Source organism: Actinoplanes sp. NPDC049598 (assembly GCF_040675435.1).
Classification (GTDB): domain Bacteria; phylum Actinomycetota; class Actinomycetes; order Mycobacteriales; family Micromonosporaceae; genus Actinoplanes.
Genome location: NZ_JBFAOX010000012.1, coordinates 57,672 through 112,333, shown reverse-complemented (window position 1 = coordinate 112,333; position 54,662 = coordinate 57,672). Strand labels below are relative to the sequence as shown.

Below are 54,662 nucleotides of genomic sequence, written 5' to 3'. Positions count from 1 at the left end.
GTGATCGCGTTGACAGCGTCGAATGGACGCCGGCCGAGAGTCGTCGCCGGCGCGCCACCGGCGATCCGCGGGACAGGCGCCTCGCCGACATCATCGACCAGAGCAGCGCCGACGGCTGGGGCGGCGGCCGCTATCAGGTCTTCCTGCTGTCGGCTCCCGGCGAACCGGACCACCACACCCGCAACACACTGATCCCGCATACGTCGACGCCCGGCCGGGGACGAGCGTTCACCCGAAGCCAGCGATACGCGGTACGACAACAACTGATCTCCGCCGCTACCACCAGCGACTTCTCCTAACGGCGGGCCTTCAGCCGACGGCTTGCCGCAGGGCGGCGAGGGCTTCTTCGACGATGGCGAAGAGCGGGCGGTCGCCGTCCTGGTCGAGCCACTGGTCGAGGGAGACGAACAGCAGCGTCACGGCGGTTTCGGCCAGTAGGGCGGCCCGCAGCGGGTCGACGCCGCGGGCGCGGAAGCCGTCGCGGATGGCGGCGCTGACGACGTCTCGTTTGCGCAGGTCGCGTTCGCGCAGGCCAGGGTCGGAGCGGACGATCTGGCGGCGCACGCGGAGGTCGTCCCGGCGGCCCTCGAAGCGGGACTCGGCAACCGTGCGCAAGCCCTCGACCAGGATCGTCATCGGGTCGGCGCCGGGCGCGGCCTCGGAGATCATGCGGGTGGCCATCGCCGGGATCTCCTCGCCGCCGAAGAGGACCTCGCGTTTGTCGGCGAAGTGGCGGAAGAAGGTCCGGGTGGTCAAGCCGGCCCGGGCGGTGATCTGCGGGACCGTGGTCGCCGCGAAGCCCTGCTCGACGAACAGCTCGATGGCGGCCTGCTCGAGGCGTTCGCGCGCGCCGGGCCGCCATCTGCTCACCCCGCCAGTCTACGTGATGACATCGCATGTCATCACGCTCTACAGTCATGACACGCGATGTCATCACTGTAGGAGGCACCTGTCATGACCGACGACGTCTGGATCCTGGGCGGCACCGGCCGCAGCGGCCGCGCCATCGCCGCCGAGCTCATCGCCCGTGGGATCGGCCCGGTGCTGGTCGGCCGCGACGAGGACCGGCTGCTGGCGGCGCGCCGCGCCGTGGCCGAAGCCGCCTTGGAACCCAACGGCTCCCTCCGCCCGGGCTCGGAGGCCATCGACCGGATTCGTACTGTGGTCGCGCTGACGCTCGAGGAGACGGCTGCTGAGATCCGGCGGCAGCGGCCCGCGGTGGTGATCAACACGGTCGGGCCGTTCGGGGTGACGGCGGGGGCGATCATTCGGGCCTGTCTGCCGGCGGGCCACTACGTCGATCTGGCCAACGACGTCGCCGCCGTCTCGGCCGTGCTCGGGCGGCACGATGAAGCCGCCGCGGCCGGGCGGTCGCTGGTGACCGGCGCCGGTTTCGGGGTGACGGCCACCGAGAGCGTCGTGGTCAAGCTCGGCGAGGGCACTTCAACCCCGGTGGACGTACGGGTCGACATGGTCCCGTCCTTGGCGATCGAGGCCGGCCGGCTCGGTGAGGCCCTGGCCGCGACGATCCTCGAGGGCCTGCCCGGTGTCGAGGGTGGCGGGCGGTTCCAGGGGCGCCGCTACCGCGACGGCCGCCTGGTCGCCGCCCGCATCGCGGGCGACGCCGCCCCGCTCACGCTGCCCGACGGCACCCGGGTGACCACCGCCGGGATGCCGCTGGGTGAGCTGATCGCCGCCCAGCGCGCGAGCGGCGCTCCTTCGGTGCTGGCCGCGTCGAGCGAGGCCCCCACCGCCCCGATCGCCCGCGCTCTCATGCCGTTGCTTCTCCCTCTGCTGGCGTTCACCCCGCTGCGCCACTTCGCCATCCGCCGCCTGGCCGCCGTCGAGGTGAAGGCCCGCCCCCGGCCGCGCGAGCACTCGTGGGGTCACGCCCGTCTCCGGTGGGCCGACGGCACCGTGCGGGAGGGCTGGCTGCGCCTCGGTGACGCGCAGACCTTCACCGGCGCCGTCCCGGCCGAGGTCGCCCGGCGCCTGCTGACCGGCGAGGGCCGCCCCGGCGCGTACTTCCCGGCCTCGCTTTTCGGCCCGTCCCTGGCCGAGTCGTGCGGCGGCGAGTACGTCCTCGCCGGGTTACCGTCGGCGTGACCGACCGGAGAGGGGACGCGTCATGCGGATAGCGGTGGCCGGGGCGACCGGGAACATCGGGAGCCGTACCGTCGCGGCCCTGGAGGGCAACGGCCACGAGGCCGTACGGATCAGCCGGTCCCACGGTGTCGACCTGCTCGACCCCCGCGGCCTCGACCAGGTGCTGTCCGGTGTGGACGCGGTCGTCGACGTCATGAACGGCCCGGCCACCGACCCGCTCGAGGCGATCACCTGGTTCACCACCGCCTCCCGCAACCTGCTCGCCGCCGAGGAGCAGGCCGGGGTGCGCCACCACGTCCTGCTCTCGATCGCATGTCTTCACCGGGTCGGCGGCAACGCCCACTACGCCGCCAAACGCGCCCAGGAGCAGGTCGTCACCGAAGGCCCGATCCCCTGGACCATCGTTCCGGCCACCCAGTTCCACGACTTCGCCGCCATGGTCACCGCACGGACCGAACGCGACGGCGTGGCCACCGTCGCTCCCCTGCTGCTGCAACCCGTCGCCCCCGGCGACGTGGCCGGGGTCCTGGCCGAGCTCGCCGCCGGCGACCCCCAGGGCCGTTACGCCGATCTGGCCGGCCCCGAGCCGCAGGACATGGTCGACATGGCCCGCCGCACGCTCCAGGCGCAGGGTCGCACCGTGAAGCTGATCCCCACCTGGGACGGCCCGTTCAGCACCGAGATGGCCGGCAAGGTCATGCTCCCCGACCCGGACAACGTCCGCCTCGCCCCGACCACGTTCGACGAGTGGCTGGCCGGGCCGCACTAGCATCCGCGGCATGCTCAGGGACTGGCACGACTGGTTCGCCACGATCAGCGGGGTGGTCGCCCTGACGGTGCTCGCCCTGCCGGTGGCCGCGCTGGTGGTGTGGGCCCTGGCCCGGCGCCGGGGTGGGTGGCGGAGGCCGGTGGCCGAGGTCGGGATCGTCTACGGGACGGCGCCGTGGGTGTGGATGATCCTGTTGCCCGCGCACGGCGCCGGCGAGGACCGGGTCAATCTGGTTCCGCTGCGGGACCTGATCGACGTCGTGACCGGCGGGCCGCTGACGGCGACGGTTCAGATCGCCGGCAATCTGCTGGTCTTCGCGGCGCTGGGCTTCTTCGGCCCGGTGCGGTTCGCGGCGCTGGCGTCGGTGCCGCGGGTGCTGGCGCTCGGGGCGCTCTGTTCGGTCCTGGTCGAGACCCTGCAGTACGTCCTGCGCCTGGACCGGGTCTCGTCGGTCGACGACGTGCTGCTCAACGCCGCGGGCGCCGGACTGGCCGCGCTGGCGTCGCGCCGCTGGTGGCAGAAATCCGGGGCGGCACTTGACTTTCGTCGGTACCGCGCGGGGGCCGCCGCTGATTAGCCTGACCGGATGCGCGAACGGCGGGAGTGGCTGGCCGACGGTCTGCTCGGCGTGATCCTGGCCGCCCCGGTCCTGGCCAACCAGGCCATGCGAGGCAACGCCCTCGGCTGCGCGGGCGCCCTGGTGGCCAGCGTCGCCGCCACGGTGCTGGCGCGGCGGTGGCCGCTGGCCGGCTGGTTGATCGTCGTGCTGGCGACCGTTCTGGACGGCAACTTCGCGTTCGGGATTCCCGTGCTGAGCTATCTGGTCGGCCTGCGCACCGAGCGCATCCGCCCGGTGGCCGGCGCGTTCGCCGTGGTCGCCGCCGCCGGGAGCGCCTTCAATCTGGCCGTGCTGGAGGTGGGGCCGGCCGAGTGGTTCGAGCTGGCCATGTTCCTGCTGGTGCTGGGCGTCTTCCCGTGGCTGGCCGGCCGTTATCAGGCCCAGCGCCGGCGCCTGGTCACGGCCGGCTGGGAGCGCGCCGCCCGCCTGGAGTCGGAGCGCCGCATGGTCGTCCTGCGGGAGCGGGCCCGGATCGCCCACGAGATGCACGACTCGCTCGGCCACGAGCTCAGCCTGATCGCGCTCGGCGCCGGCGCCCTGGAGACCAGCCCCGACGTGCCGGAGCCGCAGCGGGCCGCGGCGACCCGGATCCGCGAGTCGGCCGCCACCGCCACCGACCAGCTGCGCGAGATCATCGGCGTGCTCCGCGACGAGACCGAGGCGGCGCCGCTCGATCCGGTCGACGCGCCGGTCGAGTCCCTGGTGGACAACGCCGAACGGGCCGGAATGACCGTGACGATGACCCGCACCGGCGGCGAGCCGCCGGCCGCCGTCGAGCGCACGGCCTACCGGGTGGTCCGCGAGGCGCTCACCAACGCGAGCCGGCACGCCACCGGCACCCCCGTCACGGTCGACCTCATCCACGGCCCGGACCGGACGACCATCTCTGTCACCAACCCTCCCGATCCGATAAATCAGAAACATTCGGAAGGCGGGGCGGGCGCGGGTGGCGCGAGCGCGGGTGGCGCGGGCGCGGGTAAGGCGGGCACGGGCGCGGCAGGTGGAGGGGGTGCGGCCGCGCCAGGGAGCGGGACCGGGTTGGTGGGGCTGCGGGAGCGCGTACGGCTCAATGGCGGAACCCTGACCGCCGGGCCCGGCCCCGACGGTGGTTTTCGGCTGGAGGCCGAGATCCCGCACCAGGCCGCGCCCGCCGCGCCGGAAGCCGCCGCGACCGAGATGAAGCGCCGGGTCCGCCGGAGCCTGGCCGCCGCGGTGCTCACGCCGGCCGCGTTGGCGCTGGTGACCGCGGTCGCCTACTACCCGTTCGCGGCCAACGGCTCGGTGCTCGACAGCGACGCCTTCGACCGCATGACCGTCGGCACGCCGCGGGCCGCGCTCGATCTGCCCGGCCGCCAGGCCTGGGTGCGGGACCGGGAGGCCGGTTGCGAGTACTACAGCGACGGCAATTTTCCCCTGGCCGACGCCTCGTACCGGCTCTGTTTCGCCGACGGCCGACTGATCCGGAAGGACACGCTGCAGTGACGATCCCGGTGCTGATCGCCGACGACGAGGCGATGATCCGGGCCGGCATCCGGGCCATCCTGGCCAACGATCCGGGCATCGAGGTGGTCGCCGAGGCCGCGGACGGCGCCGAGGCGGTCGAGGTGGTCCGGCGCCGCCGGCCGGCCGTGGTGCTGATGGACATCCGGATGCCCACCCTCGACGGGCTGGCCGCCACGGCCGAGATCCGCCGGCTGGCCCCGGAGACCGGGGTGGTCGTGCTGACCACGTTCGGCGAGGACGAGTACATCGTGAAGGCCGTCGCCGCCGGCGCGGCCGGGTTCCTGCTCAAGGCGGGCGATCCGCGCGAGCTCACCGCGGGGGTACGCGCCGTGGCCGCCGGCGCCGCCTACCTGTCCCCCAAGGTCGCGCACCGGGTGATCACCGAGCTGGCCGGCCCGCGCCTGAACGCCGGGGCGGCCGCCCGCGACCGGGTCGACGGCCTGACCGAGCGCGAGCGGGAGGTGCTGGCCCTGGTCGGCGCGGGTCTGTCCAACGCCGAGATCGCCCGCCGCCTGTTCCTGGTTGAGGGCACCGTGAAGGCGTACGTGAGCAGCCTGCTCAGCCGTCTCGGGGTCCGCAACCGGGTCCAGGCGGCGATCCTGGCCTACGAGGCGGGTCTCGTTTAGGCGTCGCGCCGTTTCAGCGACTGCCAGCCCGCGACACAAGCGAGCGCCGTCCACGCCATGAGGATCAAAAGACCGACGGCCTGGGGGTACGGATCGGAGTCGCCGGCCAGGAAGTGATTGCCCGCAACCCCCGGGAACGCGTCCGCGATGCCGTTCAAAACTGAAATGTCGGGAATCTGCAGGAGCGGCGGGACCACGACTATCACCATGAGCAGGACCACCAGCGTGACCACCGGGCCTCGCAACGCTGCGCCGAGACCGGTCGCCATGACACCGATCAGCGCCAGGTAGATCCCGATTTTTGCCCCGTTGGCGGGAATTCCGGACGAATCATCGAGGATGCCGCCCGCGATCATCCCGCCCAACAACCCGGCTATCAAGCCCGCGACGAGCGTGACGGCCGCGACCACGGCAACCTTGGCCGACAGCAGCCGTCCCCGCGACGGGACCCAGCTCAGCGTCGCCCGGATCGTCCCGGCCGAATACTCGCTCGTCATCACCAGCATGGCCAGGGCCACGAACGCGAGCTGGGCGATCGCGACGGACATCACCGCCACGTCCCCGGCCGACGACGCGTCCACATCACCGTTCTCCACGTAAAGAGCGTTCTGCCCGGCCGCCGCCGCCATCAGCACGAAGGCGGCCAGCAGCGCCCACCACACCGTCCGGGTCGTCCACAGCTTCGTCCACTCGGAACCGATCGCCGCCCTCACGCCGCACTCTCCGTCAGCTCGTAGTACGCGTCCTCCAGCGAGGCGTGCCCGCCGATCAGCTCGTCCATCGGCGCGTCGGCCAGCAGCCGCCCTTTGCCGATCACCACGAGATGCCCGGCCGTCAGCTGCACCTCGGTCAGCAGGTGGCTGGAGACGAAGACCGTCCGCCCCTCGGCCGCCAGGTCGCGCAGCAGCTTGCGGATCCACCGCACCCCGTCCGGGTCGAGCCCGTTGACCGGCTCGTCCAGCAGCAGCACCGGCGGGTCACCGAGCAGCGCCCCCGCGATCCCCAGCCGTTGTCCCATCCCGAGCGAGTACGTCCCGGTCCGCTTCCCGGCCGCGCCGGCCAGCCCGACGATCTCCAGCACCTCGTCGACCCGCCGGTCCGGGATCGCGTTGCTGCGCGCCATCGCCCGCAGATGGTTACGGCCCGTACGGCCCGGGTGCGCCGCCTTCGCCTCGAGCAGCGCGCCCACCTCGTGCAGCGGCCACCGATAGTCGGCGTACCGCCGGTTGTTGACCAGCGCCCGGCCGGAGGTCGGCCGATCCAGCCCGAGCACCATCCGCATGGTCGTCGACTTGCCGGCCCCGTTCGGCCCGAGGAACCCGGTCACCCGGCCGGCCCGTACCTCCAGGTCGAGGCCGTCGACCGCGAGCGTACGGCCGTACCTCTTCGTCAGTCTTTCCAGCGTTATCGCCATGCCCCGAACGTTAGGGACAGGCCCACCCCGAGCACCCGACACGAAGGACAGAGATCGACCTTACGAAAGTAATTTCCCTGCCCGTCACTGGATCGACAGCGGGCGTTGGCGTGATCCAGCGAACGTGTGCCAGGTAGAGCATGCGTCGATCTCTCGAGTGGGAGAAACACCGATATGGGTCACGGCCACGACCACGAGCACGACCACACGCACGAGAGCGCCGGGGGCAACCTCGAGCCGGCTCTCGACATGAGCATCCCGGACAGCGAGCTGTCGCCGTCCGACGTCTCCCGCCGCGGCTTCCTGCGCGGCGCGGGCCTGCTCGGGGCCGGCGCTGCCGCCTCCGTGCTCGCCGTGCCGACGGCCGCCCAGGCCGCCGGTCTGCCGCACAGCCACGGCCCGGCCGGCGGCGGTTCCGGCAAGGGCGGGTTCAAGTGGCTCGCCGGTGACCACCACATCCACACGCAGTACAGCTCGGACGCCCAGTACCGGGTGATCGACCAGGCCCGCCACGGCCGTGCGTTCGGCCTCGACTGGGTGGTCATCACCGACCACGGCAGCGTGGCCCACGCCAAGATCGGCGTGGAGAAGGTCAACCCGGACATCGTGAAGACCCGGGAGGAGTACAAGGACCTCCTGACCTTCCAGGGTCTGGAGTGGAACATCCCGGCCGCCGAGCACGCGACCGTCTTCGTGACCCCGAGCCGGAACGAGGTCTCGGTTCTCAAGCAGTTCGAGAACAACTACGACGGCAACCTGCTGCCGGCCACGAACACCGAGGCGCAGAACGAGGCGGCCGCGATCGCCGGCATCAAGTTCCTCGGCTCGCAGGTCCGCGCCCGCAAGATCGACGGTGCGCTGTTCCTGGCCAACCACCCGGCCCGGCGCGGCATCGACTCGCCGCACGAGATCCGCAACTGGCGCGACGCCGACCCGTCGGTCGCCGTCGGCTTCGAGGGCGCCCCCGGCCACCAGGCCGCCGGCATCCCGGCCCCGAACGGCCGGGGCGGCGCGCGGGGCTACTACGACAACAACCCGTCGGCCGCCTCGTACGCCGGGTACCCGCTGGAGTCGTACCGCACCTGGGGTGGTTTCGACTGGATGACCGCCACGGTCGGCGGCCTCTGGGACAGCCTGCTCGCCGAGGGCAAGGCCTGGTGGATCACCGTCAACTCGGACTCGCACGTCAACTACCTGGACCAGTCGGACCGGGGTCCGGACAGCAACTTCGACCTCAACGGCAAGTACAACGACCCGGTCTACACCGGCAAGACGCTGACCACTGCGGGCGACTTCTGGCCGGGCTACTACGGCCGTACGAACGTGGGCGCGACCTCGTTCGGCTACAAGGCGGTCATGGACGGCCTTCGGGCCGGCCGGGTCTGGGTCGACCACGGCCGCCTGATCAAGGGCCTCGACGCCCGGGTCCGTACGGCCGGTGACCGCCGACCGTCCACCGGCACCCCGCTCGGCGGCGTGCACCAGGTCAGGCGGGGCACCAGCACCGAGCTGACCCTCGAGATCGACCTGCAGGACGTGCCCAACTGGGCGCAGTTCGTGCCGGTCCTCAAGCGGGTCGACGTGATCGTCGGCACCATCACCGGCCCGGTCAAGGACCGCGACTCGTTCGAGGCCCCCGACACCAAGGTGGTCAAGTCCTTCGAGATCAGCGCCGGCGCCAAGAAGGTGTCGCTGTCGTTCGCGCTGGGCCGCCTGGACAAGCCGTTCTACGTCCGGGTCCGCGGCACCGACGGCAAGCGCACGCAGCCCGGCCTGCGCGGTGCGGGTATCGACCCGTTCGGCCCGAAGCTGGACGTGAACGGCGACGCCGACCCGTGGGGCGACCTGTGGTTCTACACGAACCCGATCTTCGTCCTGCCGTCGGGCCGGTGACGTTGTACCGCTCGGTGGCGTCGACGGTGGCCGGGGTCAGCCTCGGCCACCGCGAGGTGGCATCAGCCGACCACTGGATCTTGTCGCTCGAGCCGCAACCGCAGGTGGCCTGCACACATTTGGTGAAGAACCCGTTCCCACACGTGGCGATCAGCCTGGTCGGGGTTTCCGGCTTCGAGACGGATGCTGAGCTGCAGGCGGCCGCGGACGAGGCTTTGTCCGGAAAATTCGGGCGCGCCGTCGTGTTTCCGGGTTCGTCGGCGCTGACGGGGAAGCTGACCGTCGCCGAGGTGCTGGCGACGACGGCCATCGACCGTGTCGACGTGCTGGGCTCCGGCCCCGCCGATGACTCCGACATCTTGGACACGCGTGATTTCGTACGGCCGCAGTATCGAAACGGCGAGCTGGTGCTGACCACGACGCCGGCGGCCGGCGGGGTGCTCGTCCCGTTCGAAACGCGGGATCCCACCCCCTGCTGCGCCGGCCACTGACCGGCGCTTCCTACGCTTGTCGCCATGTCTCTGCAGTCCAAGCTCGAGCAGGCCACGGGCGGGGTGATGCTTTTCGGCATCACCCCGCCCCGGCGCAGCGCCACCCCGGAGAAGGTCAAGGAGATCGCCGAGGTCACCGTGAAGCGGCTGGCCGGCCTCGACCTCGACGGGCTCATCCTGTACGACATCGACGACGAGTCGGACCGGAACCCGGACGAGCGCCCGTTCCCCTACCTGCCGACCATGGACCCCGCCGAGTTCCACGCCTCTTTCCTGGGCGCCTGGGACAAGCCGGCGATCATCTACCGCTGCGTCGGCAAGTACACCCCCGCCGACCTGGGCTCGTTCCTGGCCGGGGCCGACCCGGCGAAGGTGCTGAGCGTCTTCGTCGGCCCCTCCACCGGCGCCAAGGACGTCCGCACCACCCTGCGCCAGGCCCAGGAGCTACGCGCCTCGCTGCGCCCCACCCTGCCCCTGGGCTCCGTGGTGATCGGCGAACGCCACGCCCGCAACGGCGACGAACACCACCGCATGATCGCCAAGCAGAAGCGCGGCAGCACCTTCTTCGTCACCCAGGTCATCTACGACCTGAACGAGACGAAGAACCTCCTCACGGACTACTTCTACGAGTGCGCCACCCAGAACCTGATGCCCCGCCCGGTCATCTTCACCCTGTCCCTCTGCGGCTCGGAGAAGACCCTGGAGTTCCTCAAGTGGCTGGGCGTGGACGTCCCCCGCTGGCTGGCCACCACCTTGAGCCACTCCGCCGACCCGCTGGCCGACTCCTACCGCGAGACCTTGGCCATAGCCCAGGACCTGCACGGCTTCTGCACCCGCCTGGGCCTCCCCTTCGGCTTCCACGTCGAGAGCGTCTCCATCCGCAAGGCCGAGATCGAAGCCGCCACCGAGCTGGCCGCGGAGGTCGCCGCCCTGCTGCGCACCTCATAGATCAGAGCGCCGCCAGGTCGTCCGCCGTCAGCCGGATCGCGGCGGCTGCGATGTTCTCGCGCAGGTGACGTTCGTCGCCCGTGCCGGGGATGGCCAGCACGTTCGGTCCTTGATGGAGGGTCCACGCGAGGCGTACCTGGTGTGGTGTCATCCCGTGCGCCCGCGCGACCCGCCGGACGGCCTCGTCGTGGTCGTTGCTCGCGCCGTCCTCGCGCCCCGCCCCGGCGATCGCGAAGAACGGCACGAACGCGATCCCGCGGGCGGCACACGCCTCGACCAGATCGTCGTCGCGGCGCAGGTCGACGGCGTAGCTGTTCTGCACGCAGACCACGGGCGCGATCGCGGCCGCCTCGTCGACCTGGTCCAGCGTCGCGTTCGACAGCCCGAGGTCGCGGATCAGCCCGTCCTGCCGCAGGTCGGCGAGCGCCCCGAAGCGCTCCGCCACCGAGCCGCCGCGCCGGGTCAGGCGCAGGTTGACCAGGTCGAGCCGCTCGACGCCGAGCCGCCGCAGGTTCTCCTCGACCTGCCCGCGCAGCTCGGCCGCCGTCTCGGCCACCTTCCACTCGCCCGACGGCAGCACCCCCGGTCCCACTTTCGTGGCCAGGACCAGACCTTGGGGGTACGGAGTGAGGGCCGCCCGAATCAGATCGGCCGCAAACCGCGGCCGGCCCTCGCCGACCTCGAGGATTCCGCCGGGCGAGAAGTAGAAGGCGGCCGTGTCGATGTGGTTGACCCCCAGCTCGACCGCCGTCCGTAACACCCGCACCGCGATCGAGGTGTCCTGACGCGGGGTCAGCCGCATCGACCCGAACCCCATGCGGTTGACCCTGGTGTCACCGAGAACCCACGTGCCCGCTGCCTCTGCTGAAGTCACCGGCGGGACGGTAGTCGCTTGGCGCAATTTCTCCCGGTCGTTGATAGTTTTTACATCGGTTCACGGTTGGAATGAGCCGCGCCCGTCGCGGGTTGTCGCGGAGTATGACGACTATCGGATTCATCGGCAGCGGTTACATCGGTGGCACCGTGGCACGGCTGGCCGTCGCGGCCGGCTACGACGTCGTGGTGAGCAACTCCCGCGGCCCCGAGACGCTGAAGGAGCTCGTCGACGAGCTCGGCCCGAAGGCCCGCGCGGCCACCGCCACCGAGGCCGCCGCGGCCGGCGACATCGTCGTGGTGAGCGTCCCGTTCAAGGCGTTCGACCAGCTCCCGGTGGCCGAGCTGACGGGCAAGGTCGTGCTCGACACGAACAACTATTACCCGCAGCGTGACGGCCACTTCGAGGCCCTCGACGCCAAGTCGACCACCAGCGCCGCCCTGGAGCAGGAGCACCTGGCCGGCGCCAAACTGGTCAAGGTCTTCAACAACATCAACTACAAGCACCTGGCCTCCCTGGCCCGCCCGGCCGGCGCCCCCGACCGCTCGGCCCTCCCCATCGCCGGCGACGACGAGACCGCCAAGCAGACCGCCACGGAGTTCCTCACCACCATCGGCTACGACGCCGTCGACACCGGCTCCCTCGCCGAGAGCTGGCGCCAGGAGCCCGGCCAGCCGGTCTACGGCCCGCCCTACGGCACCTACGAGGACCCGATCGGCACCCCGGCCGACGCCGACACGATCCGCAAAGCGGTAGCCGCCGCCCAACGCTGACGGCGGCCCTCCGCTAGTTGAGCGAGCCTCTGTCCGCCAGCCACTGCACTGGCTGACCGGTGGCCGCGGCTACGCACAAGAAGTCTGCGTCGTAGTGAAGGAGCACAAGGTTGTGCTCCTCAGCGGTCGCGGCCGTGAGAAGGTCGACTGGGCCGGCCGATCGGTGCCGGCCCAGTTCGGTGAGGCACTCCTGCACCTCCCCGGCCCGGGCCCAGACGCGATCGGGCATGAAGACCCATAGATAGGACTCGGCGAGAATCTCTTTGAGTGTCTCGCGATCCGCCAGAGACTGAGCGCTGTACATGATCTCGAGTTCGGTCACCGGACAGACCATCAAGCGCCCGGAGCCGATCTTCTCGCGCCAATCGGCTCGGACTCGCTTGTCACGCAACAAGCGAACTAGAGCGCTGGTGTCGACCAGATAGCTCGACTCCCTCGGCTCCGACAGCGCTTCTTCATCCTCCTCCCCGTCCTCGATCATGGTCGATAATTCTTCTTGTCGAGCAACTCGTCGAAGTAGCCGGCGTCCGCCATTGCGGCGAGCTTGTCGAATGCGTCAAGACGACGCTGGCGCTTCGCGAACTCATGGAGCGCCCTGTTGATGGTGTCTTCGGGCACGGTCGTGCCAAAGTACTTGGCGGCCAAGGCCAGCGCTTTGTCGTCAAGATCGACCTCGCTCTTACTCATCAACGCCTCCATGTTTCCGCCACCTCCCCTGAAGGTATCTGACTGGTCTCATGCCTACCTGTCATGCGACCAGAGTAGTCATGCGTCCGAGTGGAGGCAATGTACTCACCGGTCTAAATTCGAACGGAGGTTCGGGTGGGCGTGATCGGCAGGGTCCGGCCCGGGCTGAGACCATGGAGGGGTGCTTGTTGCCTTTTCTGTGACGCCGATCGGCGTGGGTGAGTCCGTGGGTGACCTTGTCGCCGAGGCCGTGCGGGTGGTGCGGGCCTCCGGCCTGCCGAACCGGACCGATGCCATGTTCACCACCATCGAGGGTGAGTGGGACGAGTGCATGGCGGTCGTGAAGCAGGCCGTCGACGCGGTCGGGGCCAGGGGTGGGCGGGTCAGCCTGTCGCTCAAGGCCGACATCCGGCCCGGCGTGACCGACGGGCTCACGTCCAAGGTCGCGCACATCGAAAAGGCGCTGCAGGGGTGAAACGCCTGGTCATGTGGGACATCGACTACACCCTGCTGCGCGGCGGCGGGGTGGCCGCCTCGGCTTGGAAGGCCGCCTTCACCGAGCTGACGGGTGTGCCGTGGCGGGAGACGCCGATCTTCGGTGGGCGCACCGACATGGACATCTGCGCCGAGGTGTTCGCCACGCACGGGATCACCGACTGCACGCCCGAGCGGTTCTTCCTGCGCTACGTCGAGAACGTTCAGAGCACCCAGCATCTGTTCGCCGTGCAGGGCGCGCTCATGCCGGGCGTACGGGAGGTGCTCGCGCGCCTCGAGCAGCAGCCGGGTGTGGTGCAGACGCTGGTCACCGGGAACGTGCCGGAGGTGGCGCGGGCCAAGGTGGCCGCGTTCGAGCTGAGCGCGGCCTTCGACGCCGAGGTGGGCGGTTACGGCACCGACGACAGTGTGCGGGCCACCCTGGTGCGGCGCAGCCTGGAGCGGGCCGAGGCGAAGTACGGCGAGCGTTTCCGGCCCGTCGTCATCGGTGACACCGTCAACGACGTCACGGCGGCGCTGGCCAACGGCGCCTTCGCCGTGGCCGTCGCGACCGGCGCGACGCCGGCGGAGGACCTGGCACGAGCCGGCGCCCATGCCGTCCTGCCCGACTTGTCCGACGTGAACAAGACGGTGGAGCTTCTCACGTCGGGCTGACCGGGTTGGGCAGCGCCCCGCCGAAGCGGCGGTCGCGGCTCGCGTACAGCTCGCACGCATACCAGAGGTGGCGGCGGTCGAAGTCGGGCCAGAGGGTGTCGAGGTAGACCATCTCCGCGTAGGCCGACTGCCACAGCAGGAAGTTGGACGTGCGCTGCTCGCCCGAGGGCCGCAGGAAGAGATCGACCTCGGGCACCTCGGGGTGGTAGAGGTACTTCGCGATCGTCTTCTCGTTGACCTTGCCGGGGTCGAGCTTGCCCGCGGCCACGTCGCGGGCGATGGCGGCGGCGGCGTCGGCGATCTCGGCCTGGCCGCCGTAGTTGACGCAGAACTGCAGGGTGAGCGTCTTGTTCTTCTTCGACATCTCCTGCGCGGTCTCGAGCTCGGAGATGACGCTTTTCCACAGCCGGCCGCGGCGGCCCGACCAGACGACCCGGACGCCGAGGTCGACCAGCTGGTCGCGGCGGCGGCGGATCACGTCGCGGTTGAACCCCATCAGGAAGCGCACCTCCTCGGGGGAACGCTTCCAGTTCTCGGTGGAGAAGGCATAGGCCGAGAGGTACGGGATGCCGAGCTCGATCGCGCCCTCGATGGTGTCGAACAGGGAGTGCTCGCCCTGTTCGTGACCCTTGGTGCGGGAGAGCCCGCGCTCCTTGGCCCAGCGGCCGTTGCCGTCCATCACCAGCGCGATGTGCTTGGGCAGGGCCGCCTTGGGCAGCGCGGGCGGCGTCACGCCGGAGATGTGCGGAGTGGGTGGACGCGGCGTCATGCGGTGGGACTCTCCCGTCGGTCGACCAGCGGGAGCGAGCGCAGCGCCCGCTCCATGTGCCATTGCAGGTGGGCGGCGACCAGGCCGCTGCACTCGCGGCGGACACCCGCCTCGGAGGCGTCGGCGACCAGCCAGTCGCCGGCCGTCAGCGCGGACATCAGGCCGAGGGTGGCCGGGCTCGGGTGGGCCGAGCCGGGTGGGCGGCAGTCGGGGCAGACCGAGCCGCCGGCCGGCACCGAGAACGCCGCGTGCTGCCCCGGGGTGCCGCAGACGGCGCACTCGGCGATCGCCGGGGCCCAGCCGGCCACGGCCATGCCGCGCAGCAGATAGGCGTCGAGGACGAGGCTGCCGGCGTGCTCGCCGACGGCCAGGGCCTTGAGCGCGCCCAGGGTGAGCTGGAACAGGCGCAGCGCCGGCTCGCGCTCGATCGGGGTGAGCCGCTCGGCCGTCTCGGCGATGGCGCTGGCCGCCGTGTAGCGCGGGTAGTCGCCGAGGAACTGCTTGCCGTAGAGGGCGACCGCCTCGACCTGGCTCACCGAGTGCAGCGCGCTGCCGACCCCCTCGGGCGAGCCGGCGAGCTGCAGGTCGATGTGGCCGAAGGGTTCGAGCCGGGCGCCGAAGCGCGACGTCGTGCGGCGCACGCCGCGGGCCACCGCGCGCAGACGGCCGTGGCGGCGGGTGAGCAGCGTGATGATCCGGTCGCTCTCGCCCAGTTTCTGCACGCGCAGGACCACCGCGTCGTCGCGGTAGAGCTGGCGGCGGTATCCGGCGGGCACGACAGACATTCTGCCCGGTGGGTACGACAGACCCTGACCCGGATCTCAGGGTCATCTCGGGGAGGGCTCCGATGGTGTCACCGCCCCACCGGGCCCTAGCGTCACAACCATGACCACCACCTGGGCCCGGCGGACCGGCCTCCTCGTCCTCATCGGCGCTGCTACGGCGGGTCTGACCGCGTGCGGCGGGGTCGTCGGGGCCACCCTGACCTACAACGACACGGAGAAGACGAAGATCACCGAGATCCGGCTGACCGGCGGCTCGGGCGACGTGGCCATCACCACGGCCGACGTGACCGAGACCACGATCAAGCGGGTGATCCGCAACAGCTCCGACCCCGGCGACTCCTACCGGCTGCAGGGCTCGACGCTGTTCCTGGACACGTCGTGCGGGGTCGACTGCTCGGTGTCGTACGAGGTGAAGGCCCCGGCCGGGGTGGCCGTGCGCGGCGATCTGCGCTCGGGTGACGTGAGCCTGAGCGGCGCCGGCGCCACCGACGTGCACCTCACCTCGGGCGACATCAATGTGGTCGACGCGGCCGGCCCGGTGGCGCTGCGCGCGACCTCCGGCGACATTCGTGTGGTCAACGCGAAGGACAAGGTCACCGTGCAGAGCACGAGCGGCGACGTCGACGTGCTCGACGCCGCCGGCCCGCTCGATCTCAAGCTCACCTCGGGCGACATCGACGCCGTGCTGACCACCGTGACCGACGTGAAGGCGCAGACCACCAGCGGCGACGTCAACGTCCGGGTGCCTCAGGGCAAATACCGGATCAGCACGTCGAGCAGCGGCTCCGGCGACGCCGAGGTGCAGCGTCTCACCAACGACCCCACCGCGAAGAACTCGATCGATCTGCGCACCTCCAGTGGTGACGCGACGCTCATCGCGACGCCATGATCGGGGGATGAGCTTCTATCTGCCGCTCGGCGACGGCGCGTACCGCCCGACGAAGTCGACCGAAAGCCCCTGGGACGAGGCGATGCAGCACGGTGGCCCGCCGGCCGCCCTGCTCGGGCGGCTGATGCGCGTCGACGGGCAGCGCCTGGCCCGGATCTCGGTCGACTTCCTGGGACCGATACCCCGCCGGGACGTACGCGTCGAGGTGTCACCGCTCAAACCGGGCCGGCTCACCACCCTCAACGAGGCCCGGATGACCGTCGACGGGCGTACGGCCGTGATCGCCCGGGCCTGGCACATCGCCCCCGGCCCGCCGCCCCCGGTGATCACCGAGACCACCGCGGCCGGGCCGCTGCCCGATCACTCGGACGTGTTCTTCCCGGAGAAGCCGGACTGGGGCTACGGCCGGGCCATCGAGTGGCGCGCCACCGACCGGACGAGCATCTGGACCCGGGTCAAGCACGAGCTGATCGACGGCGAGGAGAACACCGGCCAGGACCGGGCGCTGATCATCGCCGACTCGGCCAACGGGGTCTCCGCGGTGCTCCCGCTGGACAAGTGGCTGTCCATCCCGCCCACGATGAGCACCGCCCTGCTGCGCGAGCCGGCCGGCGAGTGGGTGCACCTGTCCTGCCGCACCGCGCTCAGCAACGACGGCCTGGGCCTGTGCACCGGCGAGCTCTACGACGCCGAAGGCGCCCTCGGCGCCGTCACCCAGCCCTTGCTCGTCCGCGCCCGCTGAGCAAGCCGTGCTCGCCCAAGGGCCGAGCACGGCAGGGCGTGTAGCACCGGCTCAGCCGTTGGCTGCTCCGCGGGCCGGCGCGCTGGCCACGAGCTCGCCCACGGGGGCCGGCGAGACCGGCACCGCGCGGATGCGGGCGCCCGGCACCAGGGACGGGCGGCGGCCCGCCGAGAGGTCCTCGACCCAGCCGACCGCCATCACCACCAGCGCCAGCAGCGCCGCCACCACAACGAGCCGCCAGGAGATGCCGACCCAGCCGGCGACGGGCAGGCCGGTCGCCTCGGCCAGCCGCACGACCAGGATGATCAGCGGCACGTGCCACAGGTAGATCGACAGCGCCCGCGCGTTGAGCACGGTCAGCACCCGCCACGACGGGACCCGCGGGTTGATGCTGAGCGCGACCAGGATGAACGCGGTCGACCAGAGCGCGTTGGCCAGTGGGATGTCGTTGAGGTCGAGCCCGCGCGGCCCCGGGTGGGTCAGCGCCCACACCGCGCCCGTCGCGGCCAGCGCCCCGGCGATCCACCAGCGGCGCCGGAGCCGGGTCAGCATGCCGTCGTGGTGGGCGAACCCGAGCAGCCACGCGCTTCCGTACAGGCACAGGTCCCGCACGATGGCCGGCGGCGTCAGGCCGCCGAAAACGATCACGCCGAGCCCCACGAAAGGGAGCAGGAGGGTGAAGAGCGGGAACCGGCGAAAGAGCGGCAGAAGGAGCGGCGAAAGCAGGACGAACCACAGGAAGTCTCGCAGGTACCACATCGCGGCCAGGCCCTCGAGCCAGAAGCCGGTGGCCGGCGGGTCCTCCAGCGGGAAGGCCCAGAGCAGCACCTTCCAGTCCCAGACGAGCCCGCCGAGCAGCATGAGCGGGACGGCCACCCCGGCCAGCACCCACAGCGCGGGCAGCAGCCGGTGCAGGCGCCGCTCCACCGCCCGCGGGCCGTACCGGTCCAGCGAGGCCGCCATCATGCTCCCGGCCAGGGCGAACATGACCGACATGGCCGGGAAGAGAATGGTCAGGGCGGCCCAGCCGCTGGAGTGGTAGACCACGACCCGGACGGTTGCCGCGGCACGCAGGAGGTCGAGGTACCTGTTCCGCATAGGGTTCGTTGTTACCCAATTACGGACCAGAGCCGCAAACCAGCGTGAATTATCCCATAATCGAGAGATTGTCCTATTTAGATCAAAAACCTAGCTTACGCAGCTGTCGCGGGTCCCGCTGCCACTCCTTGGCCACCCGGACGTGAAGATCGAGATAAACGCGGGTGCCGAGCAGGTTCTCGATCTCGGCGCGGGCCTGGCTGCCGACGTCCTTGAGGCGCGCCCCCTTGGCCCCGATCACGATCGACTTCTGACTGTCCCGCTCCACGTAGAGATCCGCGTAGATCTTGGTGACGCCGTTCTCGACCATCATCTCCTCGACCAGCACCGCGATCGAGTGCGGCAGCTCGTCCCGCACCCCCTCCAGCGCCGCCTCGCGGATCAGCTCGGCGATCAGCACCTGCTCCGGCTCGTCGGTCAGCACGTCGTCCGGGTAGAGCTGGGGCGATTCGGGCAGGTGCTTGACCAGCACGTCGACCAGCGTCTGCACCTGGTGTCCCGACACCGCGCTCACCGGAACAATCTCCGCGAAGTCGTAGAGCTCACTCACCGCAAGCAGATGCTGGGCCAGCGTCGCCGGATCGACCAGGTCGACCTTGGTCACGACAGCGATGATCGTCGCTTTGAGCTCGGCCATCTCGGCCGAGATGAACCGGTCGCCGCGCCCCACCGGCTCGTCGGCCGGGAAGCAGATGCCGATCACGTCGACCTCGCTCCACACCTCCCGCACGAGATCGTTGAGCCGCTCGCCGAGCAGCGTGCGCGGCCGGTGCAGCCCCGGGGTGTCAACGAGCACGAGCTGCGCGTTCTCCCGGTGCAGAATGCCCCGGATCACGTGCCGCGTCGTCTGCGGCTTGTTCGACGTGATCGCGATCTTCTGCCCGATGATCGCGTTGGTCAGCGTGCTCTTGCCGGCATTCGGCCGCCCCACGAAACACGCGAACCCGGCGCGGTAGACATCGTCCACGACCTCGACCCGCGACGCCTCCTGGTGACGGTGCCGCTTCTTCCGCGGACCACGCTGCGTGACCTCACCCCCGCGGTGGTCACTCTGCGCGCTCACCTCCAGCACTTCAGCGGTACGCGTCGCCTCCGCTCCGCCGGATTCCGACCGCCCGCGGCCCTCGCGCCCACTGGTCCTTTCCCGGTCCCCGTCTGCCCCCGCCCGCGAGCCGCGCCGACCCACGTCACCACCACGCCCAACATCACGCTGTCCCGGCCCACGCTGCCCATCGGCACCCCGCCCGGCGGCGCCGTGCCCGGCCCGCTGCCCACCAGAACCCGGCCCGGCCGAACCGCGGCCACCCGCGCCCCGCTGCCCATCAGCACCCTGACCGGCCGCACCACGCCCCGAGCCACCCGGCGCACCACGCCCGGCCCCGCCCGCCGCACCGCGACCTGCGCCACCCACCGCACCGCGACTTGCGCCACCCGCCGCACCCCGACTTGCGCCGCCCGCAACACCGCGACCTGCGCCCCCCGCCGCACCGCGACCTGCGCCCCCCGCCGCACCACGGCCTGCGCCACCCGGCGCCGCGCGCCGCTCACCACTTCCTGGGGCCCCGCGCCGCTCGCCGCCCGCGTTGTCCGTCCGCCGCGCGGCCCGCCGCTCCTGGCGGCGCAGCTCATTGCGCTCCCCCGCCGTCAGCCGCCGCTCACCGTCAGCCACGGGCCGGTTGCCCGCGTCGGCCGAGGGCCGCGTGGCCCCGCCAGTCGCCGGCCGCTTCGCGGCGCCGGCCGAGGATCGCTTGGCCGCATCGCCCGAAGGCCGCTTCGCTGCATCGCCCGAGGACCGCTTGGCTGCGTCGCCCGAAGGCCGATTGGCCCCGCCCGCCACAGGCTGCTTGGCCGGGCGCTCGTCGCGTGCGTCGCTCATGCCGTGACCGTGCCGCGCAGGGTGCCGGCCGGGCCGGCCACGTGGATCGGCGCCGACGCCGACAGGTCACGCACCGCCGCGTGCCCGGAGCCGTCGAGCCCGTCCGCCTCGCTCACCACCGCCGCCGCCTCGATCGACGTCGCCCCGGCGGCCACCGCCGACGCCACCGCCAGCTGGAGGGCGGTCAGCGCCAGCGACGGGAGTCCGACCGTGGCCGCCGCGTACGTCCGGCCGTCCTGATCGCGTACCGCCGCGCCCTCCGCCGCACCCACCCGGGCCCGAGCCCCCCGGGCCAGGGTGACCAGCTTGTTGTCCTCGGCGCTCAGGGCGCCGCCGTCCGCCGCCGGAACGGTGGCGGGGGCGAAAGTGTCAGGCATCCGCGGTCTGTCTTTCCTCGTCCTCGGAGTCGGCTGGCGACTCGGTCTTCTCAACGTCTGTCTCTTCGGGCTCGACCCGGCGCACCAGCACCGAGTCGATCCGGTTGCGCCGCCCGGTGGTGCCCTCGGCGACCAGGTGCAGCCCGCCCACGTCGACCGTGGCGCCCGGGATCGGCACCCGGCCCAGCGCCTGGGCCAGCAGGCCACCGACCGTCTCGACCTCGTCAGCCGGCAGCTCCACCCCGAAGATCTCGCCGAGATCCTCGATCGGCAGCCGGGCCGTGACCCGCACCGCGCCGTCGGGCAGGTGCTCGACCGGCGGGCGCTCGACGTCGTACTCGTCGGTGATCTCGCCGACGATCTCCTCGAGGATGTCCTCGATGGTGACCAGGCCGGCCGTGCCACCGTACTCGTCGACGACGATCACGAGATGGGTGCGGGCCGCCTGCATCTCGGAGAGCAAATCGTCGACCGGTTTCGACTCGGGCACGAAGGTGGCCGGGCGCATCAGGTCGGCCACCGCCTCGGCCGTCGACGCCGGGTCGCCCGACTGGGTCCGCCGGATCACGTCTTTCAGGTAGAGCAGGCCGAGCACGTCGTCGACGCTCTCGCCGATCACCGGGATGCGCGAGAAGCCGGAGCGCAGGAAGAGGTAGAGCGCCTGCTGCAGGGTCTTCGACCCCTCGATCCACACCATCTCGGTGCGCGGCACCATCACCTCGCGGGCGATCGTGTCGCCCAGCGTGAAGACCGAGTGGATCATCTCGCGCTCGCCGTGCTCGACGACGCCGCGCTGCTCGGCCAGGTCGACCAGCTCCCGCAGCTCGACCTGGCTGCCGAACGGCCCCTCCGGGAAGCCCTTGCCCGGCGTCACCGCGTTGCCGATCAGGATCAGCAGCGAGGCCAGCGGGTTGAGCACCTTGCCGAGCCAGCGCACGAGGGGCGCGGCGGCCTTGCCCACGGCGTACGCGTGCTGGCGCCCGACCGTGCGCGGGGCCACCCCGACCACGACGAAGCTGACCACCGTCATCGTGCCCGCGGTGACCAGGGCCGCCGTCCAGCCGATGCCCCAGCTGTCCACGGCGACCAGCGCGACCAGGGTGGTGGCGGTCAGCTCGCACAGCAGGCGCAGCAGGAGCAGCAGGTTGAGGTGGCGGACGACGTCGGACGCGACCGCGGCCAGCGCCCCGGCCCCGCGCTCGCCCTCGCGGGCCATCTCGCTCGCGCGGGCCGCCGAGACGGAGCCCAAGGCGGCGTCGGCCATTGAGGCGAGCCCGGCCAGGAAGACCAGGAGCACGGCAAAGATGATCAGTTGCAGGTCCGGCAGACCCGCCGAAGCCGAACCTGCCGCGAGTGTATTGGCGGGGTCCATGACGCGTCAGCCGGTCTTCCGGCTGGCCCGCCAGCTTTGGAGCAGGCGGTTCTGCAGCCCGAACATCTCGCGCTCCTCCTCCGGCTCCGCATGGTCGTAACCGAGCAGGTGCAGCGCCCCGTGCACGGTCAGGAGGTGCAGCTCGTCGGCGGCGGAGTGCCCGGCCGCGGCGGCCTGTTTGGCCGCCACCTCGGGGGCGAGCACGATGTCGCCGAGCAGCGCCGGCTCACCCGTGCCGGCCTCGCCCGGACCGTGGTCGACGCTGCCCTCGTCCATCGGGAACGCGAGAACGTCGGTCGGGCCGTCACCACCCATCCAGCGGTGGTTCAGCTCGGCCATGTATTCGATGTCGACGAGCAGGATCGACAGCTCCGCGAGCGGGTTGACCCCCATCTCGTCGAGCGCGTACCGGGCCACCGCGAGGATCGCGTCGGTGTCGACCTCGACTCCCGACTCGTTGGCGATCTCGATGGACATAGTGGTGCGATTACCCCTTGGATCAGCGCCGTCGCCCGGACCGGCCGCCGCTGGCGGCCCGCCCCGGCACGGCGTGGACGGATTGAGTTGAGGCGGTCTCCTGCTCGGCGTCGTACCGCGCGTAGGCGTCGACGATCTCGGCGACCAGCCGGTGACGCACGACGTCGGAGCTGGAGAGCTCGGCGAAGTGCACGTCATCCACATTTTGCAGGATCTCGCGCACGACCTTGAGACCACTGGTCGTCCCACCCGGCAGGTCGACCTGCGTCACGTCACCCGTAACGACGATCTTGGCACCGAACCCGAGCCGGGTCAGGAACATCTTCATCTGCTCAGGCGTCGTGTTCTGCGCCTCGTCGAGAATGATGAACGCATCGTTAAGCGTTCTTCCCCGCATGTACGCCAGGGGTGCGACCTCGATCGTGCCCGCCGCCATCAGGCGGGGGATCGACTCGGGGTCGAGCATGTCGTGCAGGGCGTCGTAGAGCGGGCGCAGGTACGGGTCGATCTTCTCGTTCAGGGTGCCGGGCAGGAAGCCCAGGCGCTCGCCGGCCTCGACGGCCGGGCGGGTCAGGATGAGGCGGCTGACCTGCTTGGCCAGCAGGGCCTGGACGGCCTTGGCCATGGCGAGATACGTCTTACCGGTACCGGCGGGGCCGATGCCGAAGACGATCGTGTTCTCGTCGATGGCGTCGACGTAGCGTTTCTGGCCCAGCGTCTTGGGGCGGATGGTCTTTCCGCGCCGGGACAGGATGTTAAGGGTGAGCACCTCGGCCGGGCGCTCGGCGGTCTCGTCCTCCAGCATGGCGACGGTGCGCCGGACGGAGTCGACGGAGAGCGTCTCGCCCTTCTCGATCAGCTCGATGAGCTCGGAGAAGAGTCGCTCGGCGGTGGCGTTCTCGCCGGGGTCACCGGTGATGGTGATCTCGTTGCCGCGGACGTGGACGTCGCTGGCGAGAGTTCGCTCGATGAGCCGCAGGATTTCGTCCTTGGCACCCAGGAGGTTCACCATGATCTTGGGGTCGGCGACCGAGATCTTGGTTTGCACCCGCGCTGAGCTGCTGGAGCCTGCGCTGGAAGGGTTCGGCGTACCGGTCATAGGGCGGCCCGTAAGGCCTCCGCCACCTGCTCTCGTTCTCTTCGTCACCCGGTGGGGCGGCGTGCTGAAGAAGGAAGAGGACCATCGTATCCGCTCGGCCGCCCGGACGCCGATGCCATTATCGCCCGGGTCGGCCTGCGGAAAACGCTATTGCGGCCCGTCGGAGGCCCGGCCCCCGTCGAAGCCCTCCTGCACCCGGGCGAAGCGGTAGGTCGCCCAGTGCATCTTCACCACCTCACCCGACTCCGAGCGGGTCAGGCGCAGGAGCTCGCCCGCTTCGCGGCCGGAGGCCGTACGCAGCACGTCCGGCCGGTCCGGGAGCGGCTCGAAGATCGCCGGCGGGGTGTCGGCCGGCGCCTCGGCCGCGCGGGCCTGCAGCGCGCCGTCATGCCAGGAGAAGACGAACTGGGAGCCCTCGCCCCACCACGGCCCGAGCACGGAGCGGTATTCCGGCGGGGCCGGCGCGGCGGCCCGCCACGGCCTGATGTCGGCCGGGTCGAGCTCGGTCGCGAGCCGCAGCAGCTCGGGCACCAGGTCGTTGATCTCGCCGGCGGTGCCGGAGGAGCCGAGCACGGCGGCCGCCAGCCCGGGCGGCAGGCCGTTGCCGCGGCGGCCGTAGGCCCCGGCCAGGAAGCCGGGCATGGCCCCGTCGTGGCCGATGTCGACGACCCGCTTGGGGTGCGGGATCAGGATGAGGCCGAGACCCCAGCCGATGCTCCAGAGCGTCTCGTTGGTCGTGGTGGCCGGGAAGCGCATCTCCTCGAGAGTGGCCGCGGCCAGCACCTTGCCGTCCGGGTCGGCCAGCTGGGGGTGGGCCAGGAAGCCGGCCCAGGTGGCCATGTCGCTCGCGGTGCTCCACAGCTGGGCGGCCGGGGCGACCCCGCCGAGGTCGGTCTGCGGCTCGGGGCGGGCGGCGTCGGAGTACGCGTCGACCATGTAGCCCACCGCGGCCTGGGCCGGCGGCTCGAGCGTGGTGGCGGTGAGCTTGAGCGGTTCGAGGATCCGCTCGGCCAGCACCTCGGCCCAGGTGCGGCCACGCAGCTTGGCCACGAGCTGGCCGAGGACGGCGAAGCCGAGGTTGGAGTAGTGGAACCGGCGCGCGTTGGGCAGCACCCGTTCGGCCCGGTCGAGCTCGGCGATCAGCCCGGCGTCGTCCGGGGAGACCAGGGTGTCCCAGACATCGCCGTACGGCTCGCGCTGGAACCCGGCGGTGTGCGAGAGCAGCCGGCGGACGGTGGCGTCGCCGTGGGCGGGCACGTCGAGGTGCTTCGCGATGGGGTCGTCGAGGTCGAGCAGCCCCTCGTCGCGGCACTGGAGCACCAGCACGGCGGTGAAGGTCTTGGTGATCGACCCGATCCGGAAGCGGGTGTCGGGGGTCAATGGCCGGCCGGGCCGGCCGGAGTCGCCGACGGTGAAGACCCACGGCTCGCGGTCGGCCCGGTGCAGGGCGACCGAGAGGGCGGGGACGCGACCGTCGGCCTGCGCCTTGCGGGCGGCTCGTTCGTAGCGGGCCTCGGCGGTCATCGGGCGGCCAGCATGGGCCCGAGCGGCTCGCCACCGAGAACGTGCCCGTGGACGTGGAACACTTCCTGCCCGGCGTACGCCCCGGTGTTGAACAGCAACCGGAAGCCGTCGGCGACCAGCCCCTCGGCCTCGGCCACGACGGCGGCCGTGCTCAGCAGGTCGGCGGAGCCGGCCGGATCCTCCCGCGCGAGGGTGACCACGTCACGATGGTGCCGTTTGGGGATGACCAGCACGTGCACGGGCGCCTTGGGGTCGATGTCCCGGAACGCGAGGGTGGTGTCGGTCTCGTGCACGACCGTCGCAGGGATCTCCCCCGCCACGATGCGGCAGAACAGGCAGTCGGTGTCCACCCCAGGGATCTTAAGCTCACTCGCGGGAACCACAGGGATGGGAGCGCTTCCATGGACGATGTCGAGCACCTGCTCGGGCAGTTGAGTCTCGAGGAGAAGGTGTCGTTGCTCGCCGGTCAGGACTTCTGGTCGCTGCCGGCGATCGAGAAGATCGGATTGCGCTCGCTGGTGATGTCGGACGGGCCGATCGGGGTGCGCGGGGTCGGCTGGGCCCCGGACGACCCGTCGATCGCCCTGCCGAGCCCGACCGCGCTGGCCGCGGCCTGGGACGTCGAGCTGGCCGAGCGGGCCGGCCGCCTGCTCGGGCAGGAGTCCCGGCGCAAGGGCGTGCACGTGCTGCTCGGCCCGACGGTCAATCTGCAGCGCACCCCGCTGGGTGGCCGGCACTTCGAGTGCTATTCGGAGGATCCGCTGCTCAGCGGCGAGATCGCGGCCGGCTTCGTGCGCGGGGTGCAGGGCGAGGGCGTCGGCACCACGGTCAAGCACCTGGTCGGCAACGACTTCGAGACGGACCGGATGGAGGTCGACGTCCGGATCCCGGAGCGGGCGCTGCGCGAGATCTACCTGGCCCCGTTCGAGCACGTGGTGAAAACCGGTGGATGGGGCGTGATGAGCGCCTACAACGGGGTGAACGGGCTGCCGATGGCCTCCAACGGGCCGCTGCAGCAGGGTGTCCTCAAGGACGAGTGGGGCTTCGACGGCGTCGTCGTCTCGGACTGGCGGGCCGCTCGGAGCACGGTCGGAGCCGCGCTGGGCGGGCTCGACATCGCCATGCCGGCCCTGGAGAACCCGTGGGGGGCGAAGCTCGTCGACGCCGTCCGAAGTGGCGAGGTCCCCGAGGAGCTCGTCGACGACAAGGTGCGCCGGGTGCTCCGGCTGGCACAACGAGTAGGCGTTTTGGGCGACATCTCCGACAAATCGTCCGACGAGCTGGACGGCGACGCCACCGCCCACGAGGTCGCGGCCCGCTCCTTCGTCCTGGTCCGCAACGAGAATTACGCGCTGCCCCTGGAAGCGGCGGCCCTGACCAAGGTAGCGGTGATCGGGGCCCTCGCCACGGACGCGCGCGTGCTCGGCGGTGGCAGCGCCCAGGTCTCCCCGCCCCACACCGTCTCCCCGCTCGAGGGCCTGCAGCGGGCCCTGTCCGGCGTGGACGTCGAGCACGCGATCGGCGCCGACCCGCGCCCGTTCCTCCCGGCCGCCCACGGTCCCCGATGGTCGGACACCCGGGTCACCGTCGGCACCCACGAGTTCACCGTCAACCCGGCCGCGGTCCGCTGGATCGGCTCGCTGCCGGGCGGTCTCGACCCGCAGGACGTCGAGTCGATCGTGCTGGAGTCGACCTTCGTCCCGGACGTCGCCGGCGAGCACACCTTCGCCGTCTCCGGATTCGGGACCTTCGAGCTGACAGTCAACAACGAGGTGCTGTACGAGGGTTCACTGCACCCGCCGGGCACCGGGCGCGCCGATCTCCTGCTGTCGCCGCGCGAGCAGCGGGTCACCGTCGAGCTGCCGGCCGACGTGCCGGTGCCCGTTGTGCTGCGTCAAACCCTGGAGCGCGGCCTGGCCCACTCGGTCGCGACGACGCTCGGCCACCGCCCGCCGTCGCCCGACGCGGACGGGATGATCGAGGAGGCGGTCCGCCTGGCCGCCGGCTCCGATGTGGCCGTGGTCGTGGTCGGCACGACCGAGCAGGTCGAGTCGGAGGGCTTCGACCGGGCCTCGCTGGCCCTGCCCGGACGGCAGGACGAGCTGGTGTCGCGGGTGGCCGCGGCCAATCCCCGTACGGTCGTGGTGGTCAACGCCGGCTCCCCGGTGCTGATGCCGTGGACCGACGAGGTGGCGGCCGTGCTGTTGACCTGGTTCCCGGGTCAGGAGGCGGGGGCCGCGCTGGCCGACGTGCTGCTCGGGGTGGCCGAGCCGGGCGGCCGGCTGCCCACGACGTGGCCGCGGGCCGAGCAGGACTGCCCGGTGCTGGCGATCGAGCCGCGTGACGGCGTCGTCTCGTACGACGAGGGCGTCTTCGTGGGTTACCGCGGCTGGCTGCGCTCCGGCGTCGCGCCGTTGTACGCCTTCGGGCACGGCCTGGGCTACACCGCCTGGCGGTACGACGAGATGGTCGTGACCGGGACGGAGGCCGTGGTGACGCTGACCAACGTCGGGGCACGCGCGGGCCGCGAGGTCGTGCAGATCTACGCCGGGCCGTCGCCGGTCGACCCGAATCGCCCGGAGCGCTGGCTGGCCGGTTTCGAGAACGTCGAGGCCCGTCCGGAGGAGACCGTGACGGTACGGATCCCGTTGCGCCCGCGCACGTTCGAGATCTGGGACGGCGGCTGGCAGCGGGTGCCCGGCGAGTACCGGATCTTCGCCAGCCGCGCGGTCGACGCTCCCCAGCTGACGGGCGCCGTGTCGATCGAAGGGTAGCCTAACCTCAATTGAGTGAGGAGCCCTTTCGATGAAACTTCGCGTCCTCGCGGTCGCGGCGCTGCTGTGCGCCGGCCTGACCGCTTGCGGCGACTCCTCGACCCCGGCCGGGGGCACCACCTCGGCCGGGACGGGGGCGTTCCCGGCGACGATCGAGCACAAGTTCGGCGCCACCACGATCAAGGCCACGCCGCAACGGGTCGTCACGGTGGGCTGGAACGACCAGGACTTCGCGCTGTCGCTCGGCGTCACGCCGGTCAGCACGCGGGAGTGGTTCACCGAATACCCCACGTACCCCTGGGTCTCGGCGAAGTTGAACGGCGCCCAGCTGCCGGCGTTCTCCGCCGAGATCAACTACGAGGCGATCGTCAAGCAGCGGCCGGACCTCATCCTGGCCGTCTACGAGACCATCACCAAAGAGACGTACGACAAGCTGTCGCAGATCGCGCCCACGGTCATCCAGTCGTCGAAATACCCCGACGAGGAGACGCCCTGGGACGTGCAGACGCTGACCACCGGCAAGGCGCTGGGCAAACAGGCCGAGGCCCAGGCCCTGGTGGACAAGGTCAACGCCAAGGTGGACGAGGCCAAGAAGGCCAACCCGCAGTTCGCCGGCAAGACGCTGGTCGTCGACTACGGGCCGGAGAAGGGCCAGCACTGGCTGCTGCCGAAGGGCGACCCGCGGCGCAGCCTGTTCGACGCGCTCGGCTTCGCCACCCAGGAGCAGGGCGAGGACGTCAGCGAGGAACGGCTCGACCTGCTCGACCGCGACGTGCTGCTGGTCGAAGGGGCGACGAAAGACGACATGGTGAAGTCGCCGGTCTTCGCCAAGCTCAAGGTCGTGACCGAGGACCGCGCCATCTACACGCCGTTCGAAGGACCGCTGGCCGGGGCGCTGTCCTACAGCGGGCCGGACGCGCTGCTCTACGCGCTCGACCAGCTGGTGCCCGAGCTACGGAAGGCGACCGCCGAGTAGCAGCAGGCGCAGGCGGCGCAGGAGGTCGTCCGGCTTGAACGGCTTCACCACGTAGTCACCGGCGCCGACGTGGAAACCGAAGTCCACGTCGAGCTCGCGGCCCCGGCCGCTCACCATCAGGACGGGGATTCCGGTGGTGGCGGCCGAGGACCGCAGCTGGTGGCAGACGGTGAGGCCGTCCAGGCCGGGCATGTCGATGTCCAGGATGACCGCGTCGGGCCGGCTCGTGCGAACCATGTCGAGCGCGGTCGCGCCGTTGTCGGCCGCGAGCACCCGGAAGCCGGCCCGCTCGAGCTTGAAGGTCATCAGCTCGCGGACGTCCTCGTCGTCGTCGGCCACGAGCACGACCGGGTCGTCGTCGGCCGGCCAGCCGAGCATCGGGCCGCCGGCGGCCGCCTCGTCCAGGCGGAAGGACAGCTTCATGGCCCCCTCATCGGCGGACCGGCCCACGGATTGAGCGAATCAGCCGCGGCTCTGCCAGGCCGACCACAACGTGGCGTACCGCCCGCCGGCGGCGACCAGGGCGTCGTGGGTGCCCTCCTCCAGCACCGAGCCGTGCTCCAGCACGATGATCCGGTCGGCCCCGGCGGCCTGGGTGAGACGGTGGGCGACCAACAGGGTCGTACGCCCCTTCGTCGCGCACAAGGCCGACTCCTCCAGCTCGCGCGCCCCGGCGCTGCCGGCCTCGGCCGTGGCCTCGTCGAGCACGGCCACCGCGGGGTCGAGCAGCACCAGCCGGGCCAGGGCGAGCTGCTGGCCCTGGGCCGCGGTCAGCGGATGCCCGCCCTCGCCGACCACCGTGTCCAGGCCCTCGGGCAGGGCCCGGGCCCAGTCGAGGGCGCCGACCCGCTCCAGCGCGGCCTCGCACTCGTCCCGGTTCGCGTGTGGGGCGGCCAGCCGCAGATCCTCGATCAGCGGGCCGGCGAAGACGTGGGTCTCCTGGCTGATGATCGCCACCAGGCCGGGTGCGAGCTGGTCGACCGGCACCCCGCCGACCGACGCCGTGCCCTCGGACGGCCGCAGGATGCCGGCCGCGATCGAGGCGACCGTGGTCTTGCCGGCGCCGGTGGAACCGACCAGCGCGACCCGCTCCCCCGGGGCGACCCGCAGGCTGATGCCGTCGAGCACCTTGACCCGCTCGTCATACCCGAACGTCACGTTCTCCAAGGTTAATTCGGCCGTACGCAGCGGCGCCGTGCCCGCCGGGGCGACCGGCACCGTGCCCACGCCGACCAGGCGGGCCAGCCCGGCCCCGGCCGCCTGGATCTCGTCGAAGGTGAACAGGATCATCGAGATCGGGTTGAACAGCCGGTGGAACAGCACGGCCGCGGCCGCCGTCTCGCCCACGGTGACCCACCCCGCGCTGACGAACCAGAACCCGGCGACCAGGATCGTGGCCAGCCCGAGCAGCTCGGCCCGGTTGATCCGCCCCACGAACCGGGTGAACAGCGTGAACACCCCGACCGACAGGTCACGGGCCCGGGCCGAGGCCCCGTCGATGGCGTTCAGGTGGCGGCGCTCCAGGCGGTACGCGTGCACGGTGCGCACCCCCTGCAGGCTCTCCATGAGCAGCTGCGTCCGCGCCCCGATGGCCGACCGCTCGGCCGCGTAGATGGGCGCCGACCGCGGCAGATACCACCGCAGCGCCAGCAGATAGGACGGCACAGCCGCCAGCCCCGCCACCCCGAGCCGCCAGTCCAGCCCGAACATCGCCGCCACGCTGAGCACCCCGAGCAGCAGCGCCGAGATGACCGTCGGCAGCACCTCCCCGGCCGCGTTGCCGACGGCAGCCACGTCCGCCCCCACCCGCGAGAGCAGATCCCCCCGCCCCGCCCGGTCCAGCGTCGGCCCCGGCAACCGCAGCGCGACTCCGACCGTCTCCTCCCGCAGCCGGGCCAGGATCCGCTCCCCGAGCCGGCTCACCAGGGTCGTGGTGGCCCCCGCCGCCAAGCCCCCGACCAGCGCCGCCACCACGACAAGAATCGCAATAGGCAGCAGACTGGTGTGCGACGCGTCATCCCGGACAAGATCGACGAGCCGCCCCAGCGCGGTCACCGGAATCACCGACGCCCCCGCCGCCGCCAGCCCGACGGCAAAGGTGATCGCCAGCTCCCCTTTGCGCTCCCGCAGCTGCCGGCACAACCAGTTCCACGTCTGCCGAGGAGACGCCACCGGCAGCGAAAGCTCACTCATCGCAGCACCGCCGCGCGGTAGGTCTCGTCGGTCGCCGCGAGCGACGCGTGCGTCCCCGTGGCCACGACCTCGCCGTCACGCAGGACGACCACCCGGTCGGTGACTGCCAGCAGCGCCGGGCTGGTCGTGACCAGCAGCGTGCCCAAAGTCGAGCCCGGGCCGTGCCGCAGATCGCGGATCCCCCGGGCGATGGCGTGCTCGGTCACCGCGTCCACGGCCGTGGTCGGCTCGTGCAACACCAGCAGCTTGGGCGAAGCCAGCAACGCCCGGGCCAGCGCCAGCCGCTGCCGCTGCCCGCCGCTCAACGCCGCGCCCCGATCCGAGATCGCGTGATCCAGCCCGTCCGGATGGGCCGCGACCACGTCGTCGGCCGCCGAGGCACTTAACACGCCCGGCAGATCTGATTTTTCGGGGTTTATGAGGTTGTCACGGATCGTGCCGGAGAACAGCTCCGGATGATGCGGGGCGACCAGCACATCCGGCGAACCGTCGTCGAAGAGCTCGACCAGGGCCGCCGCGTCGGATTCCGCGACCACGCCCACGCATTCCCCACCCCGTACAGCCGGAATGGGGTTGTCCGCCGGAGGCGGGGCCTGCGGGGTGACGCCGAGGACCGCCGCGATCCGCTCGGCCGAGGCGCGCGACGAGGCGATCCAGCCGGGCGCGGCCGACAGCGTTCCGAACGGCTCGCCCAGGAACGCGGCCAGGCCGATCACCGTCACCAGCTCACCCGGGGTGATCCGCCCGCTCAGCGCGAACCAGCCCGCCAGGATCGCGATGCCGCAGGCCAGCAGCGTGCTCACGGTGGACGAGGCGGCCTGGAAGCGCCCCATGGTCCGCGCCGCCCGCAGCGTCGCCTCGAGCGACTCCCGGCTCACCTCGCGGTAGCGGTGCGCCGCCGCCTCCTGGGCCCCGATCCCCCGCAGCGGCCGCAGCCCGGTCACCAGATCTGTCGCCAGAGATGCGGCCCGGCCGGCCACTTCCTGCCTCGCCGCCACCCGCCTGGTAATTCGGGGGGCCGCTCTTTGCAACGCCAGCAGCACCAGCGGTGTCCCTATGAGTACAACCAACCCCAGGCGTACGGAGATGAGGCAGAGCCCGACCGCGGCGATGGTCGTGGCCACCAGCGCCCCGAACAGGCGCGGGAGGTAATCGAGCAGATAGGAGGTGGTGTCGGCGTCGGTCGTGGAGATCGTCAGCACGTCACCGGTGCGCACCTCGGTGCGCGGGTCGAGGACCTTGGCCGCCACCTCGAGGCGCAGCAGGTGCGCCTCGTCGGCGATCGCGCGCATGAGCAGCCGCGCCCCGGTCCGGTAGGCCGTGGTCAGCGCCAGGAAGAGCACCGCCAGCACACCCACCCAGAGCACCAGCTGCCCGAGGTCACGGGTGGCCACGGCCCGGTCGACGATGACGCCGATGAGGATCGGCACCATCGTCTCGCAGGCCTGGTGCACGCCGATGAGAAAGGTGCCCAGTGAGACCTTGCCCCGGTTACGGCGGAGCGCCCGCCACAGGATGTTCACGGCTGTCTCTGCTTGGCGATGACCAGCGGGCTGCCCGCCTCCGGATCGAGGATGATCCGGCACGGCAGCCCGAAGACGTCCTCGACGAGCTCGGCGGTGATCACGTCACCCGGCTCGCCCTGGGCCACGATCCGCCCGTCCTTCATCACGACCACGTGCTGGGCGTACCGGGCGGCCTGGTTCAGGTCGTGCAGCACGGCGACCATCGTCGTGCCCTGCTCACGGTTGAGGCGCACGCACAGCTCGAGCAGCTCGATCTGATGCGCGATGTCGAGGAAGGTGGTCGGCTCGTCGAGCAGCACGATCGGCGTCTGCTGGGCCAGCACCATGGCCACCCAGACGCGTTGCCGCTGACCACCCGAGAGCGTGTCGACCGGTTCGCCGGAGAGCTCGCTCACCCCGGTCGCGGCCATCGCCCCGGCCACCGCCCGCTCGTCGGCCGCCGTCCACTGCCGGATCAGCGTCTGATGCGGAAAGCGGCCCCGGGCGACCAGGTCGGCCACGGTGATGCCGTCGGGCGCGATCGAGGTCTGCGGCAGCAGCCCGAGCCGGCGGGCGACCTGCTTGGCCGGCTTGGTGTGAATGTCCGCCCCGTCCAGCAGGACGGTCCCGTCGCGCGGCTTGAGCAGCCGGGAGAGCGCGCGCAGCAGCGTCGACTTCCCGCACGCGTTGGGCCCGATGATCGCCGTGAACCGGCCCTCGGGCACGTCCAGGCTCAGATGCTCGCTGATCGTCTTCCGGTCGTATCCGACCGTGACGTCGCGTGCCGCGAGACTCACTGCCTTCTCCCCTGTTTCAGCAGCAACCAGACGAAGTAGGTGCCACCCACGGCCACGGTCACCACGCCCACCGGCAACTGGGTCGGCGCGAACGCGTGCTGGGCCAGCCAGTCGCTGACGATCAGCAGCAGGGCGCCCATGGCCGCGGCGCCGGTCTGCGAGATGCCGGGCGTGCCGGTGAGCCGCTGCGCCAGCTGCGGCGCGGCCAGCGCCACGAACGAGATGGGCCCGGCCACGGCGGTGGTGGCCGCGGTCAGGCCGACGCCGATGATCAGATAGGCGAGGCGGCTCGCTTCGACGCGTACGCCCAAGGCCGCCGCCGCGTCCTCGCCCATCTCCAGAAGCGACAGTCGCGGGCCGAGCGCGACCAGCGCGAGGACCAGCGCCCCCACGACACCGGCGACCGGGCCGACGCTGTTCCAGCCGAGCCCGTTCAGCGTGCCCTGGCCCCAGATCGCCGCCGACACGGCCACCTGCAGCTTGACCTTCATGATGAACCACTGGTTGACCGAGACGAGCACGGCGCTGACCGCGATCCCCACGATGATCAACCGAAAACCCTGGACCCCTTGGCGGTACGCCAGCAGGTAGACCCCGGCCGCCGTGGCCAGCCCGCCGATCAGGGCCCCGCCGACGGTGGCGGCGTACCCGGCGCCGACGGTGACCGTGGCGATCAGCACCCCGGTGAAGGCGCCGGTGCTGAAGCCGATCACGTCCGGGCTGCCCAGCGGGTTCCGGGTGAGCGCCTGGAAGATCGCCCCCGCCACCCCCAGCGCGGCCCCGACGATCAGCGCCAGCAGCACCCGCGGCAGCCGCCATTCGACCACCACCAGGCGGTACGCCCCCTCGCCGGAGCCGGTCAGCGCCTTGATCACCTCACCCGGGGGAACGGTGAACTCCCCGGTCGACAGGGCGAGCATCGCGGTCGCCAGGGCGGCCAGCACCAGGACGGCGCCGACGACGAGCGGGCGGACCGGCACGCGGGTGACCGGGCGCAGCACGATCGTGCGCCGGCCGAACTCGAGGCTCATTCTTCGTGATCCACAGCTTTTTTGTGATCCACTTTCATCGGGTACCGACCTTGGCCCGCCGGATCCACCAGATCAAGACCGGGGCGCCCACGAACGCGGTGACCAGGCCGACCGGCAGCTCACCGGGCCGGATGACGAGACGGCCGGCGATGTCGGCCAGCAGCATGAGGATCGGCCCGCAGACGATCGTGTAGGCGAAGATCCAGCGCTGGTCGGGGCCGGCGAAACCGCGCACGAGGTGCGGGATCATCAGGCCGACGAAGCCGATCGGGCCGGCCGCCGCGGTCGCCGTGCCCGCCAGCAGCATCACGGAGAGCACGGCGAGCAGCCGGGTCCGGGTGATGTTGGCACCGAGCGTGCGGGCCAGGTCGTCGCCGAGCGCGACCGCGTTGAGCTGCTTGGCCACCAGAACGGCGAGGATCGTGCCGGCCAGCACGAACGGCAGGATGGTCACGACCACGCCCAGTGGCCGCCCGGCGATCGAGCCGGCGTCCCAGAACCGTAGGTAGTCGAAGGCCCGCGGCCGGACCAGCCGGATGCCGGCCGAGACGCCGTCGAGCACGGCGCCCAGCGCGACCCCGGCCAGGGTGAGCCGGACCGGGGTGGCGCCGCCACGGCCGGCCGAGCCGAGCAGGTAGACCAGGACCAGGGCGGCCGCCACCCCGGCGAAGCCGAACCAGAGGTACCCGCTCACCTCGGTCAGGCCGAGGAAGCCGACCGCGCACACCATCAGCAGCGAGGCGCCGGAGTTGACACCGAGGATCTGCGTGTCGGCCAGCGGATTGCGGGTGACGGCCTGGATGACCGCGCCCGAGAGCGCGAAGGCGATGCCGGTGAGCAGGCCGAGCAGGGTCCGGGGGACGCGCAGGTCCCGAACGATCGTCTGGTCGTCGGTGCCGGTGTTGTGCGCGAAGGCGTCCCAGACCGTGCCCAGCGGGATCGTGCGGGTGCCGATCGCCACGCTCAGCACGCAGACCAGGGCCAGCACCGCGAGCGCGATCACCAACCCGGGAGCGCGGCGGGTGTCCGGGCGCGCGGAAGTTGCAGCGCGCGTCAGAACCATGACGGAAGGCTAACCTAACCGGCTCGTTTCGCGCTCTTGTGACTCTGTGTGATGAGAGCCGCTTTAACTCTCCGTAATTTCCGCCTATAGTGGGAGACGCCTGGTAAGCCCGATTCAGCCGTTAGGAACGCTCCCGATGTCGCTCCCCGCCGTCACCTCCGACACCACGTACCGTGACCTCGCCCCGATGATTCACCGTCAGCGACTGGTCGTGGAGGGTTACCCGACGTATGTGATCACCGCCGAGCACATCAAGGACTACCTGTCCCGGCTCTCCGTGGTGACCGACATGGTCACGCTGATCGAACCGGTGACGCACTGCAGCGACCTGTACGGCTGGGCCGGCTGGATCCACTGGGAGACCTCGGGCGCCCACTTCTACTCGTGGGAGCGGCCGGTGTCGTTCTTCAGCGTCGACATCTACACCTGCAAGGCGTTCGACCCGGACAAGGTCGTCGAGTTCACCGCCGAGTACTTCCGGACCACCGAGATCGTCGCCAAGGGGTTCTGATGACGTACTCGCTCCCCGCCTCCGACGTCGCCCTGCTCACCGCGGCCGCCCTCGACGCGCACCCGTCGGCCGGCCGGTTCGTGGCCCTGGCCGTCGGCCCGCACGACCCGATGGCGGCCGTGGCCCGCACGGTCGAACGGCAGGTGTTCGAGCAGTCGTTCGGCAACGACGCCGACGAGATGGCCGCCGAATACGGCCCGTACGAGCAGAACAGCCTGTTCTTCCTGGTCCTCGACCGCCGCACCGGGATGCCCGCGGGCGCCGGCCGGGTGATCGACGGCGGCGGTAAGACCCTCGACGAGGCGCCCGACCTGATCGGCCAGGACCTGTCGGAGATCGTGGCCACGCACGGCATGCACGACGGCAAGATCTGGGACTTCGCGACCGTCGGGGTGCTGCCCGCCTACCGGGGCGGCAAGTCCGGGCTGGCGGTCAGCTCGCTGCTCTACCGCACGTTCCTCAAGGCGGGGCATCGGGCGGGCGTACGCCACCTGGTCGCGCTGCTGGACCACCGCGCCCATCGCAACCTGGCGCTGCTCGGCGTCCCGTTCGTCCCCATGGCCAACTCGGCCCCGTTCGCCTACCTGGGCTCCCCGTCGACGATGGCCCTGCACGTGCCGTTCGCCGACATCGAGCCCTCGCTGACCCGCCAGAGCCGCCTGCTCCGCCGCCCCGGCGCCCCCTTCAGCGGCGAGATCCGCGCCCGCGGCCTGCGCCGCCTCCTGATCCGCCGCCTGGGCGCCCGGATCTCCCACCAGGTCTCCACCGGCGCCGGCCTCGACCCCCACATCACGCTGCCGGGCCTGGAGCGCCGCCGCTCCTTGACCAAACACGCCTGACGGGCGTACTTCTCACCTCGAGCGCCCGACGGGCGTACCTCTCACCAGCGGTCGAGGCGGGCGGAGAGCACGGAGAGCGCGGCGACGCCGGCCGTCGAGGTGCGCAGCACCTCGCGACCGAGGCGGACGGCGGTGGCGCCGGCCTGCACAAAGGTGTCGCGTTCGGCGTCGCTGATGCCACCTTCCGGGCCGACCACCAGGACGATCTCGCCGGCCGGCGGCAGGTCGGCCGTGGTGAGACGCTCGGTGGCCTCCTCATGCAGGACAAACGCCGCGGCAGCCTCGGACAGACGGGCGGCAACCTGCTTGGTCGAGCAGTCGGGGTCGCCGCCGACCTCGGGCAGCCACGCGCGCCGGGCCTGCTTGGCCGCCTCCCGGGCGGTCGACGCCCAGCGGTCCCGCGACTTGTAGCCCCGGTCTCCCCGCCACTGCGCCACCGAACGCGACGCCGCCCACGGCACGATCTCGTCCACGCCGATCTCGGTCATCGCCTGCACGGCGAGCTCCCCGCGATCCCCCTTGGCGATCCCCTGCACCACCACGAGCCGCGGATCCGGCGCGGCCACCTGTTCCCGCCCGGTGATCTCAAGGTCGACGCTGCCCTTACCAACCGCGGTGACCCGCCCGGTAACGCTGCCGCCCCGCCCGTCGGCCAGGATCAGCGCTTCCCCCACGCGCAGCCGCTGCACGGTCGCAGCATGATGCCCTTCGGGCCCGTCGAGCGTACAGACGGCCCCGACCGGCAGGGCCTCGACCAGGAAGAGCGGCGCAGACACCCCCGCACGCTACCGAACCGGCACCCCACCCCGCCGCTCAGTCCCGGTCACTCCTCGGCGGCCGCCGATAGAGCCGATCGATCTCATCGTCGAGCCCGGAGGCGCCACCCCCGCCGGCCGCCCCGCTCGGACCCGGCGATCGGTCGCCTTCCCGCACGTTCCCGCCCATGCCCTCGCGAGACGGCCGCCGATAGAGCCGGCTGATCTCCTCGTCGACATCGGATACGTCACCCGCGCCGACCGCTCCCCCTCGACTTCCAGCCGTCGAGCCGCCCCCACCGTCCGCTCCGGGCCCGCTCCTCGCCGTCGAGCCGCCGACGCCCGCTCCGGGCCGAGGCCCAGCCGTCGAGTTGCGTCCGATCGAGCCGCCGGCCCGGTCGTGGTGGACCGCGTCGATGCCGCCGCTGCTGCGGATGCGGGCCAGAGCCGCGTCCCATTCGTCGGGTTCGCCGCTCGTCCCGGCCGCGCCGGCCTTGCCGATGCGGAAGCCCACGAAGTAATCGGCGTGCGCCACGGCCGCCCACGACAGTCCAACGACGACGGCCAGCGCGGCCGCCGCCGCCAGCCCCTGCGCGAAGTCCTCGAACCACGCGTACCCAGCCGGATAGACCAGCGCCTTGACCTCGGCGATCCGCTCGGTCTGCGTGGTCCAGGTCAGCGTCTCGTAGTAGTCCTTCAAGTAACTCGGCTGGCTCGCATCCGCCCCGATCCCCATCAGCACGACCAGGAAGAACGCGAACCCCACCCCCAGGGCCCAGCTCCGCGCCCACCGCCGCCCCCGGCGGATCATCGGGGCCAGCAGGCCGTACGCCATCCCGACCACCCCGAGCACGATCAGAGTGACCGCACCGTCGCCCCGGCGGATCAGCGCCGGCTCGTTCACCCCGTACTCGTCCTTGATGGCCGCCATGACCGAGGTCAGCCGAGCCGCGTCAGCCGACCCCCACCAGGTCAGATCGAGAATGCCCGCGCACACCAGCAGCACCCCGGCCGGCACCATCAGCCAGGCCAGCAGGGTGATCACCCGAACCCCGCGGGGCACATCGCTCCCCGTCATGACGGCATGCTAGTCCCGTAACCGCCCCCGCCTCCACGGCCGAACGGCCGATCGCCTCACCAGTTCTGCGGGGCCTGCTGCCGGGTCGTCACGTTGATCCGGTTGAAGAAGTTGGTGGTGGCGATCCACAGCACGATCGCGGCGAGTCCACTGTCGTCGAAGTGCCTCGCGGCCTCGTTCCAGATGTCGTCCGGCACCGCGTCGGCCCGGTCGGCCAGCCGCGTCGCCGCTTCGGCCAGCGCGAGCGCCGCCCGTTCGGCCTCGGTGAAGTACGGCGTCTCGCGCCATACGGCGACCGCGAAGAGCCGCTCGTCCGTCTCACCGTTCTTACGCGCCGCCCGCGCCCCCGAGTCGACGCACGGCCCACAGCCGTTGATCTGGCTCGCCCGCAGATGCACCAGCTCCAACGTGCCGGCCGGCACGCCCGCCGAGTGCGCCGCCTTGTACAACAGGTTGATCGCCTTCACCGCATCCGGGAGCAGCTCCGCCGGGTTCTCGATCCTCGCCTGCATGATGACCTCCGGTTTCTGGGAACGCGTCACATCCGCGCTCTTTCATCCGTCGGCAGGTCGACGGATGGGACCGTCTCGGCGTGACCGATGTGACGCCGACCACACGGGAATGCGACCGGCCGTCGTGAGACGGTCGACCGGGAGGCACAGCAGATGGACGTGCACGAGCGCTTCGAGGCGAACCGGCCCCGGCTGCGGGCCGTGGCCCACCGCATGCTCGGTTCGACGACCGAGGCCGACGACGCCGTCCAGGAGGCCTGGCTGCGCCTCGACCGCACCGGCACCGACAAGATCGACAACCTGGACGCCTGGCTGACCACCGTCGTCGGCCGCGTCTGCCTCGACATGCTCCGCTCGCGGGCCACCCGCCGCGAGGACACCTACGAGTCGGACCTCCCGGCCCCCGCGGCCGACCCGGAACAGCAAACCGTCCTGGCCGACTCGGTGGGCCTGGCCCTCATGGTCGTCCTGGAGACCCTGTCCCCCGTGGAGCGCCTGGCCTTCGTCCTGCACGACCTCTTCGCCGTCCCCTTCGACGAGATCGCCCCCGTGGTCGGCCGCTCTCCCGATGCCGCCCGCCAACTCGCCAGCAGAGCCCGCCGCCGCATCCAGTCCCAGACCCTCCCCGCCACCGAGCAGGCCCGGCTCGAGCTCGCGACCGACTCGCTCGCAAAACGCGACCTCGTGGACGCTTTCCTGGCCGCTTCCCGCTCCGGCGACTTCGTCACCCTCCTGAGCCTGCTGGACCCCGACGTCCGCCTCCGCGTCGACGACACCGCCCGCCAGTTCGGCGCCCCCGCCACCGTCCAGGGCTCCACCCTGGTCGCCCAGTTCTTCTCCGGCCGCGCCACCGCAGCCATCACCGCCCTGATCGACGGTGCCGTAGGCATCGCCGTAGCCCCGCACGGCAAGACCCGAATCGCCGTCATGCTCACCTTCGGCAACAACCGCATCACCACCATGACCGCCATCGCCGACCCCACCCACCTGGCCGCCCTGACCATCGAACCGGCGTAACCGGCAGCAGACACCCGCCCCACACACCCAGCCGCCCCGACCATCAAACCGGCGTAACCGGCAGCAGACACCCGCCCCACACACCCAGCCGCCCCGACCATCAAGCCCGCGTAACCGGCAACAGACACCGGCGCCATACCCCGGCGCACCGCGATCCACGGACCCACGGACCCGGCACCCTGGGCACCCGGGCGCCGCCGACGGCGGGAAGCGCGCAACCGCCTCCCGGACCGAAGCCGGGTAAGACGTGGCGGCACCTCACCCTGCTCGGGATCCGGGAGACGGGGATCGAGGGCCGCCGTGAAGCGGCGAGCCATCAGCGCCGGAAGATCCGGAGAGAAGCGGACGGCAACGGCCGCCCCACCGGAGTTCCCGCAAGCAGCGATCGATATGCGGAGATCTCAAAAGGCCAGCACCATCCGCCCTCTCGCCTCCCCTTTCGCCTGCCGCTGCCACGCCTCGGCGACCGACTCGAACGGCACCACCTCGTGATCGACCACCAGGCGCCCGCCCGCCGCGTGGCCGGCGATCGTGCGCAGCGACTCGGCCCGCTCCTCGACCGACAGCGCGTTGTTGGTGTAGCCGATGACCCGCAACGACCCGCTCCGCAGCACCGCCGATTCGATCGGCGCCTCGGCCCCGGCCGCGCTGCCCAGGTTGACCAGCCGGCCGCCGGGACGCAGCACCCGCAGCGCGGCCGCGGCCGGCACCCCGAAGACGGGATCGAGCACCAGATCGACCGGCCCGTCCGCCGCCTCCCGCAGCGCGGAGGCCACTGTGGAGACACGGTCGCCCGGCGTGAACGACACGGTCGCCGCCGCGCCCAGCTCCTCGGCCCGGGTCCGCGCGGCGGCCGAGCGGGCCACCGCGATCACTCGCCGGGCGCCGGACAGGAGCGCGAGCTGCACCGCCGCCTGCCCCACCACTCCCCCGGCTCCCAGCACGACGACCTGCTCGCCCGCGGCCAGCCCACCGGAGCGGGTCAGCGCCGAGTGCGCCGCCACCGCCGACAGCCCGAGCGCCGCGATCAACGGCTGGGGCGCGCCCGCGGGCAGCGCCACGACGTCGTCCGCCGGCACCGCGACCTCAGACGCCATGCTGCCGTCGCCCGGGCGCATGCCGGCCGGCGTCGCGAACCACACCGGCGTGCCGTCAACGCGATGCCCCACGCCCTGCACCCCCGGCACGTACGGGGTCGCCGGCGTTCCGAAGTAGCTCGTGCCCGAGGCGCAGAGCAGGTCGAGCGGTGTGATCGGCGCGGCCGACACCGTGATCGGCACGAGGCCGTCGCCGGGCGCCGGCGCGGGCCGCTCCGACGGCGCGGGCGGTGACCCGCACACGGTCAGCACGGCCGCGCGGATCATGTCGCGATGTCCGGGTACGGCATCGCGAAGTGAGCCAGCCGCATCCCGAACGCTTTCTGATATTCCAGCGGTTCGGTGTTGTCGCGCTCGAACATCGCAATGAACAGCGTCAGCGTGAGGAAGGGATGCGCACCGAGCTCGAAGAGCCGCACGTGGTCGTGCGCGATCAACGCCTCCCGCTCGGCGTCCTCGAAGCGCAGCCACGTGCTCGCCTCACCGGTGTGGCAGTTGAGCACCGAATTGGCGCGCTCCTGCTCCCACCACGTGACCAACTCGCGTGGCTCCTCCCGGTAGCGCTCCACCAGCTCCGGGTCACGGTCCACCGTGTACAGGAACTTGTTCAGCAGGTACTTGCTCATGCTGAGCCTCCTTTGGCATGCCCTCCTGGCCCTCCACCCGCTCCGCTCGCTCCGGTGCAGTCGGTCATGCCGGGGCCCCGTTCGGATACCAGGTGAAGTAGGCCTCCATCGTGTGGAACAGGTCGAGCGTGTCGACGTGGTCGGCTTTCGCCCCCGCCCCGGCCACGCCCATCATCAGCATGAAATCCATGAAGCCATGGGTGGCGTTGCCGGGCGAGTGCAGGCTGTCCAGCGTCACCTCCCGCAGGCAGTTGTCGAGGTCGCCGGTGGCGATCCACTCGACGGCCCGCTGATCGAACTCCGGGTCGGGCCCGTGCGGCCCGAACTGCCGCGGCCCGCCCAGCTCGAGCGACAGGTGACCGGTGCCGATGATCGCCACCCGCAGGTGCGACGGCCACGACTCCACGATCTCCCGGATCGCGGCGCCGAGTTGCACGAACCTTTTCGGCTGGGGCAGCGGCGGCGCGAAGATGTTGGTGTAGATCGGCACGATCGGCAGGTCGGCCTCGGGCCGCAGCGTGATGATCGGGCAGGTGATGCTGTGGTCGATCCGCAGCTCGTTGCTGAACGCCAGGTCGAAGCCGGCGTCGAGACCGGCCCGCAGCACGTGGGCCGAGAGGTCCTCCTGGCCCTTGAGCAGCATCTTGGGCAGGCCGAACTCGCGCTCCTCGTTGTACCAGTTGGCGTCGTAGAACGGCGCCTTGCCGACCAGGAACTGCGGCATGTTGTCGAGCCAGAGCTGGTGGAAGTGGTCGGAGCCGACCATCACCAGCACGTCCGGGTTGGCCCGGGTGAGCGTCTCGCGGAACGCCAGGATCTTGCGGGTCCACTCGTCGGCGAAGGGCGGCCGGTCCTCGCCCGTCGCCGTGCTGGCCCGGTAGTAGAAGGGATGGTGGGTGGAGGCGATGACCGCGACGATGCTGGCCATAGTCAGTCCTCTCGGGGCTCGTAGACGGCGTTACGGTCGACGGTTTTGTAGATCTCCATGCCGAGCGGCCGGCGGCGCTCCTCGGCGAGGTGCCCGAGCAGACCGGCCGCCCGGGCCAGCAGGGCGAAGCCCCGCAGCAGGTCGGTGGGGAGCCCGAGGTCGGCCAGCGCCGCGCCGCACACCCCGGCCCCGTTGAGCGGCAGCTTGCGACCGAGCACCTGCGGATGGACGCGCCCGATGGCCTCGAACAGCCGCAGGTGCGGCCCGCGCAGCCCCTCCTGCTCCGCGATGCCGATCAGCACCGGGGTCCTCGGGTCTTGCTCCTTGTGCACCGGATGGCCGAGGCCGGGGACGAACCGCCCCTGCTCCTTGGCCTTGCGCACCGCCTCCAGCGCGATGGCGTCGTAGTCGCGCTCCGTCCCGGCGGCGATCAGGGTCTCGGCCAGGAAGCGGCCGCAATCCTCGGTCACGCCGAGGAAGCGCGAGCCGCCGCCGAGAAGCCCGGCGGCGAGGGCGCCCTGCAGGGCCTCCGGCGCCGAGAGGTACGTGAGACGGGCCGCGATCGCGGTCGGGGTGAAGCCGTGATCGGCCAGCGCCACGAGCACCGCCTCGAAGACCCGCACCTCGCCGGGAGTGGGCCGGCGCCCGGCGACCAGCCAGTAGGCCAGCTCGCCGAAGCCGACCTTGCCCATCAGGTCGGCGGCCAGATCCTGGCCGAGCAGCGAGATGCTCGTCGGCGTGGACGTGCCGATGCCCGTAGGAAAGCTCAGCTCCTCAGCCACTTGCGGATCTCCTCGCCGTGTTGGTCCAGTCCGGGCGGCGGCAACTCGTACCGCGCCGGGGTGCCGGAGAAGGTGATGGGGTTGCGGACGCCGGGCACGCCGCCGACGGTGACGACCGGGTCGAGCCCGAGCTCCTCGGCCATCGCCACGCCGCCGTCGATCGTGTTGATCGGGGCGCAGGGCACGCCGGCCGCGATCAGGTCGCGGAACCACTCGTCCTTGGTCCGGGTCGTCAGCCGCTCCACGAGCAGCGGCCGCAGCTCGGCCCGGTGCGCCGTACGGTCCTGGTTGCGCCCGAAGCGCGGGTCGGACGGCAGGTCGGGCAGGCCGAGCACCTGGCACAGCTTGCGGAACTGCCCGTCGTTGCCGGCGATGACGATGAGCTCGCCGTCGGCGGTGGGCAACGGCTCGTACGGGAACAGGCTGGGGTGCGCGTTGCCCATCCGGTACGGCACCGTGCCGCCGGCCACGTAGCCGCTGGAGTGGTTGACCAGGCCGGAGAGGGCCGAGCTGAGCAGGTTGACCTCGACGTGCTGACCGCGCCCGCTCTCACCGCGGTGATGCAGAGCGGAGAGAATGCCGATGTTGGCGTGCATGCCGGCCATCACGTCGAAGACCGAGATGCCGGCGCGGTAGGCCGGCCCCTCGGGGTCGCCGGTCAGGCTCATCAGGCCCGAGATGGCCTGGATCATCAAGTCGTACCCCGGCAGGTCGGCCCCGGCACCCGGGCCGAAGCCGCTGATGCTCGCGTAGACGATCGCCGGGTTGGCCGCGGACACGGACTCGTAATCAAGGCCGAAGCGGGCCAGGCCGCCGGGGCGGAAATTCTGGATCAGCACATCGGCCCGGCGGGCCAGCTCGCGCGCGGCGGCCAGGTCGTCCGGGTTTTTGAGGTCGAGCGCGATCGAGCGCTTGTTGCGGTTGATCCCCAGGTAGTACGTGGAGACGTCGTCGCGCGTGGGCGGCATCCACGTACGCGTGTCGTCGCCGCCCGGACCCTCCACTTTGATCACCTGCGCGCCCAGGTCGGCCAGCAGCATCGTCGCGTAAGGCCCGGCGAGGATTCGTGAGAAGTCCGCCACCAGCAAGCCGTTCAAAGGTCCCATCGATCCCAACCGCCGTCCTGCGGACATCTGTCCGCCCAACCACCCTTGACCAAGATCTGCACCCTGTCAACGCCTTGTTGATCTGCCAGAAACAAACCATTGACACCGCGAAGAGGCCGGGAGAAGACTGACGCGAACTCGATGTCCGCATGGCGGACGAGCGTCCGAGAGAAGGTTCCGATGAGCGCTGACAGTCGGCCGGTGATCCTCCGCAACGGCCTGGTTCTGACGATGGACGACTCACACACTGTTCTTCCCGGCGCCGACGTGCTCGTGGTCGACGGCCGCATAGCCGAGGTCGGTCCAGACCTCACCGCGCCCGAGGGCGCCCTGGAGATCGACGCTTCCGGCGGCGTGATCATGCCGGGCATGATCGACACCCATCGGCACATGTGGCAGACCGCCATGCGCGGCTACGGCGCCGACTGGACCCTCACGCAGTACTTCGTCTGGTATTACCTCGAGTCCGGCAAGCTCTTCCGTCCCGAGGACATCCATGCCGGCAACCTGCTGGCCGCGATCGAGGCGATCGACGCCGGCGTCACCACCACAGTCGACTGGTCCCACGGTCTGCAGAGCGCCGACCATGCCGACGCCGCGGTCGACGCGCTCGAGGCGGTGCCGGGCCGGTTCGTCCTGGCCTACGGCAACATCCAGCAGGGCCCGTGGGAGTGGGCGACCTCCGACGCGTTCCGCGACTTCTACCGCCGCCGGATCGACGGCGGCAAGCTCGCCGGCTTCCAGATGGCCTTCGACGTCACCGGCGACCCGGCCTTCCCGGAGAAGGCGGCGTTCGAGGTCGCGCGTGAGCTCGGCGTGGCCGTGACCACGCATGCCGGTGTCTGGGGCGCCACCAACGACGACGGCATCCGGCTCATGCACGAGAACGGCTTCATGGGCCCGAGCAACGTGTATGTGCACGCCGCCACGCTCACCCACGACTCGTACAACCGGATCGCCGCCACCGGCGGCTCGGTCTCGGTCTCCACCGAGAGCGAGCAGAGCGCCGGCCAGGGCTACCCGCCCACCTTCCAGCTGCGCCACCACGACATCCCGGTCTCCCTGTCGATGGACACCAGCGTCTGGTGGAGCGGCGACCTGTTCTCGGCGATGCGCACCACCCTCGGCGCCGACCGATCCCGCGAGCACCTCGAGGCCCACTCCAAGCAGGAGACGGTGACCCACGCCCACCTGCGGGCCGAGCACGTCGTCGACTGGGCGACCCGCGGCGGCGCCCGTGCCCTCGGCCTGGATTCGCAGCTCGGCGCGCTCACCCCGGGCCGGCAGGCCGACATCGTGCTGATCAAGAACGACGCGTCACCCGTGATGTTCCCGGTCCTCCACCCGTACGGGCACGTCGCGTTCCAGGCCCAGCGCGGTGACGTGCACACCGTGCTGGTCGGCGGCAAGGTCGTCAAGCAGGACGGCCGGCTCGTCGGCGTCGACCTGGCCGCGGCCCGGGCCAAGGTCGAGGCGACCGTCGACTACCTCCGCGAGACGATGGGCGAGGAGGCTTGGCGGCGCGGGATGAATCCCGACGTGCCGGAGACCGCGATCCGCGAGAACCCGTACCAGTACACCGAGTGGGACGCCGGTTCGGCGCAGTGGAAGCATTAGGAGATGACCGACACCGGGAGGGGCACGGGGCCCGACTTCATCGAGGCCCTGGCGCGCGGCCTCGACGTCCTGCGCTCCTTCCGCCCGGGCCGGCCGTCGATGACCCTGAGCGACATCGCGGCCGAGACCGGCCTGGCCCGGCCCACCGTGCGGCGCATGCTGCTCACTCTCGAGGCGCTCGGCTACGCGCGCAGCGAGGGTCGCGGCTTCGCCCTGACCCCGCGCGTCCTCGAGTTGGGCATGGCGTACGTGAACTCGCTGAACCTCTGGGAAGTGGCTCGCCCGCACATGGAGGAGCTCGTCGGGCTCACCGGTGAGTCGACCTCGATGGCCCAGCTCGACGGCAGCGACATCGTCTACGTGGCCCGGGTGGCGGTGCCCAAGATCGTGACGCTGGCGGTCTCGATCGGGACGAGGTTCCCCGCCCCGGCGACGTCGATGGGCAAGGTGCTCCTGGCCGCAAAGGAGCCCAAGTACGTGCCCGCGATCCTCGCCGAGGAGTCCCGGTCCGGGATCGTGGCCAAGTACCGGCCGACCATGGACGCCTTCATGACCGCGCTGCTGGAGGTGCGGGCCCGGGGCTGGGCGCTGGCCGACCAGGATCTGGCACCCGGGATAAGGTCCGTCGCCACGGGTGTGCGGGACGGCAACGGGCAGGTGATCGCGGCGATCAACGTGACCGTGCACGCCGCCGAGACGACGGTGGAGACGCTCGTCGAGAAGCACCTGCCCCACCTGCTGCGCACCGCCGCCAACATCAGCGCCGACTACGCCCGCCTCGCCGCCGTCCCGGCGATCACCGCCTGAGCCAACGCCAGCCGACGCGGGCCGGGAGGACCGAGGGCTAAGGGCCGGGGGCCGGGGGCTGGGGGCCGAGGGCCGGGAGGGGCCGACGCAGGCCGGGAGGGGCCGACGCAGGCCGGGAGGGGCCGACGCAGGCCGGGAGGGGCCGACGCAGGCCGTGAGGGGCCGACGCAGGCCGGAGGGGCCGGCGCGGGCCATCGCCGGCCGCCACGAGCGGGCGCCGACCGGCGCGGTTCCAGACTGCGCAAACCCGGGCATGACCCGGCTCATCGGCGGGTATGAGTGAATTTCATGAAGGTGGTGTCCGAGCTCTTCGATCCCGAGCCGCCGCGGTGGGGGCTCCGTGGTGACCCCTGGGTGTGGCGGGCGATGGCCGAGCGGCTGGCCACGACCTACTTGCCGCCCTCGGCCGGTGAGGTCGAGCGGCTGCTCTATGCCGAGTTCGATCGGCTGGTCAGTGTCGATCTCGCCGCGGAGACGAGTCCGTGGGTCGTTCGGGAGGAGTTCGCTCACGGCGGGGTCTCCAGCGGTGCTGTGCACCTCGACACCTGGCGGGCCGAGCTGCTTCCCCTGCTCATCGAGCGGGCCCGCGGCCGCCTCGACGGCTGACCGCAGTTTCGGCGGCGCCACCCCGAGGGGCACGCGCGAAGCCGCCCCCACGAACGGCCGCCCCACGAACGGCCGCCCCACCCCGAGGGGCACGCGCGAAGCCGCCCCCACGAACGGCCGCCCCACGAACGGCCGCCCCACGAACGGCTGCCCCACGAACGGCTGCCCCACGAACGGCTGCCCCACGAACGGCCGGGGCCCACGAACGGTCGGCCCTCACGAACGGTCGGCCTCACGAACGGCCGGCACCTACGAACGGCCGGCGCCCACGAACGGCCGGGCCTGCGGGTAGGCCCGGCCGAGTGAGGCGACTACAGGCGGTGGCTCAGTGGCCGTTGAAAGCGTCTCGCATGCGGCTGAAGAAGCCGCCCTGCTTGCTCAGCTCGGCCACGTCCTCGCCGCGGGTCTTGGCGAAGTCACGGAGCATGCGCTCCTGGTCGGCGGTGAGCTTCGTCGGGGTCTTGACGTCGAGGTGCACGAACAAGTCGCCCCGGCCCTGGCCCCGCAGGTGGGGCACGCCCTTGCCGCGGATGCGCAGCGTGCTCGCCGGCTGGGTGCCCTGCTTGACCTCGATGCCCTCTTCGCTGTCGAGGGTCTTGATGGTCAGGCGGGTGCCGAGCGCGGCCGCCGTCATCGGCAGGGTGACCCGGCAGTGCAGGTCGTCGCCCTTGCGGCTGTACACGTCGTGCGGGCGTTCGTGAATCTCCACGTACAGGTCGCCGGGGGTTCCTCCGCCGGGACCGACCTCCCCTTGCTGGGCCAGGCGGATCCGCATGCCGTCCTCGACGCCGGCCGGGATCTTCACGGTCAGCGAGCGGCGGGTGCGGACGCGGCCGTCGCCGGCGCAGGTCGGGCAGGGGTGCGGGATGACCGTGCCGTGGCCCTGGCAGGTGGCGCAGGGGCGGGAGGAGACCACCTGGCCGAGGAAGGTGCGCTGGACGCTCTGCACCTCGCCGCGGCCGGCGCACGTCTCACAGGTCGCCAGGTGGGTGCCCGGCGCCGTGCCCGCCCCGGAGCACTGGGTGCACAGCACCGCGGTGTCGACCGTGATCGGCGCTTCGACGCCGAAGGCGGTCTCGACCAGGTCGAGCTCGAGCCGCAGGATCGCGTCGGCGCCGGGCCGGGTGCGCGGGCGCGGGCCCCGGGCGCCGCCTCCCGCGGCCGTGCCGAAGAAGGCGTCCATGATGTCCTGGAAGCCGACGAACGGGCCACCGGCCCCGCCGGGACCACCGGGGCCCATGCCGCCGCCGGGCGCGAGGGGGTCGCCGCCCAGGTCGACGATCTGCCGCTTCTGGTCGTCGGAGAGGACCTCGTACGCCGCGTTGATGTCCTTGAACTTCTCGTGCGCTTCCGGGTCCGGGTTGACGTCCGGGTGATATTGCCGAGCCAGTTTGCGGTAGGCGCGCTTGATCTCGTCGTCGGTGGCTTCCCGGCTCACGCCGAGAATGCCGTAGTAGTCCTTGGCCACGGGCTCCGCAATCCTCGTCAGTTTTGTGCTAGAAGGTCGCCCACGTAGCGTGCCACCGCGCGCACGGTCGCGATGGTGCCGGGGTAGTCCATCCGGGTGGGGCCGAGCACACCGAGCCCACCGACGATCGTCGCCCCGGGGCCGTAACCGGTGCTGACCACGGACGCCGACCGGAGGTTGTCGATCTCGTTCTCGTCACCGATCCGGACCCGCGTGGTGCTCGGCTCCAGGTCGCCGATCAGTTTCAGCAGGATGACCTCTTCCTCGAGGGCCTCGAGGACAGGTCGCAGCGTGCCTTGGAAGTCCAGCACGCCACCCCTTGTCAGGTTAGCGGTGCCGGCCAAGGCGAGGCGTTCCTCACTGCGCTCGACCAGGGTCTCGAGGAGCACCGAGGCGAGGCAGGCCATGGTGGCCCGGCTCTCCGGCGCGCAGTCGTCGACGAGCCCCTGCACCAGCGGCGGGGTGTCGGCCAGCCGTTTGCCGGCGAGTTTCTCGTTGACGCGGCGGCGCAGGTCGGTGACGTCGTCGGCCGGGACCGGCCCGGGCAGCTCGACCAGGCGCTGCTCGACGCGGCCGGTGTCGGCGATCATCACCAGCATGAGGCGCGTGGTGGAGATCGGCACCAGCTCGAGGTGGCGCACCGAGGAGCGGGCCAGCGACGGGTACTGCACGACGGCGACCTGGCGGGTGAGCTGGGCGAGCAGCCGCACCGTGCGGTGCACGACGTCGTCCAGGTCGACCGCGCCGATCAGGAACCGCTCGATGGCCCGCCGCTCGGCCGGGCTCAGCGCCTTGACCTTGGACAGGCGGTCGACGAACAGCCGGTAGCCGGCGTCGGTGGGCACACGGCCGGCGCTGGTGTGGGGCTGCCGGATGTAGCCCTCCTCCTCGAGCACCGCCATGTCGTTGCGCACGGTGGCCGGGGAGACGCCGAGCTGGTGGCGCTCGACCAGCGCCTTGCTCCCGACGGGTTCCTGCGTCTCGACGTAGTCCTCGACGATCGCCCGAAGCACCTCGAGCTTGCGGTCATCGAGACTCATATGACCCCTCCCCCACAAATTTGGCACTCCGGCAGACCGAGTGCCAGTCTACGTCGCCGCGGACGGCAACGCGATGATCGAGCGGACTCGTCTGTTCATCCACAAGATCAGCATGTCGCCTCGACCCCATTGAGGTGCGGCTCTACCGTGTCAGCCATGACTGAACCGCCTCGCCCGCCTGGTGAGCCCACCCCGAATGACCCCACCAGGCCGTTCAACCCTTATGCCCCTAACGACCCGACTTCGGGATCGACACCCCCGCCGTACAACCCCCCGTCCGGCTACGGCCCCCCGCCGAGCTCCCCGCCTCCCGGCTACGGCCCGCCGCCCAGCTCCCCGCCTCCCGGCTACGGCCCGCCGCCCGGCTCACCGCCTCCCGGCTACGGCCCCCCGCCCGGCTACCCGCCGCCCCCGCCGGGATACGACAAAGGTTATGGCGGCTACGGCCCCACGCAGGACGACCGCACCTGGATCCTCGTGGCCCACTTCGGCGGCGCCGCGGCGGCCTTCCTGGGCGGCGGCCTCGCCGGCTGGATCGCCCCGCTGATCGCGCTGCTGGCCAAGGGCAACCAGTCCCCGGTGGTCCGGGCCGAGTCGGTCAAGGCGCTGAACTTCCAGATCACCTGGTCGATCGTGACGCTGATCGGCTGGGTCACGTCCTGCCTGGGCATCGGCTTCATCATCATCGCGGCAGCCGCGCTGATCGCCATCATCTTCGGCATCATCGCCGGCGTGAAGGCCGGCAACAACGAGCCGTACAACTACCCGATGTCGCTGAATCTCATCAAGTGATGGGGCCGGGCACGGGGGCCCGGCTGTTCAGACCACGTCGCGGATGACCGCGTCGGCCAGGAGGCGGCCGCGCAGCGTCAGTTCCAGTCGGCCCCGCTCGTACGAGGAAGCGTCGAGCAGCCCGTTGGCCAGCGCCTGCTTCGCGCCCACCTGGTCGACCCGGTCGAGGGCGATGCCCTCCCGCAGCCGCACCCGGAGCATCACGTCCTCCACGTGCCGGTCCTCGTCGGTGAGCAGCTCCCGGCCGTGACCGGGTGAGAGGCCCTCCGACAGGCGCGACGCGTACGCGGACGGGTGCTTGACGTTCCACCAGCGCACCCCGCCGACGTGGCTGTGCGCGCCCGGGCCGAGCCCCCACCAGTCGGCTCCGGTCCAGTAGAGCAGGTTGTGCCGGCAGCGCGCCTCGGCCGAGGTGGCCCAGTTCGAGACCTCGTACCACTCGAAGCCGGCCCCGGTCAGCGCCTCTTCGGCGGCCAGATAGCGATCCGCCGCGACGTCGTCCGACGGGAACGGGATCTCGCCGCGCCGCATCCGCGCCGCCATCCGGGTGCCGTCCTCCACGATCAGGCTGTACGCGCTGACGTGGTCCACTCCCGCGTCGACGACCGCCCGCAGTGACGCCGCGAAGTCGTCGGCCGTCTCGCCCGGCGTGCCGTAGATGAGGTCGAGGTTGACGTGCTCGAAGCCGGCCTCGCGGGCCTCGATGGCGGCCTGCGGCGCGCGCCCCGCGGTGTGCCTGCGGTCGAGGATCCGCAGCACCGTGGGCGACGCCGACTGCATGCCGAGCGAGATCCGGTTGAAGCCGTGTCCGCGCAGCGTCCTCAGATACGACAGGTCCACGGATTCCGGATTGGCCTCCGTGGTGATCTCGGCATCCGGCGCCAGCCCCCACGCGTCGTCGATCCCGGCGAGAATCCGCCCGAGGTCATCCGCGCTCAGCAGCGTCGGCGTCCCGCCACCGAAGAACACCGTGTCCACTTTTCCCGGACTTATCACGCCTTGCGCCAGGCGCAGCTCCCGCAGGACGGTCGAGGCGTACGTGTCCCGGCTGGCCCCGCCGCCCAGCTCGGACGCGGTGTAGGTGTTGAAGTCGCAGTAGCCGCAGCGAGACGCGCAGAACGGCACGTGGACATAGACGGCGAAGCCGTTCCGGCCGACGGCGGAAGTCGCGGATGCGGGGAGCGACCCGTCCGCGGGGACGGGTGAGCCGTCGGGAAGTGCGCCTGCCATCCGTCAAGTGTGCACGCCTCCCGTTAGGGTGCCGCCATGGCTCTGGTCCGTACCGTCACCGACGCCGGGGTGACCACCATGACCCTGGACAGCCCGGCGAACCGCAACGCTCTTTCCACCCCGCTCATGCGCGAGCTGCTCGACGCGCTGGCCGACGCCCTGACCGACGCCTCGGTCCGGGTCGTCGTGCTCTCCCACGCCGGCCCGGTCTTCTGCTCGGGGGCCGATCTCAAGGAGACGGCCGAGGCCCGCGCGAGCGGCCGGGTCCCGGCCGAGTTGCTGGCCGACGTCCTGGCCGCGCTCTGGGAGTTCCCCAAGCCGGTGGTCGCGCGCGTCGGCGGGCCGGCCCGCGCGGGCGGGCTCGGCCTGATCGCCGCGGCCGACATCGCCGTCTGCACCACCGAGGCGAGTTTCGCCTTCTCGGAGGTACGGCTCGGCGTGATCCCCGCTGTGATCAGCGCGACCGTGCTGCCTCGGCTGGCCCCGCGCGCGGCGGCCGAGCTCTATCTCACCGGGGATGTCTTCGACGGGGCCCGGGCGGCGGAGATCGGCCTGGTCACCGCGGCCGTGCCGGCGGTGGATCTCGACGCCTCGATCACGCGGTACTGCGACAGCCTCGTCCGGGGCGGTCCCCTCGCCCTGGCGGGGGCCAAGCAGCTGCTCCGCCGTACGCCCGAGGCCGGCGTCCGCGAGGAGCTGGCCGAGCTCTCACAGCGCTCGGCCGGATATTTCCGGTCGGCCGAGGGCCGGGAGGGCGTGGCCGCGTTCCGGGAGAAGCGCGACGCCTCCTGGGTCCCAGTCACGCAGACAAGGTGATCTCGTTGACTACTCTTGTTGCCTGACTGACTTGCCGGAGGTGTTGGTGCGCAAGACCCCCGTCGTGGCGGCGCTGGCGCTGGTCACGCTCGTCGGCGCGCTGGGCGTGTTCGTCGCCGTCCGCTCGTTCTCCGGCGGCCTCAAGCTGCCCCAGATCGGCCCGGAGTGCACCGTGCGGGCCGACGGCGAGGTCACGCTCGACTACGTGCAGATGGCCAACGCCGCGACGATCACCGCGGTCGGCGTGCGCAAGGGCATGCCCGAGCGGGCGGTGGTGATCGCGCTGGCCACCGCGCTGCAGGAGTCGAAGCTGGAGAACCTCGACACCGGCGACCGCGACTCGGTCGGCCTCTTCCAGCAGCGCCCGAGCCAGGGCTGGGGCACGATCGAGAAGATCAAGGACCCGAGGTACGCGGCGGACAGGTTCTACACGGCGCTCAAGAAGGTCAAGGGCTACCAGAAGATGCGGGTCACCGATGCCGCGCAGAAGGTGCAGCGCTCGGCCTACCCCAACGCGTACGAGAAGTGGGCCGACGAGTCGGCGGTGCTGGCCAAGGCGCTGACCGGCCGGGCCACCGGCGCCGTCGAGTGCTCGGTGAGCGGGTCGCCGGTGCTGCGCGGGGCCGCTGCCTCGGCCGCGCTGATGGAGGGCCTGCGCCTCGACTGGGGCAAGGGCCTGACCGAGTCGGCCACGGCCGGCCCGGTGGCCGGGCTGACCGTGGCCGTCACCGACGCCAGCGCGGGCTGGCGCTATGCCCACTGGCTCGTCGCCCATGCCTCCGCGACCGGTCTCGAACGGGTACGTTTCGCCGATCTCGAGTGGCACGCGCCGGACGGCAAGTGGACGGCGGCGACCGCGCAGGGTGGCGCCGGAAAGCTGCGCGTGATCGCGGAAGTGTTCGATTGACGTCCGATTTTCGGTGCGTGGCCGGAAATTTCGGTCGCCGATTTAATCACTCTGGGTGATGACGACCGTTTTCGGTACGCAGTTGCGTAGCGTATAAGGCAACATGGACAGACAGCTACCGCCCTGGTACTAAGTAGGGCGTGTCGAGGGCGATCGAGTGGATTCTTCTGGGATCTGCCAGCTGTATAGCGATCATTTGCGGAGTGTGGTGGCGCCGGCCGGCCAGAAAGGGGCCGTGGCTGCTGCTCGCCGCCGCTGTCGCGATGCTGGCCACCGGCGATGTCTTCTTCGCTCTGCGTGACCACGGCGTCGCGGACGCCTTCTATCTCGCGATGTACGTACTGGTCGCGGGGGCGCTGCTGAAGTTCACCGGCGGCGGCTCGGTGATCGACGACCGGGCCCGGTTGATCGACCTGCTCGCGTTCGCGTGCGCCAGCCTGCTGATCCTCTGGGTCTTCGTGGTCGGCGGCATGGCCGAGCTCGGCGGCATCTCGGGGGCCGACGTGATCGGCTCGATCCTGCTGGTCGGCGTGGCCGTGCGCCTCAACCTGGCCACCGGCCGCAACGGGGCCGCCTTCCTGCTGCTCCTGGGGGCCGTCGGCATGCTGGCCGGTGACATCGCCTACCCGCTGGCGCCAGGCACGGCGGCCGAGACCGGCTACCGCGTGCTGTACGTGGCGTGGGGGCTGGCCGCGCTGCACCCGTCGATGGCCCGGCTGACCATGCCCGAGACCCCGCGCCCGCCGGCCTGGCGCGGACACTGGGCGGCGCTGCTGGTCCTCTCGGTCGCGACCCCGCCGCTGGTCCTGCTCATCGAGGCGCTGACCGGGCCGGTGGAGGACGCGGTGCCGATCGCGGTGGCCGGCGTGATCACCCTCACCCTGACCATCACCCGCCTGGCCGACGCGGTGACCCTGAACAGCCGGGCC

Annotated in this window: 59 protein-coding genes (2 of these 59 cut by a window edge); 26 read left to right on the top strand and 33 right to left on the bottom strand. The window is 71.4% G+C overall.

The genetic code is table 11. The features are described from left to right. Window positions 1-299, top strand: the 3' end of a protein-coding gene (locus AB0J66_RS26765; RefSeq protein ID WP_364665882.1) for a hypothetical protein. It extends 814 nt beyond the left edge of the window; 299 of the gene's 1,113 nt are visible here — the last part of the coding sequence; the start codon falls outside the window, past its left edge; its stop codon occupies window positions 297-299. A gap of 10 nt (window positions 300-309) precedes the next feature. Here AB0J66_RS26765 and AB0J66_RS26760 read toward each other — a convergent pair whose 3' ends face one another. Beyond that, a complete protein-coding gene (locus tag AB0J66_RS26760; RefSeq protein WP_364665879.1) occupies window positions 310-870 on the bottom strand; it encodes a helix-turn-helix domain-containing protein in 561 nt (186 codons plus the stop codon). Window positions 871-954: 84 nt separating this feature from the next. On the opposite strand from AB0J66_RS26760, the gene AB0J66_RS26755 reads away from it, so the two are divergent. Genes AB0J66_RS26755 through AB0J66_RS26735 form a run of 5 tightly spaced genes read left to right on the top strand, consistent with a single transcriptional unit; the run spans window position 955 to window position 5,623 of the window. Continuing rightward, the gene (locus AB0J66_RS26755) at window positions 955-2,106 is read left to right on the top strand and encodes a hypothetical protein (RefSeq protein WP_364665876.1); all 1,152 of its coding nucleotides are present in this window, start codon (window positions 955-957) and stop codon (window positions 2,104-2,106) included. Between the two features lie 22 nt (window positions 2,107-2,128). Next, window positions 2,129-2,875, top strand: a complete 747-nt coding sequence (locus AB0J66_RS26750; protein WP_364665873.1) for an SDR family oxidoreductase — start codon at window positions 2,129-2,131, stop codon at window positions 2,873-2,875. A 10-nt stretch (window positions 2,876-2,885) separates the two neighbouring features. Beyond that, window positions 2,886-3,452, top strand: coding sequence for a VanZ family protein (locus AB0J66_RS26745; RefSeq protein ID WP_364665871.1), 567 nt, complete (start codon window positions 2,886-2,888; stop codon window positions 3,450-3,452). 9 nt (window positions 3,453-3,461) lie between these two features. Beyond that, on the top strand, window positions 3,462-4,976 hold the full coding sequence (locus tag AB0J66_RS26740; RefSeq protein WP_364665869.1) for a histidine kinase: 1,515 nt from the start codon (window positions 3,462-3,464) through the stop codon (window positions 4,974-4,976). Further along, entirely contained in the window at window positions 4,973-5,623 is a 651-nt protein-coding gene (locus AB0J66_RS26735) for a response regulator transcription factor (protein WP_364665867.1), read from the top strand. The genes AB0J66_RS26740 and AB0J66_RS26735 overlap by 4 nt, the downstream gene beginning before the upstream one ends. Here AB0J66_RS26735 and AB0J66_RS26730 read toward each other — a convergent pair. Next, window positions 5,620-6,336: an ABC transporter permease gene (locus AB0J66_RS26730; RefSeq protein ID WP_364665864.1), complete on the bottom strand. Its 717-nt coding sequence runs from the start codon at window positions 6,334-6,336 to the stop codon at window positions 5,620-5,622. The two genes, AB0J66_RS26735 and AB0J66_RS26730, sit on opposite strands and share 4 nt — an antisense overlap. Continuing rightward, window positions 6,333-7,037: an ATP-binding cassette domain-containing protein gene (locus AB0J66_RS26725; RefSeq protein WP_364665861.1), complete on the bottom strand. Its 705-nt coding sequence runs from the start codon at window positions 7,035-7,037 to the stop codon at window positions 6,333-6,335. The genes AB0J66_RS26730 and AB0J66_RS26725 overlap by 4 nt, the downstream gene beginning before the upstream one ends. A gap of 174 nt (window positions 7,038-7,211) precedes the next feature. Here AB0J66_RS26725 and AB0J66_RS26720 point away from each other — a divergent pair, with 174 nt between their 5' ends. From AB0J66_RS26720 to AB0J66_RS26710, 3 genes are read left to right on the top strand one after another with little or no spacing between them, the layout of a single operon-like run. Beyond that, window positions 7,212-8,930 (top strand): histidinol-phosphatase, encoded by a 1,719-nt coding sequence (locus AB0J66_RS26720; protein WP_364665858.1) that lies wholly within the window; start codon window positions 7,212-7,214, stop codon window positions 8,928-8,930. Beyond that, window positions 8,927-9,421 (top strand): hypothetical protein, encoded by a 495-nt coding sequence (locus tag AB0J66_RS26715; protein ID WP_364665856.1) that lies wholly within the window; start codon window positions 8,927-8,929, stop codon window positions 9,419-9,421. Before AB0J66_RS26720 ends, AB0J66_RS26715 begins: the two co-directional genes overlap by 4 nt. Before the next feature lie 24 nt (window positions 9,422-9,445). Beyond that, complete coding sequence (locus AB0J66_RS26710) at window positions 9,446-10,369, top strand: 5,10-methylenetetrahydrofolate reductase (protein WP_364665853.1); 924 nt, start codon at window positions 9,446-9,448, stop codon at window positions 10,367-10,369. A 1-nt stretch (window position 10,370) separates the two neighbouring features. Here the strand turns inward: AB0J66_RS26710 and AB0J66_RS26705 are convergent, their stop codons facing one another. Next, the gene (locus AB0J66_RS26705) at window positions 10,371-11,243 is read right to left on the bottom strand and encodes an aldo/keto reductase (RefSeq protein ID WP_364665850.1); all 873 of its coding nucleotides are present in this window, start codon (window positions 11,241-11,243) and stop codon (window positions 10,371-10,373) included. Window positions 11,244-11,314: 71 nt separating this feature from the next. Here AB0J66_RS26705 and AB0J66_RS26700 point away from each other — a divergent pair, with 71 nt between their 5' ends. Beyond that, window positions 11,315-12,016, top strand: a complete 702-nt coding sequence (locus tag AB0J66_RS26700; protein WP_364665848.1) for an NADPH-dependent F420 reductase — start codon at window positions 11,315-11,317, stop codon at window positions 12,014-12,016. A 13-nt stretch (window positions 12,017-12,029) separates the two neighbouring features. Here the strand turns inward: AB0J66_RS26700 and AB0J66_RS26695 are convergent, their stop codons facing one another. After that, window positions 12,030-12,497, bottom strand: coding sequence for a PIN domain nuclease (locus AB0J66_RS26695; protein ID WP_364665845.1), 468 nt, complete (start codon window positions 12,495-12,497; stop codon window positions 12,030-12,032). Then, window positions 12,494-12,703, bottom strand: a complete 210-nt coding sequence (locus AB0J66_RS26690; RefSeq protein ID WP_364665843.1) for a type II toxin-antitoxin system VapB family antitoxin — start codon at window positions 12,701-12,703, stop codon at window positions 12,494-12,496. The genes AB0J66_RS26695 and AB0J66_RS26690 overlap by 4 nt, the downstream gene beginning before the upstream one ends. Window positions 12,704-12,884: 181 nt before the next feature. Between AB0J66_RS26690 and AB0J66_RS26685 the strand changes: the two genes are divergently transcribed. Then, complete coding sequence (locus AB0J66_RS26685; protein WP_364665841.1) at window positions 12,885-13,178, top strand: MTH1187 family thiamine-binding protein; 294 nt, start codon at window positions 12,885-12,887, stop codon at window positions 13,176-13,178. Next, the gene (locus AB0J66_RS26680; protein ID WP_364665838.1) at window positions 13,175-13,852 is read left to right on the top strand and encodes an HAD family hydrolase; all 678 of its coding nucleotides are present in this window, start codon (window positions 13,175-13,177) and stop codon (window positions 13,850-13,852) included. The genes AB0J66_RS26685 and AB0J66_RS26680 overlap by 4 nt, the downstream gene beginning before the upstream one ends. On the opposite strand, the gene AB0J66_RS26675 is transcribed toward AB0J66_RS26680, so the two are convergent. After that, entirely contained in the window at window positions 13,839-14,621 is a 783-nt protein-coding gene (locus AB0J66_RS26675) for an isoprenyl transferase (RefSeq protein WP_364665836.1), read from the bottom strand. The genes AB0J66_RS26680 and AB0J66_RS26675 overlap by 14 nt on opposite strands. Next, a complete protein-coding gene (recO, locus tag AB0J66_RS26670) occupies window positions 14,618-15,406 on the bottom strand; it encodes a DNA repair protein RecO (RefSeq protein ID WP_364665833.1) in 789 nt (262 codons plus the stop codon). The genes AB0J66_RS26675 and recO overlap by 4 nt, the downstream gene beginning before the upstream one ends. A 100-nt stretch (window positions 15,407-15,506) precedes the next feature. Here recO and AB0J66_RS26665 point away from each other — a divergent pair, with 100 nt between their 5' ends. Both AB0J66_RS26665 and AB0J66_RS26660 read left to right on the top strand, forming a co-directional pair. Then, entirely contained in the window at window positions 15,507-16,295 is a 789-nt protein-coding gene (locus AB0J66_RS26665; protein ID WP_364665830.1) for a DUF4097 family beta strand repeat-containing protein, read from the top strand. A gap of 7 nt (window positions 16,296-16,302) precedes the next feature. Then, window positions 16,303-17,037: a thioesterase family protein gene (locus tag AB0J66_RS26660; protein WP_364665827.1), complete on the top strand. Its 735-nt coding sequence runs from the start codon at window positions 16,303-16,305 to the stop codon at window positions 17,035-17,037. 51 nt (window positions 17,038-17,088) lie between these two features. Here the strand turns inward: AB0J66_RS26660 and AB0J66_RS26655 are convergent, their stop codons facing one another. The 8 genes from AB0J66_RS26655 to AB0J66_RS26620 all read right to left on the bottom strand — a co-directional run bounded on the left by AB0J66_RS26655 (window position 17,089) and on the right by AB0J66_RS26620 (window position 25,210). Next, a complete protein-coding gene (locus AB0J66_RS26655; protein ID WP_364665824.1) occupies window positions 17,089-18,135 on the bottom strand; it encodes an acyltransferase in 1,047 nt (348 codons plus the stop codon). 82 nt (window positions 18,136-18,217) lie between these two features. Beyond that, window positions 18,218-19,102: a GTPase Era gene (gene era, locus AB0J66_RS26650; RefSeq protein WP_364666366.1), complete on the bottom strand. Its 885-nt coding sequence runs from the start codon at window positions 19,100-19,102 to the stop codon at window positions 18,218-18,220. Window positions 19,103-20,007: 905 nt separating this feature from the next. After that, the gene (locus tag AB0J66_RS26645) at window positions 20,008-20,388 is read right to left on the bottom strand and encodes a cytidine deaminase (RefSeq protein ID WP_364665821.1); all 381 of its coding nucleotides are present in this window, start codon (window positions 20,386-20,388) and stop codon (window positions 20,008-20,010) included. Beyond that, on the bottom strand, window positions 20,381-21,760 hold the full coding sequence (locus AB0J66_RS26640; protein WP_364665819.1) for a hemolysin family protein: 1,380 nt from the start codon (window positions 21,758-21,760) through the stop codon (window positions 20,381-20,383). Before AB0J66_RS26640 ends, AB0J66_RS26645 begins: the two co-directional genes overlap by 8 nt. Window positions 21,761-21,766: 6 nt before the next feature. Beyond that, entirely contained in the window at window positions 21,767-22,237 is a 471-nt protein-coding gene (gene ybeY / locus AB0J66_RS26635; protein ID WP_360251887.1) for an rRNA maturation RNase YbeY, read from the bottom strand. 22 nt (window positions 22,238-22,259) lie between these two features. Further along, window positions 22,260-23,336, bottom strand: coding sequence for a PhoH family protein (locus tag AB0J66_RS26630; RefSeq protein ID WP_364665816.1), 1,077 nt, complete (start codon window positions 23,334-23,336; stop codon window positions 22,260-22,262). Window positions 23,337-23,483: 147 nt separating this feature from the next. Further along, the gene (locus tag AB0J66_RS26625) at window positions 23,484-24,860 is read right to left on the bottom strand and encodes a serine hydrolase domain-containing protein (protein ID WP_364665813.1); all 1,377 of its coding nucleotides are present in this window, start codon (window positions 24,858-24,860) and stop codon (window positions 23,484-23,486) included. Further along, a complete protein-coding gene (locus AB0J66_RS26620) occupies window positions 24,857-25,210 on the bottom strand; it encodes a histidine triad nucleotide-binding protein (protein WP_364665811.1) in 354 nt (117 codons plus the stop codon). Before AB0J66_RS26620 ends, AB0J66_RS26625 begins: the two co-directional genes overlap by 4 nt. Before the next feature lie 51 nt (window positions 25,211-25,261). Between AB0J66_RS26620 and AB0J66_RS26615 the strand changes: the two genes are divergently transcribed. Together AB0J66_RS26615 and AB0J66_RS26610 are read left to right on the top strand one after the other, a co-directional pair. Next, entirely contained in the window at window positions 25,262-27,634 is a 2,373-nt protein-coding gene (locus AB0J66_RS26615; protein ID WP_364665809.1) for a glycoside hydrolase family 3 C-terminal domain-containing protein, read from the top strand. Window positions 27,635-27,665: 31 nt separating this feature from the next. Continuing rightward, a complete protein-coding gene (locus AB0J66_RS26610) occupies window positions 27,666-28,610 on the top strand; it encodes an ABC transporter substrate-binding protein (protein WP_364665806.1) in 945 nt (314 codons plus the stop codon). Here the strand turns inward: AB0J66_RS26610 and AB0J66_RS26605 are convergent. From AB0J66_RS26605 to AB0J66_RS26580, 6 genes are read right to left on the bottom strand one after another with little or no spacing between them, the layout of a single operon-like run. After that, window positions 28,587-29,033: a response regulator gene (locus tag AB0J66_RS26605; RefSeq protein WP_364665803.1), complete on the bottom strand. Its 447-nt coding sequence runs from the start codon at window positions 29,031-29,033 to the stop codon at window positions 28,587-28,589. The genes AB0J66_RS26610 and AB0J66_RS26605 overlap by 24 nt on opposite strands. Before the next feature lie 39 nt (window positions 29,034-29,072). After that, complete coding sequence (locus tag AB0J66_RS26600; RefSeq protein ID WP_364665801.1) at window positions 29,073-30,803, bottom strand: ABC transporter ATP-binding protein; 1,731 nt, start codon at window positions 30,801-30,803, stop codon at window positions 29,073-29,075. Next, window positions 30,800-32,326 (bottom strand): ABC transporter ATP-binding protein, encoded by a 1,527-nt coding sequence (locus AB0J66_RS26595; protein WP_364665798.1) that lies wholly within the window; start codon window positions 32,324-32,326, stop codon window positions 30,800-30,802. The genes AB0J66_RS26600 and AB0J66_RS26595 overlap by 4 nt, the downstream gene beginning before the upstream one ends. Next, window positions 32,323-33,105, bottom strand: coding sequence for an ABC transporter ATP-binding protein (locus AB0J66_RS26590; protein ID WP_364665796.1), 783 nt, complete (start codon window positions 33,103-33,105; stop codon window positions 32,323-32,325). The genes AB0J66_RS26595 and AB0J66_RS26590 overlap by 4 nt, the downstream gene beginning before the upstream one ends. Further along, window positions 33,102-34,136, bottom strand: coding sequence for an iron chelate uptake ABC transporter family permease subunit (locus AB0J66_RS26585; protein WP_364665793.1), 1,035 nt, complete (start codon window positions 34,134-34,136; stop codon window positions 33,102-33,104). The genes AB0J66_RS26590 and AB0J66_RS26585 overlap by 4 nt, the downstream gene beginning before the upstream one ends. A gap of 34 nt (window positions 34,137-34,170) precedes the next feature. After that, the gene (locus AB0J66_RS26580) at window positions 34,171-35,199 is read right to left on the bottom strand and encodes an iron chelate uptake ABC transporter family permease subunit (RefSeq protein ID WP_364665790.1); all 1,029 of its coding nucleotides are present in this window, start codon (window positions 35,197-35,199) and stop codon (window positions 34,171-34,173) included. A gap of 136 nt (window positions 35,200-35,335) precedes the next feature. On the opposite strand from AB0J66_RS26580, the gene AB0J66_RS26575 reads away from it, so the two are divergent. After that, a complete protein-coding gene (locus AB0J66_RS26575; protein ID WP_364665787.1) occupies window positions 35,336-35,710 on the top strand; it encodes an S-adenosylmethionine decarboxylase in 375 nt (124 codons plus the stop codon). Further along, window positions 35,710-36,549: a hypothetical protein gene (locus AB0J66_RS26570; RefSeq protein ID WP_364665784.1), complete on the top strand. Its 840-nt coding sequence runs from the start codon at window positions 35,710-35,712 to the stop codon at window positions 36,547-36,549. Before AB0J66_RS26575 ends, AB0J66_RS26570 begins: the two co-directional genes overlap by 1 nt. A gap of 41 nt (window positions 36,550-36,590) precedes the next feature. Here AB0J66_RS26570 and AB0J66_RS26565 read toward each other — a convergent pair whose 3' ends face one another. From AB0J66_RS26565 to AB0J66_RS26555, 3 genes are read right to left on the bottom strand one after another with little or no spacing between them, the layout of a single operon-like run. Continuing rightward, window positions 36,591-37,325 carry a 16S rRNA (uracil(1498)-N(3))-methyltransferase gene (locus AB0J66_RS26565; protein ID WP_364665781.1) on the bottom strand — a complete coding sequence of 245 codons (735 nt, stop codon included), beginning with the start codon at window positions 37,323-37,325 and terminating at the stop codon, window positions 36,591-36,593. Between the two features lie 37 nt (window positions 37,326-37,362). Next, window positions 37,363-38,382, bottom strand: coding sequence for a hypothetical protein (locus AB0J66_RS26560; RefSeq protein ID WP_364665779.1), 1,020 nt, complete (start codon window positions 38,380-38,382; stop codon window positions 37,363-37,365). 56 nt (window positions 38,383-38,438) lie between these two features. Then, window positions 38,439-38,894 (bottom strand): carboxymuconolactone decarboxylase family protein, encoded by a 456-nt coding sequence (locus tag AB0J66_RS26555; protein ID WP_364666363.1) that lies wholly within the window; start codon window positions 38,892-38,894, stop codon window positions 38,439-38,441. 153 nt (window positions 38,895-39,047) lie between these two features. Between AB0J66_RS26555 and AB0J66_RS26550 the strand changes: the two genes are divergently transcribed. Beyond that, window positions 39,048-39,911, top strand: a complete 864-nt coding sequence (locus AB0J66_RS26550; protein WP_364665777.1) for a sigma-70 family RNA polymerase sigma factor — start codon at window positions 39,048-39,050, stop codon at window positions 39,909-39,911. A gap of 401 nt (window positions 39,912-40,312) precedes the next feature. Here the strand turns inward: AB0J66_RS26550 and AB0J66_RS26545 are convergent, their stop codons facing one another. From AB0J66_RS26545 to AB0J66_RS26525, 5 genes are all read right to left on the bottom strand, one after another. Beyond that, on the bottom strand, window positions 40,313-41,275 hold the full coding sequence (locus tag AB0J66_RS26545) for a zinc-binding alcohol dehydrogenase family protein (RefSeq protein WP_364665775.1): 963 nt from the start codon (window positions 41,273-41,275) through the stop codon (window positions 40,313-40,315). Beyond that, window positions 41,272-41,634, bottom strand: coding sequence for a hypothetical protein (locus tag AB0J66_RS26540; RefSeq protein ID WP_364665772.1), 363 nt, complete (start codon window positions 41,632-41,634; stop codon window positions 41,272-41,274). Before AB0J66_RS26540 ends, AB0J66_RS26545 begins: the two co-directional genes overlap by 4 nt. A gap of 64 nt (window positions 41,635-41,698) precedes the next feature. Beyond that, the gene (locus AB0J66_RS26535; protein WP_364665769.1) at window positions 41,699-42,562 is read right to left on the bottom strand and encodes an extradiol ring-cleavage dioxygenase; all 864 of its coding nucleotides are present in this window, start codon (window positions 42,560-42,562) and stop codon (window positions 41,699-41,701) included. 2 nt (window positions 42,563-42,564) lie between these two features. Further along, window positions 42,565-43,344, bottom strand: a complete 780-nt coding sequence (locus tag AB0J66_RS26530; protein ID WP_364665766.1) for a citryl-CoA lyase — start codon at window positions 43,342-43,344, stop codon at window positions 42,565-42,567. Then, entirely contained in the window at window positions 43,329-44,450 is a 1,122-nt protein-coding gene (locus AB0J66_RS26525; protein WP_364665763.1) for a CaiB/BaiF CoA-transferase family protein, read from the bottom strand. The genes AB0J66_RS26530 and AB0J66_RS26525 overlap by 16 nt, the downstream gene beginning before the upstream one ends. Window positions 44,451-44,630: 180 nt before the next feature. On the opposite strand from AB0J66_RS26525, the gene AB0J66_RS26520 reads away from it, so the two are divergent. The 3 genes from AB0J66_RS26520 to AB0J66_RS26510 all read left to right on the top strand — a co-directional run bounded on the left by AB0J66_RS26520 (window position 44,631) and on the right by AB0J66_RS26510 (window position 47,480). Beyond that, window positions 44,631-46,067 carry an amidohydrolase family protein gene (locus AB0J66_RS26520; protein ID WP_364665761.1) on the top strand — a complete coding sequence of 479 codons (1,437 nt, stop codon included), beginning with the start codon at window positions 44,631-44,633 and terminating at the stop codon, window positions 46,065-46,067. 3 nt (window positions 46,068-46,070) lie between these two features. Beyond that, window positions 46,071-46,874: an IclR family transcriptional regulator C-terminal domain-containing protein gene (locus tag AB0J66_RS26515; RefSeq protein ID WP_364665758.1), complete on the top strand. Its 804-nt coding sequence runs from the start codon at window positions 46,071-46,073 to the stop codon at window positions 46,872-46,874. 288 nt (window positions 46,875-47,162) lie between these two features. Beyond that, window positions 47,163-47,480, top strand: a complete 318-nt coding sequence (locus AB0J66_RS26510) for a hypothetical protein (protein WP_364665755.1) — start codon at window positions 47,163-47,165, stop codon at window positions 47,478-47,480. Between the two features lie 325 nt (window positions 47,481-47,805). On the opposite strand, the gene dnaJ is transcribed toward AB0J66_RS26510, so the two are convergent. Both dnaJ and hrcA read right to left on the bottom strand, forming a co-directional pair. Continuing rightward, window positions 47,806-48,948 carry a molecular chaperone DnaJ gene (gene dnaJ, locus AB0J66_RS26505; RefSeq protein WP_364665752.1) on the bottom strand — a complete coding sequence of 381 codons (1,143 nt, stop codon included), beginning with the start codon at window positions 48,946-48,948 and terminating at the stop codon, window positions 47,806-47,808. A gap of 17 nt (window positions 48,949-48,965) precedes the next feature. Next, on the bottom strand, window positions 48,966-49,988 hold the full coding sequence (gene hrcA / locus AB0J66_RS26500) for a heat-inducible transcriptional repressor HrcA (protein ID WP_364665750.1): 1,023 nt from the start codon (window positions 49,986-49,988) through the stop codon (window positions 48,966-48,968). Window positions 49,989-50,144: 156 nt separating this feature from the next. On the opposite strand from hrcA, the gene AB0J66_RS26495 reads away from it, so the two are divergent. Beyond that, a complete protein-coding gene (locus AB0J66_RS26495) occupies window positions 50,145-50,780 on the top strand; it encodes a DUF4870 domain-containing protein (protein ID WP_364665747.1) in 636 nt (211 codons plus the stop codon). A gap of 27 nt (window positions 50,781-50,807) precedes the next feature. Here AB0J66_RS26495 and hemW read toward each other — a convergent pair whose 3' ends face one another. Next, on the bottom strand, window positions 50,808-52,010 hold the full coding sequence (hemW, locus tag AB0J66_RS26490; protein ID WP_364665744.1) for a radical SAM family heme chaperone HemW: 1,203 nt from the start codon (window positions 52,008-52,010) through the stop codon (window positions 50,808-50,810). Between the two features lie 36 nt (window positions 52,011-52,046). Between hemW and AB0J66_RS26485 the strand changes: the two genes are divergently transcribed. The 3 genes from AB0J66_RS26485 to AB0J66_RS26475 all read left to right on the top strand — a co-directional run. Beyond that, window positions 52,047-52,826 (top strand): enoyl-CoA hydratase-related protein, encoded by a 780-nt coding sequence (locus AB0J66_RS26485; RefSeq protein WP_364665741.1) that lies wholly within the window; start codon window positions 52,047-52,049, stop codon window positions 52,824-52,826. 40 nt (window positions 52,827-52,866) lie between these two features. Continuing rightward, complete coding sequence (locus AB0J66_RS26480; protein ID WP_364666361.1) at window positions 52,867-53,733, top strand: hypothetical protein; 867 nt, start codon at window positions 52,867-52,869, stop codon at window positions 53,731-53,733. A 203-nt stretch (window positions 53,734-53,936) separates the two neighbouring features. Then, window positions 53,937-54,662, top strand: the 5' portion of a protein-coding gene (locus AB0J66_RS26475) for a PAS domain S-box protein (protein WP_364665738.1). It continues 849 nt past the right edge of the window; the window shows 726 of its 1,575 coding nt (coding positions 1-726); it begins with the start codon at window positions 53,937-53,939; its stop codon lies beyond the right edge, outside the window.

Bases quoted from the DNA above. Each gene is read 5' to 3' on its own strand.
- AB0J66_RS26755 (WP_364665876.1), top strand. From the start codon at position 955: ATGACCGACGACGTCTGGATCCTGGGCGGCACCGGCCGCAGCGGCCGC.
- AB0J66_RS26750 (WP_364665873.1), top strand. From the start codon at position 2,129: ATGCGGATAGCGGTGGCCGGGGCGACCGGGAACATCGGGAGCCGTACC.
- AB0J66_RS26745 (WP_364665871.1), top strand. From the start codon at position 2,886: ATGCTCAGGGACTGGCACGACTGGTTCGCCACGATCAGCGGGGTGGTC.
- AB0J66_RS26740 (WP_364665869.1), top strand. From the start codon at position 3,462: ATGCGCGAACGGCGGGAGTGGCTGGCCGACGGTCTGCTCGGCGTGATC.
- AB0J66_RS26725 (WP_364665861.1), bottom strand. From the start codon at position 7,037: ATGGCGATAACGCTGGAAAGACTGACGAAGAGGTACGGCCGTACGCTC.
- AB0J66_RS26720 (WP_364665858.1), top strand. From the start codon at position 7,212: ATGGGTCACGGCCACGACCACGAGCACGACCACACGCACGAGAGCGCC.
- AB0J66_RS26710 (WP_364665853.1), top strand. From the start codon at position 9,446: ATGTCTCTGCAGTCCAAGCTCGAGCAGGCCACGGGCGGGGTGATGCTT.
- AB0J66_RS26700 (WP_364665848.1), top strand. From the start codon at position 11,315: ATGAGCCGCGCCCGTCGCGGGTTGTCGCGGAGTATGACGACTATCGGA.
- AB0J66_RS26695 (WP_364665845.1), bottom strand. From the start codon at position 12,497: ATGATCGAGGACGGGGAGGAGGATGAAGAAGCGCTGTCGGAGCCGAGG.
- AB0J66_RS26690 (WP_364665843.1), bottom strand. From the start codon at position 12,703: ATGAGTAAGAGCGAGGTCGATCTTGACGACAAAGCGCTGGCCTTGGCC.
- AB0J66_RS26675 (WP_364665836.1), bottom strand. From the start codon at position 14,621: ATGACGCCGCGTCCACCCACTCCGCACATCTCCGGCGTGACGCCGCCC.
- recO (WP_364665833.1), bottom strand. From the start codon at position 15,406: ATGTCTGTCGTGCCCGCCGGATACCGCCGCCAGCTCTACCGCGACGAC.
- AB0J66_RS26665 (WP_364665830.1), top strand. From the start codon at position 15,507: ATGACCACCACCTGGGCCCGGCGGACCGGCCTCCTCGTCCTCATCGGC.
- AB0J66_RS26660 (WP_364665827.1), top strand. From the start codon at position 16,303: ATGAGCTTCTATCTGCCGCTCGGCGACGGCGCGTACCGCCCGACGAAG.
- AB0J66_RS26655 (WP_364665824.1), bottom strand. From the start codon at position 18,135: ATGCGGAACAGGTACCTCGACCTCCTGCGTGCCGCGGCAACCGTCCGG.
- AB0J66_RS26645 (WP_364665821.1), bottom strand. From the start codon at position 20,388: ATGCCTGACACTTTCGCCCCCGCCACCGTTCCGGCGGCGGACGGCGGC.
- AB0J66_RS26640 (WP_364665819.1), bottom strand. From the start codon at position 21,760: ATGGACCCCGCCAATACACTCGCGGCAGGTTCGGCTTCGGCGGGTCTG.
- ybeY (WP_360251887.1), bottom strand. From the start codon at position 22,237: ATGTCCATCGAGATCGCCAACGAGTCGGGAGTCGAGGTCGACACCGAC.
- AB0J66_RS26630 (WP_364665816.1), bottom strand. From the start codon at position 23,336: ATGACCGGTACGCCGAACCCTTCCAGCGCAGGCTCCAGCAGCTCAGCG.
- AB0J66_RS26625 (WP_364665813.1), bottom strand. From the start codon at position 24,860: ATGACCGCCGAGGCCCGCTACGAACGAGCCGCCCGCAAGGCGCAGGCC.
- AB0J66_RS26615 (WP_364665809.1), top strand. From the start codon at position 25,262: ATGGACGATGTCGAGCACCTGCTCGGGCAGTTGAGTCTCGAGGAGAAG.
- AB0J66_RS26610 (WP_364665806.1), top strand. From the start codon at position 27,666: ATGAAACTTCGCGTCCTCGCGGTCGCGGCGCTGCTGTGCGCCGGCCTG.
- AB0J66_RS26605 (WP_364665803.1), bottom strand. From the start codon at position 29,033: ATGAAGCTGTCCTTCCGCCTGGACGAGGCGGCCGCCGGCGGCCCGATG.
- AB0J66_RS26600 (WP_364665801.1), bottom strand. From the start codon at position 30,803: ATGAGTGAGCTTTCGCTGCCGGTGGCGTCTCCTCGGCAGACGTGGAAC.
- AB0J66_RS26585 (WP_364665793.1), bottom strand. From the start codon at position 34,136: ATGAGCCTCGAGTTCGGCCGGCGCACGATCGTGCTGCGCCCGGTCACC.
- AB0J66_RS26580 (WP_364665790.1), bottom strand. From the start codon at position 35,199: ATGGTTCTGACGCGCGCTGCAACTTCCGCGCGCCCGGACACCCGCCGC.
- AB0J66_RS26575 (WP_364665787.1), top strand. From the start codon at position 35,336: ATGTCGCTCCCCGCCGTCACCTCCGACACCACGTACCGTGACCTCGCC.
- AB0J66_RS26570 (WP_364665784.1), top strand. From the start codon at position 35,710: ATGACGTACTCGCTCCCCGCCTCCGACGTCGCCCTGCTCACCGCGGCC.
- AB0J66_RS26560 (WP_364665779.1), bottom strand. From the start codon at position 38,382: ATGACGGGGAGCGATGTGCCCCGCGGGGTTCGGGTGATCACCCTGCTG.
- AB0J66_RS26555 (WP_364666363.1), bottom strand. From the start codon at position 38,894: ATGCAGGCGAGGATCGAGAACCCGGCGGAGCTGCTCCCGGATGCGGTG.
- AB0J66_RS26550 (WP_364665777.1), top strand. From the start codon at position 39,048: ATGGACGTGCACGAGCGCTTCGAGGCGAACCGGCCCCGGCTGCGGGCC.
- AB0J66_RS26545 (WP_364665775.1), bottom strand. From the start codon at position 41,275: ATGATCCGCGCGGCCGTGCTGACCGTGTGCGGGTCACCGCCCGCGCCG.
- AB0J66_RS26540 (WP_364665772.1), bottom strand. From the start codon at position 41,634: ATGAGCAAGTACCTGCTGAACAAGTTCCTGTACACGGTGGACCGTGAC.
- AB0J66_RS26535 (WP_364665769.1), bottom strand. From the start codon at position 42,562: ATGGCCAGCATCGTCGCGGTCATCGCCTCCACCCACCATCCCTTCTAC.
- AB0J66_RS26525 (WP_364665763.1), bottom strand. From the start codon at position 44,450: ATGGGACCTTTGAACGGCTTGCTGGTGGCGGACTTCTCACGAATCCTC.
- AB0J66_RS26520 (WP_364665761.1), top strand. From the start codon at position 44,631: ATGAGCGCTGACAGTCGGCCGGTGATCCTCCGCAACGGCCTGGTTCTG.
- AB0J66_RS26515 (WP_364665758.1), top strand. From the start codon at position 46,071: ATGACCGACACCGGGAGGGGCACGGGGCCCGACTTCATCGAGGCCCTG.
- AB0J66_RS26510 (WP_364665755.1), top strand. From the start codon at position 47,163: ATGAAGGTGGTGTCCGAGCTCTTCGATCCCGAGCCGCCGCGGTGGGGG.
- hrcA (WP_364665750.1), bottom strand. From the start codon at position 49,988: ATGAGTCTCGATGACCGCAAGCTCGAGGTGCTTCGGGCGATCGTCGAG.
- AB0J66_RS26495 (WP_364665747.1), top strand. From the start codon at position 50,145: ATGACTGAACCGCCTCGCCCGCCTGGTGAGCCCACCCCGAATGACCCC.
- hemW (WP_364665744.1), bottom strand. From the start codon at position 52,010: ATGGCAGGCGCACTTCCCGACGGCTCACCCGTCCCCGCGGACGGGTCG.
- AB0J66_RS26485 (WP_364665741.1), top strand. From the start codon at position 52,047: ATGGCTCTGGTCCGTACCGTCACCGACGCCGGGGTGACCACCATGACC.